The organism is Frankia sp. CgMI4 (assembly GCF_001756285.1).
GTDB classification, from domain to species: Bacteria; Actinomycetota; Actinomycetes; order Frankiales; family Frankiaceae; genus Frankia; species Frankia casuarinae.
Genome location: NZ_MAQZ01000075.1, coordinates 1 through 57671, shown reverse-complemented (window position 1 = coordinate 57671; position 57671 = coordinate 1). Strand labels below are relative to the sequence as shown.

Below are 57671 nucleotides of genomic sequence, written 5' to 3'. Positions count from 1 at the left end.
AGCGCATCTCCATCAGCGTGAGAGGTGGACACGGGACGAGTACCGCATCGACCCGCTTACGCAGCGGCAGCGCATCGAAGGGGCCCGAGTCGTCCCCGGGGTTGTACAGCAACAGATCCAGCCCGGCCTCCCGCAGCACCGCCTCGGCCCCCCTGAGGACCTGGAGGAAAACCCAGCCGGTCAGATCCGCGATCACCCCGATCGTGCGCGTGTGCCCGCTGGCCAGYCGGGACGCCTGCGGCGACGCCACGTACTCCAGCTGCGCGGCAGCCTCCCGCACCCGTCGTCGGGTGCTTTCGGCGACGTAGGGTAGTCCACGCAACGCCCGCGACACCGTCGCCGTGGAGACGCCCGCCAACGCGGCCACCTCCTCGATGCTGCCGCCCATCCCGGATTCCTCCTCAGCGCCCGACCTCCCGCCGGAACCCATCAGGCGGCCAATCCACCAGGCGGCCAATCCGTCAGGCGCCCGGCCCTACAGCGTTTGCAAGCGAGCCTACCTCAACGTGCGCAAGCGTTCACGAAACCGTTGATCTTCGGGGACTTCTTCCGGGTCCGTACATGGGGGGTCAGCTCGCCATGCCTGCCAAGGTTCGGGTGAGACACTCACACGGGTGCGGTTGGCTACCGGTCGGGGACAGCTCTCGGCCGTAGCAGGTTGTCGATGTAGTACTCGCGGACGACCCGGTGCGCGGGCGCACCGGGCCTGTCCAGCACAATGCTCGCGCGGCTTGTCCGGACAACTGCGCCGCCTGAAACACGCAAGGCTGCCTAGGCGAACATGGCAAACAGTTGTTCCCAACGAACCTGTTTCTCACGAACCACCCGGCGTAGCCACACCGCGAGCGGTTCGACGGCAACGGCGGCGGCCTGACCAGGCCCGCRTCGACGTCGTGTGGCGTGCGGGTGCAAGCGCCTGTCACCGGCGTACAAGCCCTCGCCGTTTACCGTGCCTACACTTTGGATCACACTCGATTCGACAGGTGAGGTTCGACAGCACCCCCCACAGACCCCTGGAGGCCAGCGATGTTGGTGCCTTTCGGCGCACGTGATTTCCTTGATCGAGCGGTCACGGTGTATGGCAGACGTGTCGGTGTCGTGGACGAACCGGACCAGCCCGCCCAGCCGTGGCCGGACCTGACCTACGCCCGCCTGGGTGAGACCGCCCGTGCGCAGGCGGCGGGCCTGGACGCCTTAGGCGTGGGCCACGGTGAGCGCGTCGCGATCGTGTCGCATAACAGTGCCCGCCTGCTCGCGTCGTTCTTCGGTGTCAGCGGGTACGGCCGGGTGYTCGTCCCGGTGAACTTCCGTCTCTCGCCGGAGGAGGTCAGCTACATCGTCGAGCACTCCGGCTCCGAGGTGCTGCTCATCGACCCCGAGCTGGAGGAGAAGCTCTCCGGCGTGACCGCGAAGCAGAAGTTCGTGCTGGGCGCCGAGAGTGACGCCGAGCTCTACCGCTTCGACGCCGAGCCCACGCCGTGGGAGCCGGATGAGAACGCCACCGCCACGGTCAACTACACCAGCGGTACGACCGCGCGCCCCAAGGGCGTGCAGATCACCCACCGCAACATCTGGGTCAACGCGGTCACCTTCGCGCTGCACGCCGGTGTCACCGATCGCGACGTCTACCTGCACACGCTGCCGATGTTCCACGCCAATGGCTGGGGCATGCCGTTCGGCATGACCGGTCTCGGCGTCCAGCAGGTGGTGCTGCGCAAGATCGACGGCCCGGAGATCCTGCGCCGCGTGGAGCAGCACGGCGTCACCGTGATGTGCGCCGCGCCGGCTGTGGTCAACGCCGTGCTCGACGCCGTCCGGGACTGGGACGGCGAGGTCCCCGGCCGCGACCGCGTGCGGGTCATCTGCGCGGGTGCTCCGCCGCCCACCAAGACGATCCAACGGGTCGAGKAGGAGCTCGGCTGGGAGTTCATCCAGATTTACGGCCTCACCGAGACCTCGCCGCTGCTCACGATCAACCGTTCCCGCGTGGAGTGGGACGACCTGCCGCCCGAGGATCGCGCGGGCAAGCTCGTCCGTGCGGGTGCGCCCGCTCTGGGTGTCACGCTCAAGCTCTCAGACTCCGGTGAGGTGCTGGCTCGCTCCAACGTGATCTTGGCGGGCTACTGGGAGCGGCCGCAGGAGTCGGCCGGGGCCCTGGCGGGCGGCTGGTTCCACACCGGTGACGGCGGCGTGATCGACGACGAGGGCTACCTGACGATCAGTGACCGCAAGAAGGATGTGATCATTACCGGCGGTGAGAACGTCTCGTCGATCCAGGTCGAGGACTGCCTGTTCGGCCACCCGGCAGTGGCCGAGGTCGCGGTGATCGGCGTGCCCGACGAGAAGTGGGGTGAGGCGATCAAAGCGCTGGTCGTGCTCGCCGAGGGCCGGACGGCGACCGAGGCGGAGCTGATCAAGCACTGCAASGAGCGGCTCGCCTCCTACAAGGCGCCCACCTCGGTGGAGTTCCGCGACCAGCTTGCCCGCACCGCCACCGGCAAGCTGCAGAAGTTCAAGCTGCGCGCCCCGTACTGGGAGGGCCACGAGCGCCAGGTCGACTGATCCGACCGGAGCGGATCCGTCCCGTGGACGGCACCCGAGGCACCGCGCCGACCGATCCGGCACCTTACCGGTACTCTACATAGAGTGACGAATGTGGTGCGTATGGTGAGTGTGAATCGGATGCCCGGTGCGGGGGACTGTGATAAAACCTAGATGCACAATTCAAGATTATCGGATGGGCTAATATCGGGCTACCGGGCGATTCCTGTGATCGGGCGGTTGCGACAGGTGGAGACCCTTGGTATGGGGGTGCGGGGGTCGCGCGGACGGAGGACGAAGCCTCGGTTCCGCGTCGATGTCCCTGTCCGCCGGGTGTTCGYCCGTTCATCGAAATCCGGCCTGTGAGAGATGTGGGGTAGTGGTGTCGCTGCGTTCGCGCCGGTCGTGTCTGGCCGTTCCCGGCTCGTCGCCGAAGATGCTGGGCAAGGCCCAGGGGTTGCCGGCCGATCAGGTGTTCTGTGACCTGGAGGACTCGGTCGCTCCTGGCGCGAAGGAGTCGGCGCGGGCGAACGTGGTCGCGGCGCTGAACGAGGGCGCCTGGGCGGGGAAGACCCGGGTGGTGCGGGTCAACGACCTGACCACGCGCTGGACCTACCGCGACGTGATCGAGGTAGTGGAGGGCGCGGGGGCGAACCTGGACTGCGTGATGCTGCCGAAGGTGCAGTCGGCGGAGCAGGTGGCGTGGCTGGACCTGCTGCTCACCCAGATCGAGAAGGTCATGGGGTTCGAGGTGGGCCGGATCGGGATCGAGGCGCAGATCGAGAATGCGCTGGGGCTGTCGAACGTCAAGGAGATCGCGTTCGCGAGCCCGCGGATCGAGACGATCATCTTCGGCCCGGCGGATTTCATGGCGTCGGTGAACATGCCGTCGCTGGTGGTGGGAGCACTCAGTCCGGACTATCCGGGTGACCCATTTCACTACGTGCTGTTCAAGATTCTCGAGGCCGCGCGCGCCCGCGGGGTGCAGGCGATCGACGGGCCGTTTCTGCAGATCCGTGATGTGGACGGATTCCGGGCGGTGGCGGGCAGGTCCGCGGCGCTCGGGTTCGACGGCAAGTGGGTGCTGCACCCGGGCCAGATCGAGGCGGCCAACGAGATCTACGCGCCCCGGCAGGCCGACTATGACCATGCCGAGCTGATCCTGGAGGCCTATGCCTGGCACACCTCGGCCGCGGGCGGTCTGACCGGTGCGGTGATGCTCGGCGACGAGATGATCGACGAGGCGAGCCGGAAGATGGCCGAGGTCGTCGCGGGCAAGGGCCGCGCCGCGGGGATGCAGCGTACGGTGAAGTTCGAACCACCGGTCGRCTGAATCCGTCCGAGTCGGGGCGGATCGGCGCGCCGGCACCCGGCGCGTGGCCATGATGAAACCATCCCGCTGCCTGAGTGCGTTTCTGCTCTCCCCTCAGGCATCGGGGGCAGCGACAGGAGCGGAACATGGGCAGGATCGCGCAGACCGACGGTCTGACCGAAGTGCAGCGGGACATCCTTGCGGCGGTACGGACCTTCGTCGACAAGGAGATTCTTCCCCATGCGAACGACCTCGAGCATCGGGATGAGTATCCCGAGGACATCATCGAGGCGATGAAGGAGATGGGCCTGTTCGGCATCACCATCCCGGAGGAGTACGGCGGGCTCGGCGAGTCCCTGCTGACCTACGCGCTCGTCGTGGAGGAGATCGCCCGCGGCTGGATGAGTGTCTCCGGGGTCATCAACACCCACTTCATCGTCGCCTACCTGATCCTCCAGCACGGCTCGGAGGAGCAGAAACGGCGGCTGCTCCCGGTCATGGCCACCGGCGAGCTCCGCGGGGCGTTCTCGATGAGCGAACCGGGCTGTGGCTCCGACGTTTCCGCGATCACCACCCGGGCCGACCGGGACGGCGATGAATACGTGCTCAACGGCCAGAAGATGTGGCTGACGAACGGCGCCCGCGCCGGCGTCGTCGCCACCCTGGTCAAGACCGACGAGGGTGCCCAGTCGGTCTACCGGAACATGACGACGTTTCTCCTGGAGAAGGAACCTGGGTTCCGGACACACGGCGGGATCACCATCCCGRGAAAGCTGGAGAAACTCGGGTACAAGGGGGTCGAGACCACCGAGATGGTGCTGGCCGACCATCGGGTGCCCGCGTCGGCGATCCTCGGCGGCGAGGCCGGCCGGGGCCAGGGCTTCTACCAGATGATGGACGGCGTGGAGGTCGGCCGGGTCAACGTCGCCGCGCGGGCCTGCGGGATCATGATCCGGGCGTTTGAGCTGGGTATCGCCTACGCTCAGCAGCGGCGGACGTTCGGCCGGCCCATCGCGGAGCATCAGGCCATCGCGTTCAAGCTCGCCGAGATGGCGACCAAGGTGGAGGCCGGGCATCTGATGATGGTCAGCGCCGCCCGCAGGAAGGACGACGGGCAGCGCAACGACGTCGAGGCCGGGATGGCCAAGTACCTTGCCAGCGAGTACTGCCACGAGGTGACGACCGAGGCTTTCCGGATCCACGGCGGCTACGGCTACTCCAAGGAGTACGAGATCGAGCGCCTGTACCGGGAGGCCCCCTTCATGCTCATCGGAGAGGGGACCTCCGAGGTACAGAAGCGCATCATCAGYCGGGCATTGCTGAAGGAGTACCAGCTTCCGGGCTGAGGGGCCGGTGCGTCTCTGACGAGTTGAGTATGCTGTGATCAGGTGAGGGAGTTCCAAATGCAGTTCGGGCGTTACTTCGAGGAGTTCGAGGTAGGTGCGGTTTACAAGCACTGGCCGGGCAAGACGGTCACCGAGTACGACGACCATCTCTTCTGCCTGCTCACGATGAACCATCATCCGTTGCACCTGGACTCTCATTTCGCCGAGGAGACCACTCAGTTCAAACGGAACGTCGTCGTCGGGAACTACGTTTACTCCCTGCTGCTGGGAATGTCGGTGGCCGACGTATCCGGGAAGGCGATCGCCAACCTGGAAGTCGAGTCGCTACGGCACGTGAAGCCGGTGTTCCACGGTGACACGATCTACGGCGAGTCCACCGTCCTGGACAAGGTCGAGTCGAAGAGCAAGGACGACCGCGGGATCGTCACCGTCGAAACCCGCGGTTACAACCAGGACGGCGTCCTTGTCTGCATCTACCGCCGCAAGGTCATGGTGCCCAAGCGGGCCTACGGCGAGGCACGCGGCGGCGAGCAGCCTGGCCGGCCGGAACCCCGGACGGAAGGCTGAGATGGCGGGCGCGGGCCGGGCGGAGCCGAAGCGGGACCGTCCGTGGATCATCCGCACCTATGCCGGGCATTCGAGCCCGGCCGAGAGTAACGCGCTGTATCGGCGCAATCTGGCCAAGGGGYAGACCGGGTTGTCGGTGGCGTTCGATCTGCCCACGCAGACGGGCTATGACCCCGATCACGCCCTTGCCCGTGGCGAGGTGGGCAGGGTAGGGGTGCCGATCGCGCATCTCGGTGACATGCGGCGGTTGTTCGACGGGATTCCGCTGGCGCGGATGAACACGTCGATGACGATCAACGCCACCGCGATGTGGCTGCTGGCGTTGTACCAGGTGGTCGCGGAGGAGCAGGGGGCCGATCCGGCGGAGCTGGCCGGGACGACCCAGAACGACATCATCAAGGAGTATCTGTCGCGGGGGACCTATGTCTTCCCGCCGGGTCCGTCGCTGCGCCTGATCACCGACCTGATCGCCTACACGGTGGCCGAGTTGCCCCGCTGGAACCCGATCAACATCTGCAGTTATCACCTGCAGGAGGCCGGGGCCACGCCGGTTCAGGAACTGGCCTATTCCATGTGCACGGCGATCGCGGTGCTCGATGCCGTGGCCGCCGCGCGGGGGATCCCGGTGGGCCGGGCTGACGCGGTCCGGGCTGGCGCGGTCCGGGCTGGCGCGGACCGCGGGGAGCTGGAGCGGGCGGATTCGGAGTGGATGGGTGAGGTGTGTGGTCGGATCTCCTTCTTCRTCAACGCCGGAGAGCGTTTCGTGGAGGAGATGTGCAAGATGCGGGCGTTCACGGCGTTGTGGGATGAGCTGCTGACCTCCCGGTACGGGGTTCGGGAGCCGGCGCAGCGCCGGTTCCGGTACGGGGTGYAGGTCAACTCGCTGGGGCTGACCGAGGCCCAGCCGGAGAACAACATCATCCGAATTGTGCTGGAGGCGCTGGGGGTAACCCTGTCGAAGGACGCGCGGTGTCGGGCGTTGCAGCTGCCGGCCTGGAACGAGGCGCTGGGCCTGCCCCGGCCGTGGGACCAGCAGTGGTCGCTGCGCATTCAGCAGATCCTCGCTCATGAGACCGATCTGCTGRAGTATGACGATCTGTTCGCCGGTTCGGTCGTGGTGGRGAAGCGGGTCGATCAGCTCGTGGCCGCGGCCAGGGCGGAGATCGACCGGGTTCAGGAGATGGGGGGCGCCGTCGCCGCGGTCGAGAGCGGCTATATGAAGTCGCAGCTGGTGACGTCCCAGGCGGCGCGGCGGGCTCGCATCGAGAGCGGTGAGGATGTTGTCGTCGGGGTGAACCGGTTCACCGAGACCGAGCCGAATCCGCTGCTCGCCGATCTTTCCGCCGCGATCYAGACGGTCGATCCGGCGCTGGAGGAGGCGACCCGCGCGGAGCTGGCGGCCTGGCGGGCCGCCCGCGACGACCGGGCGGTGACGGAGGCGCTGCTCGGCCTGCGGACGGCGGCCGGGACGGACGCGAACCTGGTTCCCGCCACGCTGGCCTGCGCCCGGGCCGGGGTCACGACGGGGGAGTGGGGGGACACGCTGCGGGAGGTGTTCGGGGAGTACCGGGCACCGACGGGGGTCGGCGAGGCCACCGTCGCCGGTGGTGGCGGGGCCGCCCTCGACGAGCTGCGGGCCCGGGTGGCGCGCACGGGGTCCGAGCTGGGCCGTCCGGTGAAGATGCTGGTCGGTAAGCCCGGTCTCGACGGGCATTCCAACGGCGCCGAGCAGATCGCGCTGCGGGCCCGTGACGCCGGTTTCGAGGTCGTCTACCAGGGGATCCGGCTGACGCCGGCGCAGATCGTGGCCGGGGCCGTCGAGGAGGACGTGCACGTCGTCGGGCTGTCGGTGCTCTCCGGTTCCCATCTCGACCTGGTGCCCCAGGTGCTGACGGGGCTGGGGGCGGCCGGGGCGGGTGAGATCCCCGTCATCGTGGGCGGCATCATCCCCGCGGCGGACGCGGACGAGCTCGCCCGACTCGGGGTGGCCGCGGTGTTCACGCCCAAGGACTACGAGCTCACCGCCATCATCCGGGGCATCCTCGACGTCGTACGGGCCGCCAACAAGCTCGATCAGTGAGCTCGATCAGTGAGCTCGATCACCGAGCTCGATTGGTGAGCTCGATCACCGAGCTCGATTGGTGAGCTCGATTAGTGAGGTGGCCGTGACGGTTGGGGATGGTACCCGGGTGGGCTCGTCGATCGAGTCGGTGACCGAACTCGTCACCGCCGCCGTCGCGGGCAACCKCCGCGCGGTGGCGAGGCTCATCTCCATGGTCGAGGACGGTTCGCCGTACCTGCAGCGAACCGAGCAGCTGCTGATGCCTCGCACCGGGGGCGCGCAGGTGATCGGCCTCACCGGGGCGCCGGGGGTCGGCAAGTCCACCTCCACCTCCGCGCTGGTGGGCGCCTATCGGGCTGCGGGCCGGCGGGTCGGCGTGCTGGCCGTCGACCCCTCGTCCCCGTTCACCGGCGGCGCGCTGCTCGGCGACCGGATCCGGATGGTCGAGCACGCCACCGATCCGGGCGTCTTCATCCGCTCGCTGGCGACGCGCGGAAGTCTCGGCGGCCTGTCGACCGCCACGCCCCAGGCCCTGCGGGTTCTCGACGCCGTCGGGTTCGACGTCGTCCTGATCGAGACCGTCGGGGTGGGACAGGCCGAGGTGGACATCGCCGCCCTGGCGGACACCACGCTCGTCCTGGTCGCCCCAGGGATGGGGGACGGCGTCCAGGCCGCCAAGGCGGGCGTTCTGGAGATCGCCGACGTGCTGGTGGTCAACAAGGCCGACCGGCCGGGTGCGGACCGGACGGTCAACGAGCTCACCGCCATGCTCCGGATGGGCGGTGCCGGCCGCGGGGAGGACGACCGGCGTCCGCAGGTCGTGCGGACGGTCGCCGCCACCGGGCAGGGGGTGGCCGAGCTCGTCGAATCGATCGAGGCCCATCGGGACTGGCTGCTGCGCACGGGGCAGCTGCAGCGCCGACGGCGTCGGCGCGCGGTCGACGAGATCTCGCGGATCGCCTTCGCCCGGCTGCGGGAGCGGATCGGGGACCTGCGGCCCGGAGCCGCGATCGACCAGCTCGCCGACGAGGTCGTCGCCGGCGGACTCGACCCCCACACCGCGGCCGATCGTCTCCTCGACGAGGCACTCGCCGCTCAGGCCGCCGTTGGCCTGGCCGCCGGTCACACCGGTGCGGTGAAACCGACCAGGTAACCGCGGTCGTGGCAGCAGCGGCAGGGGTCGATCACCAGCACGGTCCGGACCTGACCGGCCCGGAAGCCCGCCACATGAGACACCGTGCGGCATCGACCATGGCAGGTCGGGCAAATGGTGTTCGGCTTGGCGTCCACGTGACGGTACCTTCCCGGGATGACGGGACATAACCTCGGGGCGGCCTCCGTACCTCGGGGCACCCCCGTACCTCGGGGCACGCGGTGTCGGGCGAGTTCACGTTCTCGGGTCGAAGGCCGAGACGGCGGCCAGCTGCTCGAACAGCGCGCGTTCCCGGGCGKTCAGGGCCGGCGGCACCGCCACGCGCACCTCGGCGTGCAGGTCGCCGGGCGGGCCGGTGGGGTTGGGTAGGCCGGCGCCGCGTAGGCGCAGCCGCCGGCCGCTGGACGATCCTGCCGGGACGCGCACCTTGATCTCGCCGCCGGGGGTGGTGACCGGGACCCGGGCGCCCAGGGCGGCCTCCCAGGGGGTGACCGGCAGCGGGACGTTGATGTCTCGTCCGGACAGCCGGTAATACGGATGCGGCGCGATCTTCACGTGTAGGTAGAGGTCGCCGGGCTGGCCGTGCCTGCTGCCGCGGCCGCCTTGGCCGGCCAGCCGGACGCGCTGGCCTTCGACCACCCCCCGCGGGATGGTGACCTGGTAGCTGCGTGGGCTCCCGCCGGGGCCGGCGAGGGTGATCTGACGCCGCCCGCCCCGGTAGGCCTCCTCGACGGTCAGCTCGAGCTCGGCTTCCTGGTCGGCGCCGGGGATCGGCCCGGTCGCGCCGTGGGCCCCGAACAGATCACCGAACAGGTCACCGAAGATGCTCCCGCCGAGGCCCGCGCCACCGGGGCCGGCGCGTCCGAAACCCCTGTCGGCGAAGTCTGCGAAGTCGGTGCCATCGGCGAAGTCGGCGCCGCCGAAGCTCGGTTCGGCCCGGACCCGGCCGGTGCGGCTCCAGCCCCGGCCGGCCTGGCCGAAGTCCGGCCCGGCGGTCACCCGTCCGTCGTAGTCCTCGGGGATGCGCCGGAAGTCCGCGCCGAACCGGTCGTAGCGCGCCCGCGTCTTCGGGTCGGACAGCACGCGGTACGCCTCACCGATCTCCTTGAACCGCTCCTCCGCCTCCGGGCCGCGGTTGACGTCGGGGTGGTAACGGCGGGCGAGGCGGCGGTAGGCCTGCTGGATCTCCTCGGCGCTCGCGCCCCGGCCGACACCGAGAAGCTGGTAGTAGTCCTGGGCCACGGCCGGTCACTCCGCGGGCCCGCCGGTGCCGCCCGGGTCCGGGCCGATCTCGCCTGGTTGCCGGGCGCCGCCGGGCGGTTCGCCCGGAGGGCGGCTGACGGCGACTCCGGCGGGGCGTAGCTGCCGTCCGGTGTCGCCGTAGCCGGGGCGGATCACGGCCACCACCGTGCCGGCTGGGACGTTCGGTTCCTCGACGGCGGCCAGCGCCTCGTGCCGGGTCGGATCGAACGGCACCCCGACCTCGTCGTGGCGCGGGTAGCCGAGCCGGGCCAGCACGTCCACGGCCTGGTCCCGGACCGTCCGGACACCCGCCACGAGCGAGGTGGGGTCGGCGTCGGCGTGGGTGAGCGCGAGGTCGAGATGGTCGAGGACCGGCAGCCAGGCGGCCGCCGCGTGGGCCCGTTCGGCCGCCCGATCCCGCTCCAGCTCCCGGACGGTCCGTTTACGCAGGTTGTCCAGGTCGGCGGCGGCCCGCCGCCACCGGTCGGTCAGCTTGTCCACCTGCATGGCGAGCGCCACACTGTCCAGGACCGTCTCGGTCGGGAGATCGTCCGCGCCGACGGGGCCGGCGTGGGCGGTGGCCTCTCCGCTACTCCGGTCCACGGTCTGGTCGGTGGTCTGGTCGGCGCCGTGGCCGGTCCGGTCTGGGCGCTGTTCGCGCGGCATGTCGTTCGCCATCATGGGTCGGTCTCGGTTGGCATGGGTCAGCCCCGGTCGAACTCGGCGTCTACCACGTCGTCGCCGCCAGGGGTGCCGCCGCCAGGTGGTGGCTGTGGGCCGCCCGGGGCGGTGTCGGTCGGGCTGCCGCCGGTTCCCTCGGTGGGGGCGGCCTGGCCGGTTCGGGCGGCGGCCAGGCCGTGGTAGATCTGTTGGAGATCCGAGGTCAGGGCGCGGACCCGGTCCACCGGAGCCTCCTCTTTGATGGCCTGGCGGGCGTCGGCGACCAGCAGGTCGGCGCGGGCCTTCTCGTGGGGCGGGGCGGCGTCACCGAGTTCGGCCAGCAGCCGTTCGACGCGGTAGGCGACCGAGTCCAGCTCGTTGCGGGCGTCGATTGCGGCGCGTAGCGCCTGGTCGGTGGTGCGGTTACGCTCCGCCTCGGTGATCATCCGTTCGACCTCCTCCTTGGGGAGGTTGGAGGTCTCACTGATCGTGATCGACTGCTGGGCTCCGGTGTCCTTGTCGCGGGCGGTGACGTTGAGGATGCCGTTGGCGTCGATGTCGAAGGTGACCTCGACCTGCGGTTCGCCGCGGGGCGCCGGGCGGATGTTTTCCAGGCGGAAGCGGCCGAGTACCCGGTTGTCGGCGGCGCRTTCGCGTTCGCCCTGCAGTACCACGATGTCCACGGCCGGCTGGTTGTCCTCCGCGGTGGAGAACACCTCGGAGCGTCGCACCGGGATCGTGGTGTTGCGTTCGACGATTTTCGTCATCAGGCCGCCGCGGGTCTCCACCCCGAGGGAGAGYGGGGTGACGTCGAGCAGGAGCACGTCGGAGACTTCGCCCTTGAGCACCCCGGCCTGGATCGCCGCGCCCAGGGCGACGACCTCGTCGGGGTTGACGCTCATGTTCGGTTCCTTGCCGCCGGTCAGCCGCCGGACCAGTGCCTGCACCGCGGGCATCCGGGTGGCGCCGCCGACGAGGATCACCTCGTCGAGGTCGTCGGCACTGATCTTGGAGTCCTCCATCGCCTGGCGGACCGGTCCCATGGTCCGTTCGACCAGGTCGGCGGTGATCTGTTCGAAGGTGGAGCGCATGACCGTGGCGGTCAGGTGCCGCGGCCCGGTGGCGTCGGCGGTGATGAACGGCAGGTTCACCTGGGTCTGGGTGACCGCGCTCAGTTCGACCTTGGCCTTCTCCGCGGCCTCGAACAGCCGTTGCAGTGCCTGGGGGTCCCGGCGCAGGTCGATGCCCTGTTCCCGGTGGAACCCGTCGGCGAGGTAGTCGACCAGCCGGYGGTCGAAGTCGTCCCCGCCCAGGTGGCTGTCCCCGGCCGTGGCCCGGACCTCGACCACCCCGTCGCCGACGTCGAGGATGCTCACGTCGAACGTGCCGCCGCCGAGATCGAAGACCAGGACGGTCTCGTGGCCCTTCTTGTCCAGCCCGTACGCCAATGCGGCGGCGGTCGGCTCGTTGATGATCCGCAGCACGTTCAGGCCGGCGATCCGGCCGGCGTCCTTCGTCGCGGTGCGCTGCGCGTCGTTGAAGTAGGCCGGCACCGTGATGACCGCTTCGGTGACCTTCTCGCCCAGGTTCCGCCCAGCGTCGTCGGCCAGCTTGCGCAGCACCAGCGCGCTGATCTCCTCCGGCGCGTAGAGCTTGTCCCGGATTCTGAACCGGGCGGCGCCCTCCGGGCCCGGGACGACGTCGAAGGCGACCGCTTTGGCCTCCTYGGTCACCTCGTCATAGCGGCGGCCGATGAACCGCTTGGCCGAGTAGATCGTGCCCTTCGGGTTCAGGATCGCCTGCCGTCGCGCCAGCTGCCCGACCAGGCGTTCACCGCTCTCGGTGAACGCCACCACCGACGGTGTCGTCCGCGCACCCTCCGCGTTCGGGATGACCCTCGGCTCGCCACCCTCCCAGGCGGCGATCACCGAATTGGTCGTCCCCAGATCAATGCCGACTGCCTTCGCCATCGAATGCTCCTCCAGAAGCGAACCTCACACATATGACGAATCGGGCGTTCCCACGCCGTGAGCAGGCTTCACGCGGATAAACCGGCCCCACAGCAGGGAACCTGTCCAGGATTTGCCCAGCAAAACGCATTGCCTACGGAGTATCGCTTGTCGGCAGGCGAAGGAAGAGATCACGAAAAGGCCTTGATCGCCAGTAGGTCCTGATTGCCAGGGGAGCTGGAGCACCGGGAGAGCTGGAGCACCGGGAGAGCTGGAGCACCGGGAGAGCTGGCAGAGCCACACCGGTCGGGGCCGGGCCGGGGCAGGATCGGGCCGGGTCAGGACAGGGACCGGGGGCCTGAGCCCGGCAGGACGGGCAGCACCGGGCAGCGCCGCTTTCTGGCCCTACAGCCGATTTCTGGCCTACAGCCGGCTGCAGCCGGGTGTCTCTCGGCCGCGGCCCGCAGTTTTCGGGCCGGCGAGGCAGGGGTAGAGGCAAGGCATAGTCAATTGGACGCAAAGGTGATAGCCGGCCGGCCTGGCCGGAAGGAGTGAGGATCATGACACTACCCGTACGACGCGGAGAAGGCCTGGGAACGCTGGCACGGTGGGATCCGTTCCGGGAGATCGAGGACGCCTGGACCCGCATGGGCAATCTGCTCGGCGACGTCATAGGCGGCGTCGAGGGCCGTCCGGCGCGGTTGCTGGGCGGYATGGTGCAGCCGGTCGACATTGAGGAGACCGAGGACGCGTTCGTGATCGATCTCGATCTTCCCGGGGTGCGCCGGGAGGACATCTCCGTGGACCTGCGTGACARCGAGCTGTTCGTCACCGGTGAAATCAAGGAGCGGGAACGCACGGGAGTACTGCGCCGCCGTAGCCGCCCGGTGGGCCGGTTCGAGCACCGCATCGCCGTGCCGGGTGACATTGATCCGGAATCGGTGCACGCCACCCTGGCCGACGGAGTACTCACCATCCGGCTGGCGAAGGCCAAGCGGAGCCAGCCCAAGCACAYCGAGATCAGCACCGGCCCCGAGGGYCAAGGCACCGGCCCCGAGGGCCAAAGCTGACTGAGCGCCTGGTATACAACTGAGCGCGCCTGGTACCCGGACCCGCCAGCGCGCCCTCCACCGGGACCCCGGCAGACCCGGCCTGTCTAGCCGGTCGGCTTGCCCCGCCAGCAGGCGATACCGACGATTTGTAATTAAGGTGTTGCATGTCGCGAGGATGGGCCTGCGATGTTTGCGGAGTCCGGTCGCGTTCTGCTTCAGGGGAACTATCATGCCAAAGATCATCGCTTACGAGGAGGAAGCACGGCGCGGGCTGGAACGTGGCATGAACCAGCTGGCCGGCGCCGTGAAGGTGACGCTCGGTCCGAAGGGGCGCAACGTCGTCCTGGAGAAGAAGTGGGGCGTTCCCGCCATCACCAATGACGGCGTCTCCATAGCCAGGGAGATCGAGCTCGAAGATCCGTATGAGAAGATCGGTGCCGAGATGGTCAAGGAGGTCGCCAAGAAGACCGACGAGGTGGCCGGCGACGGCACCACGACGGCGACCGTTCTGGCGGAGGCACTGGTCCATGAGGGCCTGCGGAACGTGGCCGCGGGCGCGAACCCGATCGCCCTCAAACGTGGCATCGAGCTGGCTGTCGAGCGGGTCTGTGGGGAACTGGCCAATCTGTCCAGGGAGCTGGAAACCAAGGATCAGATCGCCTCAACGGCCTCGATCTCGGCCGGCGGGGACACCGCGATCGGCCAGATCATCGCCGAGGCGATGGACAAGGTCGGCCGGGACGGCGTCATCACCGTCGAGGAGAGCAACACCTTCGGCCTCGAGCTGGAGCTCACCGAAGGTATGCGTTTCGACAAGGGCTACATCTCGCCGTACTTCATCACTGATCAGGAGCGGATGGAGTGCGTCCTGGAGGACCCCTACATCCTGGTCGCCAACATCAAGATTTCGCTGGTCAAGGACCTGCTCCCGCTGTTGGAGAAGGTCATGCAGGCCGGCAGGCCGCTGCTGGTCATCGCCGAGAACGTTGAGGGGGAGGCCCTGGCGACCCTGGTCGTCAACAAGATCCGCGGTACGTTCCGGTCCGTGGCCGTGAAGGCGCCGGGTTTCGGCGAGCGGCGCAAGGCCATGCTCGGCGATATCGCCGTTCTGACGGGCAGTCAGGTGATCAGTGAGGAGGTTGGTCTCAGGCTGGAGAACGCCGACCTCGAYCTGCTTGGCCGGGCCCGCAAGGTTGTCGTTACCAAGGATGACACGACCATTATCGAGGGCGCCGGCGACCCGGGCCGGATCGCCGGTCGGGTCAGCCAGATCCGTAGCGAGATCGAGAAGTCGGACTCCGACTACGATCGCGAGAAGCTGCAGGAGCGGCTGGCCAGGCTCGCCGGTGGCGTGGCCGTCATCAAAGCCGGCGCGGCCACCGAGGTCGAGCTCAAGGAGCGTAAGCACCGCATCGAGGACGCGGTCCGCAACGCGAAGGCCGCCGTTGAGGAGGGCATCGTCCCCGGCGGTGGGGTGGCTCTGCTGCTGGCCTCGGGGGCTGTCTTCGACGGGCTGGAGGTGGCTGAGGACGAGCGGACCGGGGCCGAGATGGTGCGCCGCGCGTTGACCGAGCCGCTCCGGCAGATCGCGGTCAATGCCGGCCTGGAAGGCGGCGTCGTGGTCGAGAAGGTCCGCAACCTGCAACCGGGGTGGGGGCTGGACGCCGCCACCGGCGAGCACGTCAACATGCTCGAGGCCGGGATCATCGACCCGACCAAGGTCACCCGCTCCGCCCTGCAGAATGCCGCATCCATCGCCGGGCTGTTCCTCACCACCGAGGCCGTCGTTGCCGAAAAGCCAGAGGAAAAGGAAACCGCGGCAGCGCCAGCTGGTGGGGGTGGCCTGGAGTACTGAAAAAATCGGAATGCGAGCTGATCGGAGCCGACCGACGGTGACTGGTACAGCCGGATCGGGTTGTCCGGAGGGCATCGGTGAGAGGACGCGGGCTGAAACGCCTCCGCTCCGTCCAACCGTCGGAGCCGGGCACGCCCCCGTCYAGAGCATCTGCCGTGGCCACCACGAACTCGGGACCGATGCCGACCCGTTGCCGCAGTTATCAACTGCCTTCACCGAGTTCGCCCACGCCGTCTGATCATCGTGTTCCACCTGGGTGTCAGCATGCGGTGGCCCTCTGTGACGGGATGTTGACGATCAGATCTTCCTCGTCCCGTACAGAAGGCCACCTTTATGGGGCGACACGTCGGCTATCTCGAAGGTTGACATCGGAAACATGCGGAAGCCCACCGGTGCTCGACGCGCGGCGGCGGTCATCACGAATCCCGCGAATACCCAGAAAGCCAGGTGACCACGGCGGTCTCGTGCCCAGGTCACGCATCATTCAGAGCGAGGCAGCCCCGCTGCAACTACCAAGTTCGAGGGTTTGGACCGCTACTTGTCGGAACTCGACGCGTACCGATCGTGAACATGGTGATGGCCTGGCCGGACGGTGAGATGGTAGGTGATATCTGCGGAGAAGGGGCCGGTGATGTCGGATCGTCCGGTTCCACCGAAGGTGATCGTGTGGMGGCCCGGCGCAAGTGGCTTGAGGAGTAGGTAGATGCCGTCAGCCACGGCAGGCGTGTAGATGCCCGCCGGGGCATTGAAGATGTTGTCATCGGGGAGCGTGATGCTGAACGGATGCGCGCACCGGTGGACGGGTCCGGCGCAAGCCCGGTACCTTCGCAGCTTTCCTACTGGTATGCCATCGACGCTGGCGTGGAGGTTGGCGAACGACAAGCCTGCCTCCATCTCGCGCCACAGCTCCCGGGCCGTGCGATTTTCCCCGGGGTTGTTGGCGTCGAAGACGTTGACGAGCGGAAAGAAGAGTGCCTTGCCCGCGGGTACCGTGCAATCGTTTCGAACGACTTTTTCGCCACCGAAGGCGCCGACCAGGAAGAATACCGAGCCAGATTGGCCCACGTTACACAACGCGCCAGTTGGGTCAATCAGCGGGTTCGTGGTGGTTGGCTGCGCCAGTGCGTACTGCCACCATGCCGCCGACCAGGCACCATAGCTCTTCCCAAATACGCGTGCCCCCGGGGGCACGACACCCGGGTTGCCCGACGCCGCGTTAGCGGCCGGAGCCGAGACTATCGTCAGCGCCAGGGCCGCGACGAGCGCTGGCAGCAGGCGCCGAATTCTGGTAATATCGACCATGATTCACCTCTACCGAGAGTCTTATGGATCATGATTGCGGTCTTGCCGTAAGGTGCGATGATCGTCGTTCCCCACGGCAGTCAGCCTGGAGCCTCCGGTAGCCGATACAGAATGTCAATCACCGATCCATCATGGTTTCTCGACGGTGGATGAGGGACGCCAGATAGAGGCGGACGAATGACGCTGGGCGGGGTCAAATGGCAACTCCACGCTGTTCGTGAGCTGATCGAAGAAACGAAAGAGTGGCGGTCTCGGTAGAATATTTCGGTCTAATTCATGTGTAAATTTGATACCACGTAATGGCATTTCGACCCGGTTTTCCTCCGGGGATTCCGGACTGCTTGCTGTGTGCTTGCAAGATGTTTGCGCTTGCTATTGTGATCTTGCCGTGCGCCCGGACCATGATCGGCAACATCCCGTGGTAGGCCCCCATCGACGGCTCGACGGGCGGTGTGGGCGAGAAAAGAGGCTCGCTGACCGGTCCAACTCGGTCGACCGCGGCGGTCAGCCTTCCGGGGTGTTCCCGGTGCCGGGCACGGGTCCGCCGAACTGCCGACGGAAGGAACCGAGCAGGTGGTCGAGGCCCCAGAGGAACTGGTCCCGGGTGCCGGTCGAGCCGAGCAGATCGGCCACGGCCTCGGCTGCCAGCAGGTGTCCCCAGAGGTAGACGAACATCGTGCAGATGATCCTGTTCGCGTCCTCCGGTCCGATACCGGCGTCGATGAGCAGATCGTGCAGGAAGCTCGCGTTGCGTACCGCGGAGGGGCTGCCGGCCATCTGCCGACCCATGTGTGCCGCGAGCCCCGGGTAGGCGGCGGCAACGTCATGCGCGCTGGTGAAGCAGCGCCCTAGGCGGTCGGCCCAGTCGCCGGTCTCGGGGCCTGGAAGGTCGATGCGGCCGAGCGCGTCGTCAACGACGCGCTCGACGATGAGATTCTTGGTGGGGAAGCGTCGGTAGATCGCGGGGGCCGTAACGCCGAGCTCCGCGCACAGGGGTCGGACCGTGAGATGGTCGAGCCCGTCGCGCCGAGCGATCGTGTCGGCCGCCGCGATGATCTGCTCGCGGGTGACCGCCCGGGGACGCATAGCGTCCTTTCTACCCGCCGCGAGACGGTGGTTCTACCTGGCGCGAGGTCCTGACAGTGGCCCGCCGCCGCGGACCCCTGGATCGGGTGGAGGCGGTTCCGAGGGCATGTCCGGCACGGGCCTGGCGTCGTACCGGTCCGGGACGAACAGCCCTCGTCCCGTCGGCCGCGCCGGCCGAAGGTAGAGGTACGGCCCGCCGTAGGAGGCCGGGACGAGAGAGGAGGAGATCATGATGATGGTCTGGGGTGGGTACAACTGGGGTTGGGGTAGTTGGCTGCTGATGACGTTCAGCATGGTCGTGGTCTGGGGGCTGCTCATCGGGGCGCTGATCGCCCTGCTGCGCGCCGGTCTCGACCGGCGATCGGGGACGTTGGCCGGACGGCCTGTCAACGGGTCGGCCCAGCGGATCCTGGCTGAGGGCTACGCCCACAGTGACCTCGACAAGGGCCGCGGTGACCTCGGCGAGGAGGGGTACCCTCACCCGGGCGCGCCGCGGGACCRGCGCAACCCGACCGGTCTCGCCAAGGTCGGTTGAGCACATTCTGGAGGTCAGAGTCACCGCAGGTTCTGGTGCCCCGCCCGGCCGCCCGCGACATCTCGGGAACCATTCTGGGAAGGGAACGCGGACCTACTGGGCACCGGCGAGTCTGGGTGCGCCGGCCCGGGGCAGGCACCGCGCTCCACCATCACTATCAGACTGGCATGTCCGCCGCCGCTCGGCGAATTCCGGCACTGCGCGTCCGGGRCTCAGGAAGGCCCAAAGCGAAGAATGAACCAGTCGGCGGCCTCGCAGGCCACTCTGTGGAGCTCTAATGCTTTCCTGACTCCGACGCTTTCGTTGAGGCCGTGGGCGATCCTGTTCCGCCGATCGACTAACGTGGCCAGCTCGCGGCGCAGCCGACCGTCGTCCGCGTCGAGCAGTGCGCTCAGCTCCTGGCGCAGGCCTTGGTCGAAGCGCCCGGCCAGGGTCTCGAGCGCCGCAGGCGTCGGGTTCTGCGTCCGCTCCAACCAGCCAAGCGAGAAGTTCCTGACGTGGCCGTAGGACAGCCTGCTGGTGTAGGCGCGGAATGTCCCCGCCACGGTCTGCTCCAGATATCCGCAGCTTCGGATCACCAGTAGTCGCGCAAGCCAGGAAACGACCTCCTGATTATCCGCAACTCTTGCCTGATCTTGTACCAGTGCAGCTAGCTCGGACAGGCGGTCTAAAATAATTCTGGTCTCAGTCGGCGGCCAGGTCTCGGCGCGTTCTCGCCTGCTCATGTCAGATGCGGGAGAAAGCTCTCGTTGCCAGCGCCAGGCGCATCCGCACACTCTCCTCGTCGGCCGTTGCGCGCGTGGTCACGTAATCCAGGTCGGGTTCGTTGAGGAGCGCGTCGATGGCGCGGCTTACCTCAGCTGCGGTCGGTTCGCTACCGGCATCAAGCCTACGGGCCAATCCTACCAAAAGCGCCTCGGTGAGAGCCGCATTGAGCTGACGCCCCCGGCCGCGAATGGCGCTTCTTCCGGCCTCCTCCAACACAAGCTGTGCTGCCCTGTCGAATCGTTTTTCGATCAACTCGGCGTCCAGTTCGTTCAGTCGGCGGTGAGCGCCAACAAAATCGTTCAGGTATTTCTTGAGGGGGCGCTTATAGCTACCCGGTGACACGTAGAGGGCGATGAATCTGAGCACGATCTCCTGATCGCGTAGCCGTGGTGATGGCGGCCCGTAGAGAGCGCGCCACGCCGGGTTTTCGTTCAGAGCGGTGAGGAACTTGATGAACTCGCCTGCATAGAGCGCCACGCGAATCTCGTGCGGYRTGAGCTGCGTACCGCCCGAGTTCAGCCGCTCGAAGATCTGATAAACGCCGTCGAGTGACTCGCGGRTGCCGTCGGTTTTGACTATTGTCGCCTGGATGAAGGYATTGTCGAGCGTGCGACGCTGTTCGGGTGAAAAAGTTTGATAGGTCAGCCCCTGGAATCTGGCGGCCACGTTCTGAAGTGCGAACTCGCGCCCGTTGATGCTGCCATTATAGAAGAGGCTCAGGGTCTTTATCCGCTGCTGTCCATCAAGAACGAGATAGCGGCGGTCCTGTTGTTGGACAAGGAATATACCCGGAATGGGGTATCCGAGCAGTAGGGACTCGATGAAACGGTCCATCTGCGAACGCTTCCAAACGAACTCGCGCTGGAAGCCGGCTGTCTCGATGCCGGGATCATCATTGCCAAAGGACGGCACTATTATGTCGCCCCGATMGTGCCGACGGACCAGACCCTCGACGTCGAAGTCGGTGCCGCTGTAGCTGATCTGCGGAGGGTCGGGGTCCACCTCCTGAAGCTCGGCCCTGTCGTCGTCGCGCAGGTCCTCGGAGTCGCTGTCGTTGCCAGCTTGCTCAGCCAGCTCGGTCACCCCCTCGGAAAGCCGTGCGACATGGTGCCGAGTCAGTAAGAACTCAGGGCAGGCCGCCAAGTGGGACCGTCCAGCGYGGGTGGCGGGAGCCTTCGCCGAGTCGACCAGCCCACGTGGCCAAGCTGTCGCACAGGATACCACCATCGACACACTGGCGAAGTCGTGGCACCTCAGGGTCGATCCGACGGAGCCGCGTAGGCCGGCTCGGTTCGAACCTGCTGGTCAGATCTGCTCAGGGCGGCTTGGCCCAGAATGGTCATCGGGTGCGACCACAGGAGMGATTCGTGGCGTTCWCCTGAATGTGGCGCAGGCGGATGGCATGCTGTGGAGATGGGGGTGATTTGCCGTTGTGATCTCACGGGATCGGCGGGGAAGCGGCTTGGTCCAGTTGCGGCCGACCGAACGCCGTCGCGCATCCAAGGTCCGCGGGGTTTGATGATGCAGGTCGCTACCGTAGTCAACTCCAAGGGCGGTGTCGGGAAGACGACTCTGACGGCCAACGTCGGTGCGGAGCTTGCGCGTCGAGGACGTCGTGTTCTCCTGCTCGACCTGGACTTTCAGGCCAGCCTGACGCACTCCTTCTATCGGCCGGCGGACGTCGAGCGACAGATTGACCGGCGAACCGTCGCGGACTGGTACATGGCAGCTGGTCGTCGAGGGGCTGGGCCAGACCTCATGCGGTACGTCTCCTGGCCGCAGGAAGTTCKGGCGCATACCAGGAGAAACGGCGGTGAGCTTGCAATTGTGGCTTCCGCCCCGAAGCTTGAGGGCGTTGCTGCCAGGCTCGGTGTAGAACTCGGTGACCCCAGTTCACGCCGCTATCAGGATCGTCACCGCCGAGTAGTGATGCGACTGGCCGATGGCCTACGGCTGCTCCGCCGTGAGGGATTCGACTACGTGCTTATCGACTGCCGGCCGGATTTTGAGATACTCACTCGATCTGCGATCGTGGCCAGCGAAGGGGTTCTGGTCCCTGCGCAGCCGGAGAGGCTGGCTACCTTCGGTATCCGTCATCTGACCGAAAGACTTACCGACTTCAAGAAGAATAACTTCGAGATCCTTGGATGGTCTCCCTCCGGCGAGAACCGAGTGGAAGACCTGGCGCCTGCCTTTCTAGGTGTTGTGTTCACTCGAGTAAGGCATGGGGGTGGGGGGCCCGGACCCACCCCCTCGAGCCAGCGGGTTATCGACGAGGTTCGCCGCCTCTTCCCTACATTTACTGCGATGATGCGCGAGAGCCTGGATTTCCAGACGGGTGTCGACAGGCTCCTGCCAGCGGTGTTCGGACTACGTCCCGACATAGCAACAGAAATCCGTGCTTTAGTTGACGAATTCGAGAGCAGGATTGGACCGTGAGCTGATGGCTGAAGGCATGACGGCCGTCCTCGCAGTGCTGGAGAGGGTCTCGGCGCTCATCCGGAGTTTCGATGATCAGACCGTGGTTGAGCTAGCTGCTGGCCGGCTCGTCCTCACGGTGCAGCGAGCGCCTGACCGGCCGGTCCTCGGCGCCGACGTAGTCGGGGAACGGACCACCAGTCCGCCGGCGCCCGAAAGCGTGCCGCGGGGGAGGGTCGGYACGATCAAGGACGGATCGACAGTCGTGGCTGGTCAACCTGACTCCGCGTCCGTACGCCAACGCCTCGATGAGATGGGTAGCCGCGAGGAGGCGCACATGTTCCTTGAGGGGATCGCCAGGAACAAGCAGATCCTCCAGCGGATCGGCCGAGATCTCGGAGTTCGGGTGAGTCTGGGGCGCCGACGTGACGAAATGATTGACATGATCGTCAACTCCGCGGTGGGAGTMCGCCTCGACCAGGATGGTATCGGCAGGCGGGTCACGTCCTTGTGATTGGCCAACGCCCAATGGCCGTAGGTTAAGTGATCCCTTGGAGGTTTGAGGGAGGGTTGGTCACCGGAAGTCGAGGCAGTGAAGTTCGAGACGGCGGGTGACGCGCCGGGTGGGTGGATCGTCGGTTGTGCGGCGGGGGTAGTCGCTGTGCCGGCGGGTCTTGCGGGGTGCGGTGCGGTCGGGGCGGTCACGGATGGCCAGGCGCGGGTCGCAGATCTCAAGGAGGAACGCGAGGAGTGCCTGTTCAGGGGGGGAAAGCCGCGGTCCCGATGGAATCGGACGCGGCGGTGAGGGCCCGACGGAAACTGATCCTGTCGGGTGGGGTGCCGGTGGTGTCGGCAGCGACGCCGATGAGGCGGGYGAGTGCCTGGTGGACGGCGAACAGGGCCCACATCTCCTGGGCGACGCCTTCGGGGTCCTTGCTGCGCAGGACGGGTCGGCCTTCACCGAGATCGGTCTTGTGGTGGCCGATCACGGTCTCGCATCCCCACCTGGTCGGGTAGGCGCGGGCCAGGTCGAGCATGGACCATTCCTCGGGGTCGAGCAGGTCGGTGACCAGACAGAACAGCTCTGAGCTGCTCTCGTCGCCGCCGGCGGTGGTGGAGTGCACGGTGTACTCGATCACCCGCATCGTCAGTGGTGGTCCCTCGCTTCCGCGGGGAGGTGTCAGCTCGGCGAGGTAGCTGCCATCGTCGAGGACGTRGACCGGGGCCAGCGTGAAGGTCGCCTTCGCCCGCCACAGCAGGTGCGCCCCGGTCGCCAGGACCTCGCCGGCGAGCCGGTGGGACAGGAAGTTACGGTCCGCCAACGTGAGCATGCCCGGGCCCAGCTGCCCCAGCAGGTCACGGGCCAGCGCCGGCTCGCCGGTGCTCCACGGGCCGAACGACGCCCCCAGCAGGGCACCGGTGGCGGCCTCGGCGGCGATGACCCAGCGAACCTTCGGGAACGGCGCCGGCCCACCGGCGTTCGACGGCCCGGGGAAGAACGCCCGGTTGGCCTGCGTGTCCGGCAGATCGCAGGTCGACCCGTCGATCTGCACCAGCCGCAGGCCGTGCAGGAACACCCCGGCCTGGCCCTCGACACCGACCGGCCCCGCGGCGTGCTCGAACAGCATCCGCACCGGATCCGACCCGATCCGTGCCCGYGCCTCGCCCAGCGACGGGCTTGCCGGCAGCGACCAACCCGCCCCACCCSCCCCACCCSCGGCCAACACAGCCGCCCGGCGCTGGAAGTGCAGCCCGCTGGTCAACCGGGCCAGCACCTGCACATAGCCACAGTTCCGGCCCCGGAACAGCCACAACGCCAACACGAAGTACACCACCAGCCACGACGGCAACAGCCGGCGGCGAACCTCCGCGGTGTCGGTCACCGCCAACACCCGGTCCACCAGCTCCGGTGGGTACACCCGCGTCAACACACCCACCGTCACCCGGTCCGGCAACCAGCCCTCCGGCGACAGCCCCTCACTCCCGTCATGCCCCACCAGCCAAGCCTACCCCACGACGATCACTTAACCTACGGCCATTGGGCCCTGGCCACCTTCCTCCCCGAGATCTCGCAACCCGCGACGTTCGTCCGGGACCGCCCCGACCGCRCCAGTCCCCGCAAAACCAAGAAAACCGGCGACTTCCCTGCCCGAAAACTCGGCGAACCCGCCGTGGTCACCGTCACCCGCCGCATCGAACTTCACTGCCTCGAACCACGACGATCACCTTAAAGCAGCGCTATTGGGTCGACTGGTCCTCCAAGTTTCGGTTGATCCCCCCTTACCCGGGCGACGGAGCGAGCGCCGGAGAAGAGCACCCGGCCGGCGGGTTTAGCCCGGCCGGTCCGCGCCGCGTTCAGCCCATCGAGCAGCCGGGCGCGGGCGGTGGCGACGTCGGCGGCGGRCAGGTCGTGGAGGTCGATCCAGGCGCGGGTGCCGGCCAGGCCGAGGTCGAGACCGCGCGGGTCGATGATCATGATGGGGACTACCAGCCGCCGCTGGCCCGATATGTCGGCCGCCCACACTGCCTGCCATTCCACAGGCAGAGGTCAGGTAATCGGCGGACAGCACCCAAGATGTGAGAGCAGGGTCCACCGCGCACCGCACAGCCTCGCATCGAGACCAGGTCCGCCGCGTGACTCCCGCCGTAACGACGGCAACGCGCGCCGTCGGCGGGCTCGCCACCGCCCGAGTGGTGCTCGCCAACAGCCCCGCCGAGATCCAGGTCAGTGTCACGGCTGACRTGCCCCGGCTCTGGCAGGCCAGGTCGCACCTCGGCCCCTCCGAGGCATTTTTCGGGCATCCCGATGAGGCGTACCGGCCGCGGGGTCGGGCACAATCTTCCCAGAGGAGGTGGGCATGCATCCGCTGATCGAGACCAGGCAAGCGGAGATCCAGGGACTCTGCCGTCGRCTCGGCATCCGCCGCCTCGACCTCTTCGGCTCCGCGACCAGCGATGYGTTCGACCTCGACAGCAGCGACGTCGACGTCCTCGTCGAGTTCGACGCCGGCCGCGACGGATTCGACTACTACGGCACCTACTTCGCCCTCAAAGAGGGACTCGAGCGCCTGCTGGGCCGCGCCGTCGACGTAGTCAGCGTCACCGCCATCCGCAACCCCTACTTCCGCGACCAGGTCATGCGCACCAGGCAGCCCCTGTATGCCGCCTGACCCACGCAAGTACCTCTGGGATGCCGCGAACGCGGCCGAACTCGTCCGGGATTTTGCCCACGGCCAGACCTTCGCCGACTATCAGGCGAACGCGATGCTCCGCGCCGCCGTCGAACGCGAGTTCGAGATCATCGGAGAGGCCCTCAACCAACTMTCCAAGGTCGCCCCCGACCTCGCCGCCGCGATCCCCGAGCTCCCTCGAATAGTCGCTTTCCGGAACATCCTCATCCACGGCTACGCCACCGTCGACGACGCCCTCGTCTGGCAGGTACTCCAGGAGAAACTCCCCGAGCTCGAACAAGTGGTCCGCAGAATGCTGGCGGAAGACTGACCCGGCTGCACCGAGGTCGGCCCACCGCCAGGTGAAGCGGCCGCTGCTGCGGAGGCCGGTCTTGGGGTCAGCTGCGACCCAGATACTCACTTTGTGTGTCCGTACAAGCACCCCGGCTTACGCCAGCCTCTGGTCGCAGCACCCTCGCTAAGTGGTTGAGCCTGGAAGTCCTTTGGGGGTGCAGTGATTCAGCTGGGTTCGGCGGGGAGGTGGATGGTGCARGCGGTGTCGAGGGCGTCCTGGGGGCTCCCGTCGGTGAAACCCCGGTGATCAGCCGAACGGGAGACCGGAAATCGGTTCTCATGCTCTCCGCGGTCAGCGCCCAGGGAAAGCTTCATTTCATGCTCCAGCAGGGCGGGTCCGTCGACTCCAAGGTCTTCATAGAATTCTGCCGGAAGCTGCTCCAAGACGACGGTGGAAAGGTCTTCCTCATCGTCGACAACGTCAGTTACCACGATTCGAAGGCTGTCCGTCGGTTCGTCGCAGGAACAGACGGTAGGCTCCGGATTTTCTTTCTCTCGCCTTATGCCCCCGACACCAACCCGGACGAGTGGGTCTGGAACAACGTGAAGACCGCACAGATCGGCCGAAAAATGATGGGTGTAGATCCTTCAGAGTGAGATCGTTGGCTGGATGATCTCGGTTCCCTGGGTTTGGGTTGATCGTGAAAGGGCTCCTTGCCACTACGTTCGCGGGTGTCGAAGCCAGAACGTGACGTGAGCAAGGAGCCTGGGTGTCAGGGTATGAGGTTGGCTCGGAGAGGGTGTCGGCGGGTGCGTTCGCCGGGTCGGACGAGCTGTACGGGGCGTTGCGGGCGGGGCTTGCGGGGGCGGAGACCGCGGGCCTGACCCATGAGGGTCTTGAGGTGTGGTTGGAGGGCCGGGGCCGGGAGCTGCTGCGGTCGCTGTTCCAGGACCATCTTGATCTGCGGTCGGCGCGGGAGGTGCGGCTGGCCGAACCGCCGGCGGGGGTGGACGGGGTGGTCCGTACCCGGGTGGAGAAGGCGCATCGGCGGGCGCTGTCGACGGTGTTCGGCCGGGTGGCGGTGAGCAGGCTGGCCTATCGGGCGCCGGGGCGGCCAACCTGCACCCGGCGGACGGGGTGTTGAACCTGCCGGTGGGGCTGCACTCGCACGGGCTGCGCCGGCTGGTGGCGCTGGAGGCCGCGCGGGGGTCGTTCGACGCCGCGGTCGCCGCGGTCGCCCGGGCGRCCGGGGTGAGGGTCGGTAAGCGCCAGCTTGTCGAGCTGGCCCGGTCGGTGGCGGTCGACGTGGCCGGTTTCTACACGGCCCCGGTGTGCGGGCCGGTGCCCGACGGGCTGCTGTTGGTGTTGCAGTTCGACGGGAAAGGTGTGGTGATGCGGCCGGAGGGGCTGCGCCCGGCCACCGCGAAGGCGGCCGCCGCGGGGCGGAAGCTGGCGACACGGCTGTCGCCCGGGGAGAAGAACGGGCGGAAACGGATGGCGGAGTTGGCCGCGGTCCACGACGTCGTCCCGGTCGTGCGTACCCCGGCTGACGTGCTGCCCCCGCCCGGGGTGACCGGGCCCGACGGGCCGAAGGCCACCGGAAAGTGGGTGACGGCCTCGGTCGTCGACGACATCGCCACGGTGGTGGCGGCCGGGTTCGACGAGGCCGAACGGCGCGACCCGACCCACGCCCGGACCTGGATCGTGCTCGTCGACGGCAACAACACCCAGCTCGACGCCGTCACMGCCGAGGCGGCCCACCGCGGCGTCGTCGTCCACATCGTCGTCGATCTCATCCACGTCCTGGAATACCTGTGGAAGGCCGCCTGGTCGTTTTTCACCACCGGGGACCCCGACGCCGAGGCCTGGGTCACCGACAAGGCCCGCAAGGTACTGGAAGGCCGGGCGGGCCAGGTCGCCACCGGCATCCRCCGCCGCGCCACCTACAACGGCTACAACCAGGCCGAACGCAAGGGCRCCGACACCTGCGCCGACTACCTCGACGCCAAGGCACCCTGGCTTGACTACGCCACCGCCCTGGTGGGCGGCTGGCCGATCGCGACCGGTGTCATCGAGGGAGCCTGCCGCCACCTCGTCAAGGACCGGATGGACATCACCGGTGCCCGATGGGGACTCGACGGCGCCGAATCCGTGCTCCTGCTCCGCGCCCTGGTCACCAACGGCGACTTCGACGACTACTGGAAGTACCACATCGCACAGGAACAGCACCGCAACCACCGCAACCAGTACGCCGACAACCGCATACCGCCCTGATCAACTCACTTCACAAGAACTGCACCCAAAAATGATYACATCGGTCTCGGATCTTTACTCCAACGCCCTCACCGCACTTCGCAGGCTCCAGGAGAACTCTGCGCTTGTCATCGGCTTCTTCGGTGACCCCCACCTCGCCTACATCCGCTGGTAGYCGGTCCAGCTACTTTCGTTCTCCTTAGTGTGCGCCCAGCGGGACGGGAGGTGAAGCCGTGAGGTAGCGGTGGATCCTGCTGTTCGTAAGCTCACCGTCGCTTGCCGGTGAAAGTCCGGTCCKGGTAGCTGCCAGGAGGCCCGGTAGCAGGCTGGCGGYTTCGTCTGGAAACGGGCGGGGTCGAAGCCCAGCGTCAAAGGCCCTGTGAGAGGGGGRGCGAGAGCGCGGTCCGTAGCATAAAGCGAAGCCTGCGGCGTCGTGAGGATCCTGCCCTCCGGGGTGGGAAAGGGAGTGCCGAGCCTCTCACTATCGGGGCGAAGGCCACGGAAGCGGCGAAGATCCTGGAATTGCAGCCGTGAGGAACTCCCCGGCGTATGGGGCGCGGAACGTGCTGACAGTGGCGGTGGGAACTGGGGAGGCCCTCCCCGGCCCGGCAGTCTACGGAAAGCTGCCGGAGAACCGTGCCCTATAACCGGAGATCCCGGGAAGTGGGTGGCGGGCCGGGTGGGCGTCGGAGGCGGCCATATTACCGTTCGAGYCGGCCGGACAAYATAACCGGCGGTGAGGGAAGGGYCGCTGCTTCGTCGACGCGTGGAGTTGGAAGGAGGGGCTCGGTGAGTGCCATTGCTGCTATTCCCGCCGCTTCGGGATCCCGAGTGGATCCGGTCCGTGTCTTGCAGCACACGCTGTACCGGGCGGCCAAGGCCGATCCCGGGCGGAGGTTCCATGCGCTCTCGGACAAGGTCCACCGTGGGGACGTCCTGGAGCGTGCGTGGGCACTGGTGCGCGCCAACAGGGGCGCGCCGGGCATTGACCGGACCACCATTGCCCAGGTCGAGGAGTACGGGGTGTCCCGTCTTCTCGACGAGCTGGGCGGCGAATTGCGGGAAGGGGGGTACCGTCCTTTGCCTGTGCGCCGGGTAGAAATTCCCAAGCCGGGGGACAAGGGTGCGTCCCGGCCGCTGTCGATCCCTGCCGTCCGCGACCGTGTGGTGCAGACCGCCGTGAAGATCGTGCTCGAGCCGGTCTTCGAGGCGGACATGGCCGGGTGCTCGTTCGGGTTCCGCCCGCGGCGCTCGGCTCATGACGCACTGCAAGTGCTGGTGGATGCGTGCGGGAAGGGCCGTCGGTGGGTGGTGGAGACGGATATCGCTGATTGCTTTACGGCGATCCCGTTCGAAGGGTTGATGCAGACGATCGAGGAACGGGTCTGCGACCAGGCGATGCTCAGGTTGGTGCGTGCTGTCCTGCGTGCCGGCGTGATGCGCGACGGCGAGGTCCGGAGGCCGGTCAGCGGAATGTCCCAGGGCGGGCCGCTGTCCCCATTACTCTGTAACGTCTACCTGAACCGGCTTGACCGGGAATGGGACGACGGGGACGGGATGATGGTCCGGTTCGCGGACGATATCGTCGTGATGTGCTGGTCGGAGGATCAGGCGGTGCGGGCGATGGATTGTCTGGTCCGGTTGCTCGCTGATCTGGGGCTGGAGACCAAGGCAGCCAAGACCCGTATCGTTCACCTACAGGTGGGAGGGGATGGTCTTGAGTTCCTGGGCTTCCATCACCGCCTGGTGCTGTCGCGGGGTGACCGGGGCAGACGGAGGGTGGCGTTTCTTGCGCGCTGGCCCTCGGACAGGGCCATGCAGCATGCTCGGGATCKGATTCGGGAGATTACGGGACGGTCCAGGCTGCTGCTTAAGCCAGAGGCGGTCGTGCGGGAACTGAACCTGTTCCTGCGTGRCTGGGCCGGATATTTCCGCTACGGATATTCGGCACGGCGCCTTGCTATGATCAGGCGGTTCGCGCAGGTACGGCTGGCTCGGTTTGTTCGGGCCAGACACCGGCGCAGCATGGGCTTCGGCTGGCGGGYGCTGATACGCTCCCGGCCGGTGGACCTCGGCCTGGTCAGCCTGTCTGGGATTGTCGTCACTCCCAGGGCCGGAAAGCTCTGGCGGGAGAGACCGAATGCCGGCGGTGAACGGCGTCGGTAAGCCGTGTGTGGGAGAACCACATGCACGGATTGACGGGGGGCGGCTGGAGACGGAGCATGCTATGGACGGCCGGGATGAGAAACGGGCGGGAAACCGCGCGRACAAAGGTACCGGACCACGCGCCTAAAGCGAGATGMCACCGCGCCAGTCGCCTACCCTACACCGGCCGTGCAAAACCGATCGCATCACCCGACTTCCCTGGACACCGACGGTACGCACCAACCAGCGAACCGACMTTTCCTTATCCTGGGCGGCCCGGCCTACGACGCCCTGATCGCCTTCACCGCGGCCGAACATCAGGCGACTCTGATGAGTCTCGACCAGCGAGCCGCCGCCACCTACGAAGCCATCGGAATCACCGTGGGCCAGCTCGCCTCGTGATGACCGGCCGGCCCGGGTATCCGGCCGTGGTCGGGCAGAGCGGTGCGGATGAGGACCGGAAGATGTCTGGCGTGGGGCCCTACAGGTTCGCCTGCCGGCGCCGAAGGGTCGGTGGCCACGATCCCGGCATCGGCCGCGACCATCATGACCCACAACACCATGATCCAGCGACATCACGAATTAAAGATCAGTAGCGGCGGCCGCGGAAGGTACGCCGCAGGTCGTCGACCCATTGAGCGGGGATTTCCCAGGGAATGAAGTGGCCGCCGTGGTCGTGGGCGTTGAGGTTGACGTGGTTGTACCAGGCGGCGCGGTCGGAGTCGAGGAAGTTCTGAACCCGCTGGTCGGTACTGACGCCGGGTGGGTTTTCATAGCCGACGAAGGTGATGCCGGTGGGCGCCTCGATGGCTGGCTGCCGGTCGTGGGACGGGGTCCACGGGTAGCGGTTGTTGTTGGCGTAGGTGCGGATCGAGGTACCGATCGCGTTGGTCACCCAGAAGATCATGGCATGGGTGAGCAGGTCGTCTTTGGTGAAGACGGTCTCGATGTCGCCGCCGTTGTCGCTCCACTTCACCCAGCGTTCGAGTATCCAGGCGAGCATCCCGGCCGGGGAGTCGGACAGCCCGTAGGCGAGCGTGCTCGGGGCGAGCACGTGCGCGGCGAGGTGGACGGCGAAGCGCCTCTCCACGGCGACGATCTGGGCGTGGATGTCGTCAGGAAGGCCGTCGGGGATGGGCCGGCCGCCGCTGAGGTCCCAGGCCCGGTCGCCGTTGAACAGGGTGAGCTTCAGGCCGGAGCCAATGTGGATGGCGTACAGCTCGTCGGCGTACTTGTGCCCAAGCTGGCCGGTAACCAGGGCTCCGACGTCGCAGCCGGCGGCGGCGTACCTGTCGTAGCCGAGGGTCTGAGTCATGAGGGTGTGCCAGAGGTCGGCGACCTTCCAGAAGTTCAGGTCCGGGTTGTTCGGCAGCGGTACGGAGAACCCGAAGCCGGGAAACGAGGGGATGATCACATCGAATGCTTCGGTGGGATCGCCGCCGTACGCGCCGGGGTCGGCCAGCGGATCGATGACCCTGGACCAGTGCCAGAACGTCCAGGGCCAGCCATGGGTGAGGATCAGGGGGGTCGGATCGGGGCCGACTCCGGCCTTGCGCATGAAGTGCACCGGCACGCCTTCGACCTCGACCTGGTAGTGCTCGTAGGCGTTGATGGCGGCTTCGGACTTGCGCCAGTCGTAGCCGGTGCGCCAGTAGTCGACAAGTTCTTGCAGGTAGGCGCGGTTCACGCCGTAATACCAGTCCTCGTTGCCCGCATCGAGCGGCCAGCGAGTCAACTCCAGGCGCCGCTGGAGGTCGGCGAGCACGTCGTCGGGCACGTGAATCGGCGTCGGCTTCAGTGGGAACGGCCGGGTCTCGACGGCGTGCGACGGCGTGGTTTCGTGGCTCATCGTCGTCTCCTTGTTGTCGTCTCGTCATCATCGTCTTCGCATCATCGTCTTCCTACCGCCGGTCGACGTAACCGGTGAGCCGGTCGACGTATCGGGTGAGTCCGGCTCGGCCGGAACGACATCGCCGCGTGGGGATCGGGCGGGCGTGACCCGGGTAGGAGATGGCTATGTGGACATGGCTACGAGGGATGGCGGCGCGCCGCCGGGCCCATTCCCGTTCCGGGTCCGGGTCCGTGGACAGTTCGGCCTGGAACCCGTCCGGCTGGTGGTGGTGTCTCGACCACGGACGCGCGGAGAACCCGCCGGATGCGCCCGGTCATCGGCGCCTGGGTCCCTACGGCAGTGCCTCGGACGCCGAGAACTGGCGGCAGGGGTTGGACAGGCGCAACGAGGAATGGGACGAAGCGGACCGCCGATGGGCCGGGGACCGCTGACGGTGGTGCTGCCGGCACGGTCCGGTGGTCCTGTCGCCGGACCCGTACGGCCGTGAAGAGCGGCCGCCTCTGCCCGCGCTACCGCACCTCCGAGGACATCATCTGATTGGCCTGCGCATAGGGTGTCGCCTCGGCGGCGCATGAGAACGTACCTTCTTCGTGGATCTCCCGGGCCGCGCGCAGCACGGCCGCGAGAGCGATACGCGGYAGGAGGGAGCCGAAACTGATGCGGCGGACACCGAGCAGGCCCAGTTCGGTCACCGACGGGAACGGGGGCGGGCCCACCAGGACGTTCACCGGGCCCTGGACCCGCTTACAGACCTCGCGGATGGAGTCCGGGCCCAGCAGGCCCGGGGCGTAAAGCACATCGGCGCCGGCCGCCGCGTACGCCTGAAGGCGACGTATCGTATCTYCGAGATCGGGGTGGCCGTAGAGAAAGTTTTCGGCGCGTGCCGTGATGACGAAGGGGAAGGGCAGGCTTCGCGCGGCGGCGACCGCGTGGCCGACTCGTGCGACGGCGTCATCCAAGGCCAGGATCGGCGCCTGCGGTATTCCGGTGGCGTCCTCGATGGACCCCCCGACGGCTCCAGCCTCGGCGGCCAGCAGAACGGTCTTCTCGACGTCCCTGGGTGTCTGCGCGAAGCAGCTCTCGAGGTCGGCGGAGACCGGTAGCGGGGTTGCGGCGGCGATCGCACGGACGTTGGCAAAAGTCAGCGTGCGGTCGATCAGGTTCGCGCCGTCGGCCACACCGTGGCTGAAGGCCAGCCCGGCACTTGTGGTTCCGATGGCGACAAAGCCGGCCTGCGTCAGCAGGCGCGCGGTTCCRGCGTCCCAGGCATTTGCCATGACAAACGGACTGGCCTGCTCGTGTAGCTCACGGAATATCACCGCTTTGCGATGTTGCGCGGTCGTGTTGTCGTCCATCACATCAACTTTCCTGGGGGCAGTTGGGGCACCGGCGTGGATAGATGAGTTCTACGCGCTGGTCGACGGCCGGTGATGCGTCGCGGGTAGCGTCATCTTCGCAGGTGTCGCCTGCGGGTTTCGGCGCAACGCCGACATCAACGCGCCGCCCAGAATATTGCCGCAGGACGTGCGGTGAACGCGCGGGGAGGCATGGCATCGGCTGTGCCGACGAACCGCGAACCTCACCACCACGCCCCCTTTGGTGGGTGCGTAGGAGTCGGGATGCCCACCTTTCAGAGCGGGGAGGACGTCAGTCGCCAGCCCGGGACGCCCGCGGTGAGGGACGGTGGTTCTATGACCGACGACGACGATGACTGGGCCCCGCCGCCCGTGCCCCACGGCGACGGAGACCCGATAGCAGCCGCGGGCGAGGCGCTCAACGAAGCGGAGACCGCCCTGCGGACCTACGCCTGGATACCGGACGCGGACGAGGTCGATGCTGCCGCCGCCATCCTCCACCAGCTGGATTCCGGGCAGCATCGACCTGACGCCCCGGCCCGGTACCTCGTCCACCGGGCGCTGGACGAGACGTACCCGCAGCTGATCGCCTGGCGGCCCCGACCGCTGTACCTGTATGCGGCGGTGAAAACCGTGCAGCTTCTCGCCGCGGCACCGCCCACCCAGGAGCGTGACGATGCCACCCTCGTCGCCTGGGACCGCCTGACCGTCCTGCTCCGCGTCGTGTCCGCCACCGCGGGTGGCAGTAGCTGACATCTGCCCGGATCCGACATCTGCCCGGACCTGACACCTGCGCGACACCTGCCCGACACCTGCCCGACACCTGCCCGCGCCGTCCCACCCGCACCCGGTGGCCGGCGACTGATCCGGAGGTGGCAGCCGCGATCGCCGAAGAAATAAGCTACATCGGCCCCCACCGCGGCGAGTCCGGAGGAGATGGTCGCGTTGCGTTTGGAGAGGTTGGCCCCGAAGTTGGCCCCGAAGTTGGCTCCTAGGTTGGCCCCGTGGACGGCGAGCCGGGCCGTCCGGAACCGGTCGGCGACCGCGTGCCCGGGTTGTCCGGAGCGTCACCGAGCCCCGCGCGCGAGGAGACCCGATATGGCGATCATGCTGGTCGGTGGGGTGCCGCTGCCGACAGCCCCGGCCCGGCGAGGACCCCGGTGGAGCGGGCGTTCAGGGCATACCTTGATACCCAGATGAAACAGACGCGAAGCGGAGTATCGGTGACTGACTCGACCATCATCTATACACACACTGACGAGGCTCCGGCCCTGGCGACGTACTCGTTCCTGCCCGTGGTCCAGGCGTACGCCGCGACGGCCGGGGTTAGTGTCGACAGCCGCGACATCTCCCTGGCGGGGCGGATCATCGCCAGTTTCCCCGAGGATCTCGAGGAGGCCCAGCGCATCGAGGACGCGCTCGCCGAGCTCGGTGAGCTGGCMAGGACGCCCGAGGCGAACATCATCAAGCTGCCGAACATCTCGGCTTCGATTCCGCAGCTGAAGGCGGCGATCGTCGAGCTGCAGAAGCGGGGCTATGCGCTGCCGGACTACCCGGACGACCCGAAGACCGACGAGGAGCGGGAGATCCGCGCCCGTTATGACAAGGTGAAGGGCAGCGCCGTCAACCCGGTGCTGCGCGAGGGCAACTCCGACCGCCGCGCCCCGGCCTCGGTGAAGAACTACGCCCGGACCCACCCGCACCGGATGGGCGCGTGGACACCCGACTCGAAGACGAACGTCGCCACGATGGGCGCCGACGACTTCCGCTCCACCGAGAAGTCCACGATCATCGCCGCGGCCGGCACGCTGCGCATCGAGCTTGCGGGTGACGACGGCAGCACCACCGTCCTGCTCCCGTCCCTGCCGGTGCTGGCGGGCGAGGTAGTGGACGCGGCCGTCCTGCGGGTGGCCGCGCTGCGCGAGTTCCTCACCGCGCAGATCGCCCGGGCCAAGGCCGAGGGCGTGCTGTTTTCGGTGCACCTGAAGGCCACGATGATGAAGGTCTCCGACCCGATCATCTTCGGCCACGTGGTACGGGCCTTCTTCCCGAAGACGTTCGCCACCCACGGCGCGACGCTCGCCGCGGCCGGCCTGTCCCCGAACGACGGGCTCGGCGGTATCCTCAAGGGCCTGGAATCGCTGCCCGAGGGCGCGCAGATCAAGGCCTCCTTCGCCGCGGAGCTCGCCGAGGGCCCCGCCCTGGCAATGGTCGACTCCGACCGYGGCATCACCAACCTGCACGTGCCCAGCGACGTCATCGTCGACGCCTCCATGCCGGCCATGATCCGTACCTCCGGCCACATGTGGGGCCCGGACGGCCGGGAGGCGGACACCCTGGCGGTCCTGCCCGACTCGAGCTACGCCGGCATCTACCAGGTCGCCATCGACGACTGCCGGGCGCACGGCGCCTACGACCCCGCGACGATGGGCTCGGTGGCCAACGTCGGCCTGATGGCGCAGAAGGCCGAGGAGTACGGCAGCCACGACAAGACCTTCGAGATCCCCACCACGGGCACGGTGCGGATCGTCGACCAGGCCGGCACCGTGGTGCTGGAGCAGGCGGTCGCCGCCGGCGACATCTTTCGCGCCTGCCAGACCAAGGACGCGCCGATCCGGGACTGGGTGAAGCTCGYCGTCGCGCGCGCCCGCGCCACCGGTGACCCGGCGGTGTTCTGGCTCGACGAGAACCGCGCCCACGACGCGAGGCTGATCGAGAAGGTCCGGGCGTATCTGCCCGGGCACGACACCTCCGGGCTGCGGATCGAGATCAAGGCTCCGGTCGACGCGATCGCGTTCTCACTGGAGCGGATCCGCCGCGGCGAGAACACGATCTCAGTCACCGGCAACGTGCTGCGTGACTATCTGACCGACCTGTTCCCGATCCTGGAGCTCGGCACGAGTGCCAAGATGCTCTCGATCGTCCCACTCATGAACGGTGGCGGCCTGTTCGAGACCGGCGCCGGCGGCTCCGCGCCCAAGCACGTCCAGCAGCTGCTCAGGGAGAACTACCTGCGCTGGGACAGCCTGGGCGAGTTCCTGGCGCTCGCGGCCAGCTTCGAGCAGTTCGCGCGGACGACGGGCAACGCGCGTGCCCAGGTGCTCGCCGACACCCTCGACCGCGCGACCGCCACCTTCCTCAACGAGGACAAGTCGCCCAGCCGCCGGCTGGGTGGCCTCGACAACCGCGGCAGCCATTTCTACCTGGCGCTCTACTGGGCGCAGGAGCTGGCCGCGCAGATCGGCGACCCCCGTCTCGCGGAGGCGTTCGCCGGTCTCGCCAAGACGCTCGCCGACCAGGAGAAGGCGATCGTCGACGAACTGATCGCGGTCCAGGGCTCGCCTGCCGACATCGGGGGGTACTACCAGCCCGACCCCGTCAAGGCCGCGGCCGTCATGCGTCCGTCGAAGATCTTCAACGAGGCCATCGCCAGCCTCGGCTGACGAGACCCGAGCGAGGGTCCCACGCCAAGGAGGGGGATCCCACGCGATAACGCGATGAGAGGAGGGCCCCGGCCTCCGGGTCCGGACCCGGACCCGGGGCCCTCCCGTCGTCGGCAGCGGCCATGCCGTGACTCCGTGTAGCGCAATGGCCTCCATCTGCCGCGGCGGAACTTCGCTCCAACGATGAACCGGCATATGGATTGTTATTCCGTCATCAACATGTCTGTTGAGGTTCATGGGCGGCGCCTAGCGTCAGCCGGGTAGTTGAGCGATTTTCCGGGCCAGTCAGTGATATTGAGCAGGGTTTCGGGCTGGTCGGTGATGACGACGCGCTGGAGTTGATCAGGTCCCGGTTGCCGGGCCTGTCGCCGGCGGAGCGGCGGGTCGCCGATGCGGTCCTGCCGGCGCCGCTGAAGGTCCTGGACATCTCGTGACCCGGACCGGCCGGGCCCTGATCTGACGCGTCCCCGCCGCCGGGCGATGCGGGCGAACGCCGCGGCCCGGCCGCCACAGCCCGGCCGCCGCGGCGGCGAGCAGGCAGCAGGCACCGGCTCCCGCCAGGGCCATCCAGGGGACCCAGCCACCCGGAGGATTCCACTGCGACGAGCCCAGGAACCAGGCCGGTCCATAGCTGCCCACGGCGCTGCGCTGCCAGTCCGTCCACAGGCCGACGGCATGCACCGCGACCACCGCCATGACGGCGACGGCGGGCCCCGCCCGGCGCAGGGTCGCGGGGATACGCGCGGCCCGCCGGGTCAGGATCTCCCCGGCCGCCAGGGGTACCAGCACCGCGATCGGCAGCAGGTACCGCCCGTAAACCGGGAAGCGCGTCTGCCGCAGGACCAGCACGTCGAGCACCACCGCCACCGCCACCACGCCGATCAGCACCGCGCCGAGGCGGATCCGCTGCCGCCAGGTTCCCACGACGAACGCCGCACCGAGCAGGACCAGCAGGCACGCGCCCCACGTCCAGTAAGCGAACGAGGGCATCCGCAGGCTCGCCCAGCCGAACACCCCGACCCACTGCCGTGCCCAGGCGGGCGCGTCGGACGACAGCTGCCGCAGCCCCTGCTCCGCGAGCTCACGGCGTATCCCCGGGTGTGGCTGCACGCGCCTCTCCCAGACCGCGGTCGCGACGACCCCGGCCACGGCGAGGGCGATCCACGGAACCGAGAGCCACCCGACCAGCCGGTGCCGCCGGGGCCCCTCCGTTGGCTGGGTCCCTTCTGTTGACCGGGGCCGCTCGACCGGCCGGGGCTGCTCGACGGCGGGTACCGCATCGACGGCCCGCGCCCGCGCGCGGGGGGCCGCGAGACCGGCGGCAATCATCGGGGTGAGCAGCACCCACAGGGGACCGGACGGCCGGGACAACGCCACCAGCGCGGCGACGAGGCCGAGGGCGGGCCAGATCCACCTCGGCGGCGCGCCCGGTCGACCGAGTCGCAGCGCCAGGGTGAACAACGCGGTCGCGCCCGCGATCTCCATCCCGTTCGTGCCGAGGACGGAACCCAGGAACAACGCCATCGGCGAGACCGCCAGCAGCACGCCGCCGACCGAGAGCAGTCCGGCGCGGGAATCCCAGGAGGCGAAGATAATGATCGTCAACAGCGTCACCACGATGGCAGCCGAGGTCGCCCGCCCGGCGTAGAGCGCGCCGTCCGCCGTGTGCGTGTGGATCATCACGGCACCCTCGACCGCGTAGAGATAGGGCTCATAGGTGCCCACGTAACTGAGGGCCCGCGTCGCCGGCGGCCGGGGGCGCGGACGGTCGAGGCACGCGACGGACACCCAGTCGCGGAAGAGGTCGCAGGGCAACCCCGCCGCGCCAGGGTTGAGCCCGGCGGGCAGGGCGAAGACGCGGCTGTTGCGATTGATCCAGTCGATCCGTTCGGCGCGGCCCGGTCCGTTGCCGAACGACGGATGTGCCAGCCTGCCGGGTGTTCCCGTCCATTGTCCGGTGCCCGCGCCGACCGCCTTCACGAAGTGGGCGGGCTCGTCGGGGCCGAACCCCGGCGGGTTGGTGGCGACCCAGGCCGCGACGAGCAGGAGGAACCCCGCGACGAGAAGCCGGGGAGGCAGCCGGGACGCACCCGGGGACCGGTCGGCCGTGCCACGCAGCCGGCCCCGCCGGCCCGGCCAGCCCCGCCGGCCCGGCCAGCCCGGCCGGCCCCGCCAGCCCGGCCAGCTACTTCGGCCACTCCGGTGATGCGCGGCACTGCCGGGACGGTCCGTCGCCGAACGGCACTCCGGTCCACCGGCCATGACTCCCCCGTCGCGCCCCGACGTCCGATGGTTCCCTCGCCCCATCGCACCCTGTCACGCTTATCTAACTCCACTGCATGATTGGCGGATTGGCGGGACCGGGCCGATCGTCCGCGGGTCGCCACCAGGGCCCGCCGGGCGGAACGGCGAGGCGGCGGGGCGGCGGGGCGGCGGGGCGGAGCGGAACTCAGCCGGCGCCGGGCACCGTGACGTTCTTCTCCGTGAAGCCGAAACCGGCCTGTCCGGCGGTCTGCTGGAAAGCGGTGAAGAGGTTCTCCTCGGAGTTGATGTCGGCATCCGTCGCGGTGCCGTTCTTCAACTTCCCGGTGAGGGTGTTGAACTTGTCGCTGATTGACTGCACCACGTTGCACAGTGACGGGTTGGCCAGGGCGAACTTCTTGGCGACCTTGAGTTCGTGGACGGTGAACACGCCGGCGACCGCGGCCTTGGCGTAGGTACGTTTCCGTTTCGGGGCTCCGGATCGGAAGCCGCCGTTCTTCGCCGGCTTGTAGATGTACCGGTGGAAGGCCCCGAGCGCGAGGCCCGCGTGCACCGCGAACCGCGTCTTGGCGAAGGCCCTGCTGTTGCCGCCCGTCGGGCAGGCACCGCTGTACTCGGAGTCGTCGTCGGTGCCCGTCGAGCTGGATGCCGTGGCGCCCTGCACGGTCTTGGAGCCGCCGTTCGAGGAGTTGCACGCCCCGAGCAGCACGGCCGGGAGCAGCGCCACCAGCAGGACGATTCCCCATCGTGATGCGCGGCCCGCCGGTCTGGCGATCATCGAAGACATCCACTACCTACTTTCGACAGCGTTCGCCGGCATCGCGGATGTCCGGCGAACGATCTACGGCGTTACGCGTGCGATGGGTGACTCTAGACGAGTAGGCCCTGGATCGGAGCGGATGGGGCAAACGGGCAGGTGGGCAGGCAGGCAGACGGGCAGGCAGGCAGACGGGCAGGTGGGCAGGCAGGCAGACGGCGGCACAACGGGGTTTCGGGTCAGCGTTCGCTGCCGGTGACCGGCGTGCTGCGGGCCTCGGCCGGGACGGACCGGGCCGCGGGGTGGACCCGCCCGGCCGGCCCCGCGGCGAAGGCCTGCAGCAGGGTGGTGGTGACCTGGGTGACGAACCGCTGCACCGGCTCCCCATGGGCGCCCGGCCCGCAGACATCGAGCAGGGCGCACACCCACGCGCTGGTGCCGGCGTCGAAGACACCGGCCCCGGACGGCGCCGTGTAGTAGCTGACGTCGGAGTAGTCGGCCTGACCGTGGCAGGCCACCGGCGAGTGGGCCAGCACTTCGATCATCTGTGGCGTCGGCCGGTTGGGATCGACGCGATCATATTCGGACCCGATCATGCCCGGGATCCGGCTGCCCGCCGCCAGCCCCGTGCCGGCCAGCAGCCAGTGACCGGGGTTGGTCACCACCAGATCGGCGTGCACCGGGTTGCACTGGTACATGCCGCCGGTGAGCGAGCTCTCCGGGTCGGCGTTCGGCGGCGACGGCCAGTTCGCGGTGATCTGGCTGTTGTCCCGCCCGTACAGGGGGTCCTCGTTGGCGACCTTGTAGCCCGTTTCCAGYCGGTCGGGCCCATGGGGCGTGGGCGCGAGCCGGATCCGGCGGTATACGGCGTTGGCGCCGAGGAAGGCGATGTTCGCCCCGGCGTCCCGGGCGGCGGTCAGTGTCGCCCGCATCCGCGGCGAGTAGTACTCGTCGTGCCCCAGCGAGATCACCGCGCGGGCACCGTCGAACAGCCGCGGCTCGGCATGCAGGTCGATGTCGGTGGCATAGGCGAGCGGCAGGCCGAGCCGCTCTGCCAGCGTCACCAGGGGCGCCTCGTTCCCGGTGAAGTCCGCGGCACCGTCGCCGTAGCCGTAGGGCCGGTCGAACGAGACGACGCGGGCGCGGTCGGCGAAACCCCGCAGCCCGTGGTAAAGGCTGTAGCCTCCCCAGGCGTTGTACGCCTGCCAGGTGGTGACCGAGTTGAGGATCACGATCCTGCCCTGCGCGGACGGGCTGCGCACCGTCAACGGCACGTACGACTGGAATCCGTTGCTGCTGTCGAGGCGGAACAGGTAGTCGCCCGGCGGCCACGTCGCCGTGTCGAAGGTCACGGTCGGGGCCCACGACGCGGCCGACACGGTGTTCGTCGTCGCGTTCATCGCCGCCGACGGCTGGACCCGGCCGGGCAGCTCCTCCCGCCGGGTGATGAGCCGGCAGGTGTGGCCGCCGTACCAGCCGATCCGGAACACCGAGACGGCGAGCCGGCTCGCCGTGGTGGAGGCGAACAACCGTACGGGCTGACCGGGGTCGACGCCGACCCGGTCCAGCCAGCCCTCGACCGCGTGGCCCTCGCCGAGCCGGGCCAGCCCGCAGTCGGCGCCGGGCCGGGCGTTTTCGGCCTTGACGTCGAACCCGGCGGGCGTGTCCGGCTCCGTGGGTCTCCCGGACCCGCCCGACGCGTCGGTACCGGCCGACGGCCGGTTACCCGCCGCGGGCGATGAGCCGTCACAACCGGTGCCGACCAGCCCGATCAGGCCGACCAGCGCGACGGCCGTCAACGCGACACGGGGTGACACGGGACGGGATCGCACGGCGCCCGACCGGACGATGCCCGACCGGACGATGCCCGACCGGACGATGCCGGAGGGGACGATGCGGCCGCCGGTCGGGCGCCTGTCCTGCCGCGACCACCACGTAACCCGCAGTCCCGACGCAATCTGCGATCGCAAGCCGCCCCCGTCCCTACCCGATCTTCACCTCGCTCCCGTGCCGGATCGCTATCCGATCGACCTGATGGCTCAGTGCGAGGATGTGGCGGGTCAACCGTAGCCGCAGGCCCGGGGGACCCGCCCAGCGCGCTGTGACCCTGTCCTGCGTCGTGACCTGCGCTGCGTCGTGACCTGCGCTGCGTCGTGACCTGCGCTGCGCCGAGGCACCCGTGATGCGTCGGGCACCTACTATGACCGGATGGTTGCGAGGCCGGAGGACGGCGTGAGYTGTCAGGCGCTGACTCCGGTCTTCGCGCTGCTGGGGAAGCGGTGGAGCGGTCTGATCATCAGTACGCTGATGGCTGGCCCGGCGAGGTTCTCCGAGATAGCGAAGCTGGTGCCGGGGGTGAGCGAGCGGATGCTRTCGGGCCGCCTCACCGAACTCGTCCAGGCCGGCCTCGTGGAGCGTGAGGTTCTCGAGGGGCCGCCGGTGGCGACGCGTTATCGGCTCACCCGGCGGGGCGAGGKGCTGCGCACGGCGCTGCACGAGCTGGAGGTGTGGGCGCAGGAGCATCTCGTCGCGCGCGGGGAGCCGCCGTGTCCCAGGACCCCCTGACCGGGGCTTGCTGACCGGGGCTTGCCGGGCCGGTGGAGGTGCCCGCGGCCTCCGTCGCGAGCCCGGATGATCTCGGGGCGCGGGCTCGCGACGGCGCGGGACCGGTTGGGGAGCCGGGTTGATCAGGGGGCGATGAACTGCAGGTCGAGCTCGATCTTGACCTTGTCGGAGAGGGCGAGCCTGCCGGCACCGAGCGGCAGGTTGAAGGTGATGCCATAGTCGCCGCGGCGGATCTCGGTCGTCGCGGCGAAGCCGGACCGGACGCGGCCATCTACGGGGTGAGTGTCGACCCCGTAGAACTCGACCGCCAGGGTGACGGGTCTGGTCACGCCGTTGATCGAGAGATCGCCGGCGAGTTCGTACTCCTCGTCGCTGCCCGTGACGGACGTCGAGGTGAACGTGATGGACGGATGGGACGCGAGGTCGAAGAAGTCGGCGGAACGCAGGTGCGCGTCCCGGTCGGGCTGGTTGGTGTTGATCGAGGCCAGGTCGATCTCGGCGCCGACGGACACCGACTCCAGGGTGTCGCCGACCGACAGCGTCGCGGAGAACGTGTCGAAGCGCCCGCGGACGTTGGTGACGCCGAGATGGCGAATCTGGAAGTTCACGCCCGAGTGCGCGGGGTCGAGCGTCCAGGTGCCGGCGGCCAGAGGCAGCGGAGCGACGTCGGACGGGGATGGCGCGGTCACGGGACCTCCAGGTCGATGATCGACTAATGGGGCGGTGGCCGTTGCGGCTGCAACGGTACCCCTACAAAACATTAGCGGCTAACGAAAGACAAGGGGTAGCGGGGCCCTGGCCCGCTGTCGGTTCAATGTTGGTACCGGTTCAATGCCGGTGCCGGTGCCTGTCCTCATGGGGGTGTCAGTCATGTCGCGTAGGCGGAGTGAGGCTTTCGAAGCGGCGGCCGGGGTGCGTGCCGGGGCCGGGGTGCGTGCCGGGGCCGGCGGTGACGAGGACGCCGACCTGCGGGTGGAGGAGCCGGCGTCGGCGGCGGCGGGGCTGGCGGGGATGGGGCATGCGGTGGCGCGGTCGTGGGAGCGGATGGGGCCGGCCCGGGGGTGCGGACGTTGCGGCTGGTGAACCAGGATCACGGGTTTGACTGTCCGGGGTGCGCGTGGCCGGATCCGCCGGTGGGGGAGCGGTCGGTGGCCGAGTTCGCCTTCACCCCGCCGCGCCGCCACGGGTTCGATGCGGTGGGGACGATCCGGGCGATGCGCGACGGCCGGGTGAGGGTGTTCCTCGGCATGGGCGGGAACTTCGTGGCCGCGAGCCCGGACACCGCGGTGACGGAGGCGGCGATGCGGTCGTGCCGGCTGACGGTCCAGGTGTCGACGACGCTGAACCGGTCGCATGTGGTGACGGGCCGGGCGGCGTTGATCCTGCCGGCGCTGGGCCGTACGGAGATCGACGTGCAGGCCGCCGGACCGCAGCAGGTCAGCGTCGAGGACTCGATGGGGATGGTGCACGCCTCCCGCGGCGGTCTGGCGCCGGCCGGCCCGGGGCTGCGCTCGGAGGTGGCGATCGTCTGCGGCGTCGCGGCGGCCACCCTGGCCGGCCAGCCGGAGGTGGCCGAATCGGGGACAGCGGACCGGGTGGGGCTCGCCGGGGACTACCGGCGGATCCGCGCCCACATCGCCCGGGTCGTCCCCGGGTTCACCGATTACGAGGCGGGCCTGGCCGAGCTGGGGGGATTCCCGCTCCCGCACCCGCCGCGGGACAGCCGGACGTTCCCGACGCCGAGCGGGCGGGCCGCGCTGACGGTCAACACCTGTGAGGTGCTGCGGGTCCCGCCGGGACACCTGCTGTTGCAGACCGTCCGCTCCCACGACCAGTACAACACGACGATCTACGGCATGGACGACCGGTACCGCGGGGTGCGCCGCGGCCGGCGCGTCGTGTTCGTCCACCCGGACGACCTCGACGACCTCGGTATCGCCGACGGCACCCACGTCGACCTCGTTGGGGTCTGGACGGACGGGATGGACCGGCGCGCGGAGAACTTTCGCGTCGTGGCCTACCCGACCGCCCGCGGCTGCGCCGCCGCCTACTTCCCGGAGACCAACGTCCTGGTCCCCCTCGACAGCACCGCCGCCCGCAGCAACACCCCCACCTCGAAATCCCTGATCATCCGCCTGGAGGCAGGCTGAGACCGGGCCGGCACGGGCGAGTCGGAGGTATCCAACGGCCGGTCAGCCACGGTGGGGGCGGGTCCATATGATCATCTGGTCGCTCCTGTGCCCGGTCCGGCCTGTGGGCGGGTCCAATGGGTCGCCCGGCTGGGCGTATCGGTCGATCCAGGACGCGAGGGTGTCAGATGCGCCCACTCGAAGCCCCGGCGCAGGGGTGTGTTCCGGCGGCTGGATCAGGCCGTCGCCGGCGTCGATCTGCCGGCGGAAGCCCCCCGCCGGGGCAGAGCGTCCGCGGCGCCTGCGGGGGTGGCTGGTCTGCGTCGTGCGAGATCGGGTTCTTGACGGCGGTTGCCGGGGAGGATGCGGCGCTCCCAGCCGAACAGGTAGAGCAGGACGGGGACGAAGGCGAACTTGAACAGTTCGAAACCCTGCGCGGAGTTGATGAGGGAAGCGACCAGGAAGGGTATGAAGAGGGCGGCCGATGCCGGCCGTTTGACCAGCCGCAGCAGGACCAGGAAGATCGCTGCCAACAAAGCGTACGCGCCGATCCGACCGAAGTCGAACAGCCAGGTCACGTAGAGGGAGTTGGCCGCGTAGTTCCGGTCGTCACCGTATTTCTGGGCGAGATAGACGGAGTTCGAGTTCGGGCCGTAGCCGATGTTCGGATGACCGTTCTGCCGAGCCTCGGCCATGACGATCCGCGCGCTCGTGTAACGGCCGTTGGCGGTGGCGGGTGCCGTGTCATCGCCCAGCGCATCGAGTCCGGCGACGAGCCGGCCGAACGCGACCGTCAGGCCGTTGTTGCTGGCCAGGTAGCCGGTCGGGTCGATCCGGCCGATCCCGACGACGGTCAGTGGCAGGACGGCGGCGAGGACGATCGTCCGGCGGCCCCGGGCAGCCACCGCTCGAATCCCGTTGAGATAACAGAAGATCAGGCTGATAGCGGCGGTGAGCAGGACCGTGGGTGATTTGGTCAGCAGACCGGCGAGGACGACGAGTGCCAGGTTTCGCCACGACCTGCGCCGGACCGCCAGCAGGATCAGCACGGAGATGACCGGGGCCCAGGACGAGGGCTCGGCCAGCAGCCCGCGCAGCCGGGGCGTGCCGCCGGAGCCGGCGTCTACCCACACCGGCGCCGGTAGGACGGCGGCGACGGCATAGCCGGCCAAGGCGATCCACACGCAGCCCAATGACATCCGCCAGAAGACGTGTTCGAGGTGGCGGYGATCGAAGAAGAATGCCGCAAAGACGGCGATCGAGGCGTAGAAGACGCCGAACCGCAGGCTTGCCGCGAGGTATTCGGCCGCGCCGTCCGGGCCCATCGGGCCCATCGGGCCCATCGGGCCCATCGGGGCAAGGGAGTAAAAGCACATGACCGCCGCGATGAAAAGTACGGCCGACAGGCTGCGCAGCGCGCTGTGGACGAAGGTGGCACCGTTGCGGCGCGAGACCAGGGAGAGCACCGCGAGAAAGGAATAGAGAAAAACCTGGATCTTTGTGGTCGGGATGCCCACCCTGGCCGTTGGGGAGACCGGAACGGTGCAGACCAGATAACAGCCGACGAACACCCAGGTCGCCAGCCGGGCGGCCGGCCCGATCAGCTCGTTCTGCTGCGTCTGCTCCGCGGTTTCCGGGGCGGTTTCCCGCATCCCGGGGGAGCTGGCGGAGGTCGGATCGGGGCAATCGTGACCGATTTCATCACTAGCATTATAGATTTCCCTCCAAGGGGATAAACGCCGTGATTTTCCCGAAGCCCATGGGGAGCATGGTAACAACCACCGGAGCACTTTCCCGCGGCCTCCCTCGGCGGTGGGGCGCGGGTGTCGCCGCGGCGACCCTTTCCGGGGATCGACTGCCGATAGAGGCCGGACTGCTCGCCGGGCTTCCCACGAACCGGGTCACGACCCGGAGACCCCTTGCGCGGCACCGCGCAGCCGGGCGGCGGCGAACAGGTCCRCCATCGCCGCCGGGAAATCCTCGCTGATCTGTGGACCCAGCTCCGGGCCCACCTCGTCGACTCCCGGGCCGGCGATCTCCAACCGGTGGACGACCGCGGTCCGGCCGTCGCCGAGTGGCGTTAGCGTGTGCCGGATGATAACCCCTCGCGTAGATGGTCTGTCCGAAGACATTATAGGGAGGGTGATCCGGCGAGAGCCGGTGAGCCGTCCGAATCCCGTGCGCGGTGGTTTTCCCCGCCCGGCTCGACCCGCTGACCGCATTCATCCTGGACAGGCCCACTTTTAGGATCACCGGCGTGGCGACAGGCCCACTTCTAGCGTCACCGGCATCGCAATGCACACGCGGGAAGGAAGCCACATGCAGGAAAGAGGCCACGTGCAGAAAAGAAGTCATGTGCCACTGGGGCGTCACATGCGAGAAATCGGCCACGCGCGGGAAATGGGCCGCGTGCGGGAAGGAGGTCACATGCGGGAAACGGGTCACGCGCGGGAAACGGGTCATGTCCAGGAAGAAGGCCAGGAAGGAGGCCACGCGCCGCGGAGACGTCACGCGCGGCTGGTAGGTCACGGGCAGCAGGACATCGTGAGGAGGGGACGGCGCTCCCGGCGGCGCCGGACCGTCATCGGGCTCGTCCTCGCCGCGACGACCGCGGCGACGGCCGCCGCGACGACCAGCGCCCTCATCGACCCCGCCGCGGCCACCGGGCCGACCGCGGCTTGGCACCACACATCCTCCTACCGCGGGGATGTGGTCTCCGTCAAACGGCTACGGGTCCTGTCGGCGGAGTATGTGCGGGCGGTCCTGGCCAGTACCGGGTTCGACGCCGATCCGGAGGTGATCCGGTCGGGGGTGCGGACCTACCGGGTCGTGTACTACACGATCGACCCCCGTGGACGTCGGACGACCGCCAGCGGCCTGGTGGCGCTGCCGCGCACCGAGGACCGCTGGCTGCAGGTCGTCTCCTACGCCCACGGCACCGAGATCAACCGCGCGGACGCCCCGTCGACCGCGACCGATCTGGAGGCCAACTCCTGGGGGCAGGCCCCGGCCCTCACCTACGCCGCCGCCGGGTTCGCTGCGGTCGCCCCCGACTACCTGGGCTACGGCGTCGGGCCGGGTGACCATCCGTGGTTGGATGTCCCCTCGGAAACCAGCGCGTCGCTGGACCTGCTCCGTGCGGCGCGCACCGTCGCCGCGCGTGAAGGCCGGAAGTTCAAACGGGATGTGCTGGTCACCGGGTTCTCCCAGGGCGCTTCGGCGGCCACGGGACTGGGGAAGGCACTGTGGGCCGGCGCCGACCCGTCGTTCCGGCTCGGTGCCCTGGCGCCCGTCAGCGGAGCCTATGACCTGCGTTCCGTGGAGCTGCCGGCATGGCTGAACGGGCAGGTCGCATGGCCCTTCGGTGTCGGCTACACCGCCTTCTTCCTCGTCTCCTGGAACCGCCTGTACCACCTGTACCGCTCGCCCGCGGAGGTGTTCCAGGATCCGAAGGTCGCGACGCTCTTCGACGGCAAGCACACCGGGGAGCAGATCCTCGCCGGCCTGCCGGCGACCACCGGCAAGCTGCTCACCCCGCACGGCTTCGACCTGCTCCGCAACCCCTGGGACGGGCTGGCCGTGGGGCTGTGGGCGGCGGACCATACCTGTTCGAACTGGAACCCGAGGGCGCCGGTCCGGCTCTTCGTCGGCGGCGCCGACCATCAGGTTCCGCGGGCCAACAGCGAGCATTGCCAGGCCGCGTTCCTGGCACGTGGCGCCGACGCCCCGATCATCAACCTGGGACCCAACGTCGGTCATCTCGACTCCAACAAGGCCGGTACGGCCGCGGTCGTCCGCTGGTTCCGGCAACAGGTGCAGCAGTAGCGGCGAGTTGACGGACCAGGACGATCCATGCTCTCCGGCCTGATCCCGGCGCGGGCCTGATCCCGGCGCGGGCTGGGCCGGACGGTCGGGGCGCGGGTGGTTGTGGCATTCCACCCGCGTCCCGACTACCGCCGGTCCCATCGCCGGCGATGGTCGGTTCATCGCCAGCGGCGGTCAGGTATCTCGGCGCCTCTTGGGAGTGCAGACAAGATAATCAACGGTGTTGACGACGTTCCGACCGCCATTTTTGATCATGGCTAGATTCGGAAAGGCCACACCGGGGGCCCGATGGTTTCGGTGCGGACGGGGAAATTGGGGCTGGGCATATTGACCTCGAGTCCGAGCCTCTTGTTGATTTTGAGAGCGCGATTCGCATAAAAAGCGAGGATTCGCGGGGCCACTGACGCCACCGTGGCGGTGGCCGGCTCGGGTATGACGGCCGAAACTATCGCAGCTATGTCGACGCCGTTAGCGACCATCTCGGTCTCCTCTCTGGTGAAGAAGATCTTCCAACCCTTGTGGACGCTGGTGGCGGATGCCATTGATGCTCCGTTTATGTCTGACCTCAGGTCCCGACAGGCGACAGGCTTGCACCAGAGCGACGGAGACTCGATGGTAGTTCGCTGATGGCGCAATAAGCACTTACTTGCGGTAATGGCACCACTGGGCGTTTCCGCGGGCAGGATGCGGCCGACCGGGCGGGTGACCAGCCGTCGGACGACGACGATGCGCTGGGTGCTCGACACATCCCTGAAGCCCATAGGTGGCCCATGGCCGGCGTTGACCGCCTGAACGATCTTCCTGCCCGGCGGGATACCAGCTCCGCTCAAGAGAGGAAAGGAGGAAAGGAGGAACGAAGGGGGGRGGGGCCGGGCGAAGGAAGAAATGATCGGGCAACGGGAAGCGGAAACCCGACGCGCGCAGTCCGCCGTCCAGGGGGCGGGCTCAGGAGTGGCTCAGGAGTGGCTCAGGAGTGGCTCAAGGGCGGTTCAGGAGACGGGCCGGGGGCTGCTCATGGGCGGGCCAGACGGTGGATCAGGCGCCGTGGCGTCGCTCCCTGGCGGCGAAGCTGCGCAGGGCGCGCAGGAAGTCGATCTCACGGAACGCCGGCCAGTACGCCTCGCAGAAATACAGCTCCGAGTAGGCGCTCTGCCAGAGCAGGAAGTTGGACAGCCGCTGTTCCCCGCTGGTGCGGATCACCAGATCGGGGTCGGGCTGGCCGGCGGTGTAGAGGTGCTGGGCGATGTCGTCCACGGTCAGCGTCGACGCGACGTCGGTCAGCGAGTCCCCGGCCTCGGCCCGCTCGTGCAGCAGCTCGCGCAGGGCCTCGATGACCTCCTGGCGACCCCCGTACCCGACGGCGAGGGTGACGTGGGCGCCGGTCGTGACGCTGCGGGTTGTCTCCACGGCCTCTTTGAGGACACGGGCCGTGCTGTCCGGCAGCGTGTCCAGCATGCCCGCGAGATGGACCTGCCAGCGGGCGTCCGGCCGCCCGAGCCGGTCGGCCACCACCTGCTCGATCACCTGCATGAGGAAGGCGACCTCGGCGTCCCCGCGCTGCTGCAGGTTCTCCGTCGAGCAGACGAACACGGTGACGTGTTTGATGCCGACAAGCTCGCACCAGGACAGGACGTCCTCGGCGTGCTCGGCGCCGTACTTGTGGCCGAGGCTCGGATTCGCCATGCCCATCTCGCGGGCCCAGCGGCGGTTGCCGTCCATGACCAGCCCGACGTGCGCAGGCAGTGGACCCGCCATGACCTGCCGACGCAGGCGACGGGTGTAGAGCGCGTAGAGGGGGCCGGCCGTCATCTGCACCTTCGATTACACCTTCGATTGTGGGACGCCCGGCGATCGCGGGGCACCCGGGGGAGGAGGAGTCCGGGGAGAGCCCATGGTCGGAGAGGGGTTCATGGCCGCTTCCGGCCTGTGGTCGATGGGCCTGTGGTCGATCTGTCGTCGGTGCCGTGGGTGTCGCATCGCCGCATGCGGGGGTAGCGGGGTAGCGGGGGTAGCGGAGGAGTGGAGGAGTGGAGGAGTGGAGGAGCGGTACGTCGGAATACCAGTGTGCCCTCTCCCGAAGAAGGGCTTCCGCGGGGGCTCGGGCCGACGCCGCGATCGGGCGGTCCACCGGTCACAGGACCGCTACCGGCCCACCCGCCCCGTGCAGGTCCAGCGCCGGAATCACCAGCCAGCTCTCGTAGCCCCCCGCCCGGGCGTGCCGGTTCGCCTCGGCCGGTGTCACGAAGAATCCGACGACACCTTCCACCGCCCGATCCGGTCCGATGAGGACCGCCAACGCCCATAGCGGGCCGGATTGCTGCGGATTCGCGGCCGGAATATGCGACCACACGTCCGACCAGCTCGACTGGTCAGCCGAGGACTCCATCACGCACCCCTCTTCACGCAGCTTGTCCGGAGCCACCCACGGCGGCCATGGCGGACGAAGGTCGACCGGCGAGAACCATCGGTATCACTATCGGTGCCGCCTCTGCGTCTTACGGTGACATTCGGTAAGTTTCTGTCCATACTCTCGCCACGGCGCTCCAGATGAACAGCTTGGCGCCTCGGGCCCCTCTTCCGTGCCTATTTCAACACGAGCGCCGGCTGAGACGTGACACACGGACCGCCGTTCGGCGATGCTTTGATGATTTGAGTTCTTCGGACCCGTTCCAGGCCTTCGCGGTCGGCGGTCCAGCGAGGGAGTTCGCGCAGGTTRTCCGCCATGGCCCTTGGTCTCTCGCCGGGCACCGCGGGGTTCAAACGTCTGCACGTGCAGCCGGCTCTCACGATGGGACCGKACCCAATTCTTCTGGAGTATGCACGCGCAGATGTACGGGCGTGCGCATGCGCGTACGCACGTCACACATCATCACTGCGCCGCCAGTTCCCGTGATCTGGGTGCAACACCCACCACCCGGGCGGGAATGGTCAGCCCCTGGTGGCCCGTTGTTGCGCGTTCGCGTAGACGAGTTGAAGTAGGTCGGAGCCGGTGACCACCGTGAAGACGGATGCGGCGAGCCGCGTCGGCCGAGGCGCGACGACCAGGCCGAAGACGAAGCCGGTGGCCATCCACTGCGCGGTGCAGAACGGGCAAGTGAGTAGCTCACCCACGCTGTGYCGGGCCGGGGGATGCTCGCGGACCTCCTCGGCGAGTTCCGCCGGTCCCGCGGTGCCGCGGAAGCGGGTGAAGGGGGCGCGCAGCGGGCTCGTCACCGGGTCCTTGGTGAGAATGCGGCTCAGCTTGTGCGTGGCGATCGTGACGAGAACCAGGTCGGAGACCGCGAACCGCTCGGGCAGGACCGCACCGGACACCCGGCCGATCAGCCCGAGAGCCGCGCACAACCCGCCATACGCCGACAGGGTGGCAAGATAGCTGCGCAGCGGGCGGGGCTCGTTGCCCGCGTACTCGCTCTGTTCCTGGCGCGCCGTGTTGGTCAGGCGGGCCAGGACACCGGTTTTCGGGGCACGCATCATGTCGGATGCCTGCCCACCGTCTCCGACGGTAACCAGGTGGAACATGCCCCGCGACACGCCCCGCCGGCCGCCGCCAGTGGCGGACCCGGTGGAGGCCACCGGGTCCGCCGCCCGGGTCCGTGCGGCGGGAGGATGGGGTCATGCTCTCGTCGGCCGGCCTGGACGAGTTTGTCGCAGCTTTCGGGGTTGTCGGCCGGGTCTCGTTCAGGACTCCGGTGCCGCGTCCCCGTGGCCGTTCGCGTTGGCACGCCGGGTGGTCGTGTTGAACATGCGGGTGAGGTACTCGGTGCGCAGGACACCGCGGCCGTCGGCTCCGACATAGCCGACGTCGCGGGTGAGGTAGCCCTCGGGATAGGTGTAGCCGGCGGCGGTGACCTCGCCGTTGCGGGTCCACCAGGCTTTGCGCTGGGTGCGGCAGCGGTCGCAGGCGTGGATGACGTGGTAGGCGCGGGCCTCACGGTCCCAGGTGGCGCTGTGGGGCTGCCAGCGGTGTCCCATGGTGCGGCATTCCACGAAGCTCACGGGCAGGTCGTGCGCCCAGGACTCGATGCTGCGACGGGGGGACTGCTCGGCCATCAGGGTGTTGGCCCCTTTCCGGGGAGACGGTGCGCGGGACGGGAACGACGAATGTAACGGTGGGAGAACGCCGACGGTCTCCTGGAGTGATCCTGCCATCCGGACCCGGTGTGGGTCTCTTCGGTGGGCATGMTGGCGCGCCCCCTGTGACCAGGGTGTATTGGCAATGGACGGCCTACTGTAGTGGGTACGGAGGCAGCGTTGTCGTGCACGCGATTCACGCTGCCGCCTGCTTCACCGCAACCATCGACACTTTCGGTGAACGGCCTGCGGTTGTGGGGCGCGCGGGACGGGGACCTCGAGGCCGAGGTGGAGGCCGAGGTGGAGGCCGAGGTGGATGTGCACGGCTTCCAGCACGCTCACCCGGGCATGGCCGCCGATGGCGAGCGCGACGGGCCGATGATCACCTTCTTGCCTGTGGGTGCCCCTGCGGTAGTGGCATGCAATCGTGGAAGAGTGCGGGGACATCGGCCCATGGGCGGTCACGGGGGTGCGAGCCGGACCGCGGTGCTGGTGTGCCAGGGGCGGGCCGTCGCGCACGGGCGCATCGCTGTCGACCGGTTCGACGATCCGACAGCGATGATGTTTCTGCGCGCCGACGAACGGGGCGTTGTCGAGTGGGTGCGCGGTGGTGTCCCGCCGCGGGGGTGGGGGGCGCGGCTTGAGTTTGAGATGGTGCGGGCCTGCGGTGAGGTGATGGTGCCGCGTACCGTCGCCATCGACGAGGCCCTCCGGGAGGCCGTCGGTGGGGCCGACGGCGATCGGGAGGTGCGGCGGGCGGAGCAACTGGTGGTTCTCGGCGCGGGCCTGGACGGACGGCCCTGGCGGATGCCGGAGCTCGCCGGCGTCGCCGTATTCGAGGTCGATCATCCGGCGTCCCAGCGGGACAAGCTCGACCGGCTCGGGGACGCGGATCGGCTCGGGGACGCGGGGCCGCCGGGAACGGCACCGCGCTTTGCGCCGGTGGACTTCAGCCGTGACGACCTCGACGCGGCCCTGACGTCGGTGGGGCATCGGCCGACGGTGCCGACGGTCTGGATCTGGGAGGGTGTCGTACCCTACCTCACCCGTGGCCAAGTCGCCGCCACGACCCGGGTCGTGGCGGGGCGCTCGACCCCGGGAAGCCGCCTGATCGTTCATTACCACGCGCCGGCGCTCTCGGCGCTTCTCGGCCGGCTGGCGGGACGGGTGCTGACTATTGTGTCACGGCGCCCCGATCCCATGGCCCGCGAACCCAACCGCTCGGCATGGACCCCCGCCGCGATGCGTCGGATGCTCGCCGCCCACGGCTTCACCGTCCGCCGCGACGACGACCTGCTCACGCTCGCCCGGCGATTGGCGGTGCCGGTTCGGCACCGCCAATCGCTGCGCAACGGCCACGTCGTCGTAGCCGACCTCCTCGTGGCCGACTTCGACACGGTCTGACCCGCCCTGGTCTGGCGCCACCTCGCGCGCTCCGCTCACGCGAACCGATCCGCCAGTCACCCTGATCCGCCCGTCACCTGACCTACTTACAGTATGTAGCGCCATCGTGGGTTTCGGTTGGGGTTGACCGGGGATGATGTCCAGGGCACCCGTGTGGGGAAACCTGCGAGACCGCACTCGGCGATCGTGGCGACCGACCGGCAAGACACTGCGGACCGTACGCCGGTCGGTCGTCTCCGCGGCCGGGCACCGGGGGAACCGGAGCCACCGGAGGAGGTGAGAGGGGCCGGGTCAGAGCCGGTTGCGCAGCAATTGCTTGCCCTCCTCGGCGCCCTTGCGGCTTTCGTTCTGCGCCCGGCGGAACAAGCTAGCCAGCTCCTGGTCGTCGTCGCGCTCGGCGTCGCCGATGTAGGTCTCCAGCCGCAGCGCGTTGCTCAGACACCGCTCCGTGAACCACAGCAGGTCGTACTGGGCGTCCTTCGTGCCGGTGACGTTCCCGGTCTCGGCTGTCGTGGTCATCTGATCGGCTCCCTTCATCGGGGTCTGCGGATACACATCCTTCGGAGTACCAGTTCCCGCACGGGCCGCTCTTACCCGTCTGTCCGTCCGTGGCCCGAGCACGAGCGACCAACCGCAGAAGATCGACAGCCCGCTCGACACGATCCACGATCACGCCCGCGCCGCCCATGGCACCGCCTCCCCCGGGTGATCCGTCGTGATCCGTCGTGATCCGTCGTGATCCGTCGTGATCCGTCGTGATCCGTCGTCTATGATCCCGTACCGGGGTGGTGCTCCGTTTTATAAGATCCCGGGGTGTCATCGGTCGTCGGCCGGGACTGAACCCGCAGGCCATCGGTCATGATCGAGAGCAGGGGTCGAGCGTGGTCCGCCCGCTCCGGCGCCTGTTCCCGGATCCAGCCGATGGCGGTCACGAGAGAGATCACCTCCTCGACCCGCACGTCCGACCGGACGTCGCMGGCCCGCTGGGCCCGGACGAGGAATGCCAGCGTCGCCTGCTCGAGGGAGTAGCAGGACGCGTGCAGCCCCGTCTCCTCGTCGCGCACCATGGTGAGCAGCCTGGCGGCCACCCCCCCGGTAGGTCGCGATGTGCGCAATCAGTTTGTCGAGCCAACCGAACAGCGCCGCGCCCGCGTCCGGGGCGTCCAGCAGCCGGTCCACCTCGTCGAGTAGCGCGGCGGTCCGGTCGTGCGGCAGCGCCTCGAGCAGCGCGTCCCGGTTGGGAAAGTGCCGGAAGAGCGTGCCGATCCCGACCTCCGCCTGCCTGGCGACCTCGTTGAGGGAGATGTCCCTGTCGCTGCCGGCGAAGGCGCCCCGGGCCACCTCGAGGATCCGCTCGCGGTTGCGGCGCGCGTGCGAGCGCATCGGCCGGTCCGCCGTCGCCACGCTGCTGGCCGTGTGCACCTCCGGGGGGCTCGGCCGTACGCCCCTTCGAGCCTACGAAGCTTGGTCGTACGGAAGCTTGGTCGTCACGAGGGGTGTGCTGGTGGTCAGCGGCGCGCGACGGTGCCGAGCGCGACGGCGCAGAGCCGTTCCCCGTCCCTGTCTCCGCCGCGGTCGAAGACCTCGCAGCGCACGGTAACCAGAGTGGAGCCGGCGTGGACGACCTCGGCACGGGCGATGAGCTCGTCGCCCCGCGCCCCCCGGAGATAGTTGATCTTCATCTCGGAGGTCAGGACGGCGTCCCCCGCGACGCTGCCGGCGGCGAAGGTGAGGGCAGTGTCGGCGGCATAGCTCAGCGCCCCGCCGTGCGCGGCGCCGTGCTGCTGGCGTAGATGATCTCCGAGCGGGATGGTCAGCTCGGCCACCCCCGCCTCGAAGCGACTGAGCCGGGCGCCGAGCAGTCGACTGAAGGGCTGGGCTGCGAGTAGCCCGCGGGCCACGGCGATGTCGGGCGTCATCGGCTCTCCAGGAAGGTGTGCCTGCCGGCGGGGTGCCTACCAAGCAGTGTGGGCCTTGGGAGGTTCGTGGGTCGTCAGGGACTGGGCGCGGGTGGCGGAGGGGTGACGACACGATTGGCAGTGGTCTCGATGGCGGACTGCGGACTGATGATCTGGGCCGTGRCCGGCTGCGGTCGGCTGAGCCACTGCTTTCGTCTCGCTGCTCGCCTGAATCCAGGGCGAAGCGATGGTTATCCGCCTGGCGCGGTGTGTAGGAGGTCGGCGGTATGTCGTGAATAGGGGTTGCGGCGGGGTTTTCGTGCCAGGTCGATCCAGGGTGGAGGAAGGAACTCGGGCCGGCGGTCGGGGCCGAGCCGGACGGTCCAACCCTGGTGGTGCACGAACCGGTGATGATATCCGCACAGCAAGACCAGATTGTCGAGCGAGGTTTCTCCGCCGTCTATCCAATGACGAACATGGTGAATTTCACACCACGACGACGGGCGGTCACATCCCGGATATGCGCAGCAGACATCGCGGGCGATGACGGCGCGACGCAGATCCGCCGGTGCGCTCCGGTAGGCACGACCGACATCCAACGGAACGCTGGCCGCATCGAACAGCACCCGGCCGACCGAGGCGTCACAGGCCAGGCGGCGCAGCACACCGGCCGGCAGCGGCTGACCCCAGCCGGTCGAGGCCGGAGGCCCGCCGTGGCCGAGCAGCGCCGCCCACGGCACGGTCACCGTCAGATGCGGGCGCACCCCACCGGTCACGGGCAGAACGCCGGCACCGAGCACGCGGTGGAACAGCTCGACGAAGGCGTCGGCACGCCGCCGCGCCGGGGAACGCGGATCGGCGGTGCCGTCATCGCCGGGGCGGGGTCCGGCCAGCGGATCCAACGCCGAACGCAGCAGGGCGGCGGCTTCGGCATCAAGGGTGCCGCTGATCCGCGTGGTCCCGCCCGGCAGGTCGGTCAACCACAGACCCCGCCGGTCGGCAGGATCACTACCGGGACCCGGCCTACCGTCCCGGTCGCCCGCATCGCTCTGGTCGCCCGCATCGCTCTGGCTGTCCGGGTCGTTGTGGTGACCGGTGTCGGTGGGCCCGTCGCCGCCGGGGCTGGTATCGATCTGGGTGAGCTGTTCGCGCAGGTGCCGGCCGAGACGGGCCAGCTCCGCGGGGTCGAACATCCAGGCCAGCTCCAGCAGCGAAGCCTCCGCGGCGGTATACACCTCGGCGCCGAGGCCACGCGGCAGAGAACGCAGCGCCAGGTGGATCTCCCATGCTTGCTCTACAGTGATCACACCGGCGGTCAGGGCAGCGCCGGTCGCGGCCAGCGGGCCATCCACGGCAATCGCGAGATCAAGCAGACGCCGGGCGTCAACGGGACGCATCCGCAGCCGTTCCCGCAGCAACGCTGCCGTACCGGCCGCGCCCTCCCGCGCGGCCAGGTTCCGCCCATGAGCCTCCCGCGCCAGCGCGAGCCGCACCGCGGCAAGGCGGGCCAGCTCCACCGAACAGTCGTCCAGGGCGCCGTACAACTCGGCGTCCGACAACGACCACACCGGCGCCTCTACCAGGCCACCCACCTGCCCGGCCACCCCCACCAACCCGGACAGCACCCGATGCTGCCCGGTGGCGGGATCGGTGGCGGGATCGGTGGCGGGATCGGTGGCGGGATCGGTGGCGGGATCGGTGGCGGGATCGGTGGCGGGATCGGTGGCGGGATCGGTGGCGGGATCGGTGGCGGGATCGGTGGCGGTCATGGATCAAGCGTAGATCACCCCACCTCGGATGTCGAACCTATGTTCGATTACCGTTACTCGGTGCTGTGGTTGCCGAGCGGGCAGGAAGGCCGTTTCGTTGTGGCCGGCAGCGCCGGCAGGGCGACCGCGAGCGTCGCGACCCCGATCGGCACGTTGATGAAGATCCAGCGCCAGCTTGCGGTGTCGGTGAGGACGCCGCCGAGCACCTGGCCGATCGAGGCACCGGCGGCACCGGTGAAGCTGAAGACGGCGATCGCCCTGGCCCGCTGCCCGGGCTCGGCGAACAGTGTCCCCAGGATGCCCAGGCTGACGGCGGCGGCCATCGCGCCGCCGATCCCCTGCAGGAAACGCGCGAGGATCAGCATCGCGGGGCTGCCGGCCGCTCCCGCGAGAGCCGAGGCCGCGGTGAACACCGCGGTGCCGGACAAGAACATGCGCCGCCGGCTGATGAGGTCGCTAAGCCGTCCGGCCAGCAGCAGACTTCTGAAGGCGATCAGGTACGCAAGTAGTACGTCGTAGCAACGCCTGATCTACAGGGTAGAGAAAAGTTGCGATGACCCCAGATGTGGCAGGGGACCCCAGCGAGGCCCGCATGCTCGGGGCTTCGCCGGGGTCCCAAGGGCCAGCCGA

Annotated in this window: 49 protein-coding genes and 4 pseudogenes (1 of these 53 running past the window's edge); 25 read left to right on the top strand and 28 right to left on the bottom strand. The window is 68.5% G+C overall.

Annotated elements, in window-relative coordinates; translation table 11 throughout:
- The coding region annotated (locus tag Manayef4_RS13190; RefSeq protein ID WP_035733381.1) for a LacI family DNA-binding transcriptional regulator crosses the window boundary (this coding region is incomplete at its 3' end): on the bottom strand, window positions 1–388 show 388 of its 508 nt. The annotated region extends 120 nt beyond the left edge of the window.
- A gap of 638 nt (window positions 389–1026) precedes the next feature.
- On the opposite strand from Manayef4_RS13190, the gene Manayef4_RS13185 reads away from it, so the two are divergent.
- The 6 genes from Manayef4_RS13185 (at window position 1027) to meaB (ending at window position 8981) form a co-directional block, all read left to right on the top strand.
- On the top strand, window positions 1027–2562 hold the full coding sequence (locus Manayef4_RS13185; protein WP_070131784.1) for an AMP-binding protein: 1536 nt from the start codon (window positions 1027–1029) through the stop codon (window positions 2560–2562).
- A 361-nt stretch (window positions 2563–2923) separates the two neighbouring features.
- The gene (locus Manayef4_RS13180; RefSeq protein WP_083282439.1) at window positions 2924–3874 is read left to right on the top strand and encodes a CoA ester lyase; all 951 of its coding nucleotides are present in this window, start codon (window positions 2924–2926) and stop codon (window positions 3872–3874) included.
- A gap of 125 nt (window positions 3875–3999) precedes the next feature.
- A complete protein-coding gene (locus tag Manayef4_RS13175) occupies window positions 4000–5199 on the top strand; it encodes an acyl-CoA dehydrogenase family protein (RefSeq protein ID WP_070131783.1) in 1200 nt (399 codons plus the stop codon).
- Window positions 5200–5256: 57 nt separating this feature from the next.
- Complete coding sequence (locus tag Manayef4_RS13170; protein WP_011436585.1) at window positions 5257–5766, top strand: MaoC family dehydratase; 510 nt, start codon at window positions 5257–5259, stop codon at window positions 5764–5766.
- 1 nt (window position 5767) lies between these two features.
- Window positions 5768–7846 (top strand): protein meaA, encoded by a 2079-nt coding sequence (locus tag Manayef4_RS13165; RefSeq protein WP_070131782.1) that lies wholly within the window; start codon window positions 5768–5770, stop codon window positions 7844–7846.
- Window positions 7847–7955: 109 nt separating this feature from the next.
- Window positions 7956–8981: a methylmalonyl Co-A mutase-associated GTPase MeaB gene (gene meaB, locus Manayef4_RS13160; RefSeq protein ID WP_070131786.1), complete on the top strand. Its 1026-nt coding sequence runs from the start codon at window positions 7956–7958 to the stop codon at window positions 8979–8981.
- Window positions 8982–9215: 234 nt separating this feature from the next.
- On the opposite strand, the gene Manayef4_RS13155 is transcribed toward meaB, so the two are convergent.
- From Manayef4_RS13155 to dnaK, 3 genes are read right to left on the bottom strand one after another with little or no spacing between them, the layout of a single operon-like run.
- Window positions 9216–10223: a DnaJ C-terminal domain-containing protein gene (locus Manayef4_RS13155; protein ID WP_070131781.1), complete on the bottom strand. Its 1008-nt coding sequence runs from the start codon at window positions 10221–10223 to the stop codon at window positions 9216–9218.
- Between the two features lie 6 nt (window positions 10224–10229).
- Window positions 10230–10889, bottom strand: a complete 660-nt coding sequence (locus tag Manayef4_RS13150) for a nucleotide exchange factor GrpE (protein WP_108913568.1) — start codon at window positions 10887–10889, stop codon at window positions 10230–10232.
- A gap of 38 nt (window positions 10890–10927) precedes the next feature.
- Window positions 10928–12853: a molecular chaperone DnaK gene (gene dnaK, locus Manayef4_RS13145; RefSeq protein WP_070131780.1), complete on the bottom strand. Its 1926-nt coding sequence runs from the start codon at window positions 12851–12853 to the stop codon at window positions 10928–10930.
- A 539-nt stretch (window positions 12854–13392) separates the two neighbouring features.
- Here dnaK and Manayef4_RS13140 point away from each other — a divergent pair.
- Together Manayef4_RS13140 and groL are read left to right on the top strand one after the other, a co-directional pair.
- Window positions 13393–13902 carry an Hsp20/alpha crystallin family protein gene (locus Manayef4_RS13140; protein ID WP_070131779.1) on the top strand — a complete coding sequence of 170 codons (510 nt, stop codon included), beginning with the start codon at window positions 13393–13395 and terminating at the stop codon, window positions 13900–13902.
- A gap of 211 nt (window positions 13903–14113) precedes the next feature.
- Entirely contained in the window at window positions 14114–15739 is a 1626-nt protein-coding gene (gene groL, locus Manayef4_RS13135; RefSeq protein WP_011436592.1) for a chaperonin GroEL, read from the top strand.
- Between the two features lie 534 nt (window positions 15740–16273).
- Here groL and Manayef4_RS13130 read toward each other — a convergent pair.
- Both Manayef4_RS13130 and Manayef4_RS13125 read right to left on the bottom strand, forming a co-directional pair.
- Window positions 16274–17041: a hypothetical protein gene (locus tag Manayef4_RS13130; RefSeq protein ID WP_139140081.1), complete on the bottom strand. Its 768-nt coding sequence runs from the start codon at window positions 17039–17041 to the stop codon at window positions 16274–16276.
- Between the two features lie 504 nt (window positions 17042–17545).
- Entirely contained in the window at window positions 17546–18127 is a 582-nt protein-coding gene (locus Manayef4_RS13125; RefSeq protein WP_011436594.1) for a TetR/AcrR family transcriptional regulator, read from the bottom strand.
- 229 nt (window positions 18128–18356) lie between these two features.
- Here Manayef4_RS13125 and Manayef4_RS13120 point away from each other — a divergent pair, with 229 nt between their 5' ends.
- The gene (locus tag Manayef4_RS13120) at window positions 18357–18662 is read left to right on the top strand and encodes a hypothetical protein (protein ID WP_070131777.1); all 306 of its coding nucleotides are present in this window, start codon (window positions 18357–18359) and stop codon (window positions 18660–18662) included.
- Window positions 18663–18874: 212 nt separating this feature from the next.
- On the opposite strand, the gene Manayef4_RS25000 is transcribed toward Manayef4_RS13120, so the two are convergent.
- The gene (locus Manayef4_RS25000; RefSeq protein WP_011436596.1) at window positions 18875–19387 is read right to left on the bottom strand and encodes a HEPN domain-containing protein; all 513 of its coding nucleotides are present in this window, start codon (window positions 19385–19387) and stop codon (window positions 18875–18877) included.
- 1 nt (window position 19388) lies between these two features.
- Window positions 19389–20513 carry a DUF262 domain-containing protein gene (locus Manayef4_RS13110; RefSeq protein ID WP_254665631.1) on the bottom strand — a complete coding sequence of 375 codons (1125 nt, stop codon included), beginning with the start codon at window positions 20511–20513 and terminating at the stop codon, window positions 19389–19391.
- A 435-nt stretch (window positions 20514–20948) separates the two neighbouring features.
- On the opposite strand from Manayef4_RS13110, the gene Manayef4_RS23015 reads away from it, so the two are divergent.
- Together Manayef4_RS23015 and Manayef4_RS13105 are read left to right on the top strand one after the other, a co-directional pair.
- Window positions 20949–21869 carry a ParA family protein gene (locus tag Manayef4_RS23015; RefSeq protein ID WP_175443382.1) on the top strand — a complete coding sequence of 307 codons (921 nt, stop codon included), beginning with the start codon at window positions 20949–20951 and terminating at the stop codon, window positions 21867–21869.
- Window positions 21870–21873: 4 nt separating this feature from the next.
- On the top strand, window positions 21874–22362 hold the full coding sequence (locus Manayef4_RS13105; protein WP_011436599.1) for a hypothetical protein: 489 nt from the start codon (window positions 21874–21876) through the stop codon (window positions 22360–22362).
- A gap of 244 nt (window positions 22363–22606) precedes the next feature.
- Here Manayef4_RS13105 and Manayef4_RS13100 read toward each other — a convergent pair whose 3' ends face one another.
- Window positions 22607–23845, bottom strand: a complete 1239-nt coding sequence (locus Manayef4_RS13100) for an IS4 family transposase (RefSeq protein ID WP_070131776.1) — start codon at window positions 23843–23845, stop codon at window positions 22607–22609.
- Window positions 23846–24075: 230 nt separating this feature from the next.
- On the bottom strand, window positions 24076–24324 hold the full coding sequence (locus Manayef4_RS13095) for a hypothetical protein (protein WP_139140079.1): 249 nt from the start codon (window positions 24322–24324) through the stop codon (window positions 24076–24078).
- Window positions 24325–24706: 382 nt separating this feature from the next.
- Here Manayef4_RS13095 and Manayef4_RS13090 point away from each other — a divergent pair, with 382 nt between their 5' ends.
- The 7 genes and pseudogenes from Manayef4_RS13090 (at window position 24707) to Manayef4_RS13060 (ending at window position 30113) form a co-directional block, all read left to right on the top strand.
- Complete coding sequence (locus Manayef4_RS13090; protein WP_070131774.1) at window positions 24707–25018, top strand: nucleotidyltransferase domain-containing protein; 312 nt, start codon at window positions 24707–24709, stop codon at window positions 25016–25018.
- Window positions 25008–25349: a HepT-like ribonuclease domain-containing protein gene (locus tag Manayef4_RS13085; RefSeq protein ID WP_011436609.1), complete on the top strand. Its 342-nt coding sequence runs from the start codon at window positions 25008–25010 to the stop codon at window positions 25347–25349. Before Manayef4_RS13090 ends, Manayef4_RS13085 begins: the two co-directional genes overlap by 11 nt.
- A 155-nt stretch (window positions 25350–25504) precedes the next feature.
- Window positions 25505–25969, top strand: a complete 465-nt coding sequence (locus Manayef4_RS23010) for a transposase (RefSeq protein WP_175443381.1) — start codon at window positions 25505–25507, stop codon at window positions 25967–25969.
- A gap of 143 nt (window positions 25970–26112) precedes the next feature.
- Window positions 26113–27587 (top strand): annotated as a pseudogene (locus Manayef4_RS13070) (ISKra4 family transposase).
- A gap of 31 nt (window positions 27588–27618) precedes the next feature.
- Window positions 27619–27741, top strand: a complete 123-nt coding sequence (locus tag Manayef4_RS26370; RefSeq protein ID WP_255361210.1) for a hypothetical protein — start codon at window positions 27619–27621, stop codon at window positions 27739–27741.
- A gap of 614 nt (window positions 27742–28355) precedes the next feature.
- On the top strand, window positions 28356–29732 hold the full coding sequence (gene ltrA, locus Manayef4_RS13065; RefSeq protein WP_070131772.1) for a group II intron reverse transcriptase/maturase: 1377 nt from the start codon (window positions 28356–28358) through the stop codon (window positions 29730–29732).
- Window positions 29733–29900: 168 nt separating this feature from the next.
- On the top strand, window positions 29901–30113 hold the full coding sequence (locus Manayef4_RS13060) for a hypothetical protein (protein ID WP_070131771.1): 213 nt from the start codon (window positions 29901–29903) through the stop codon (window positions 30111–30113).
- Between the two features lie 187 nt (window positions 30114–30300).
- On the opposite strand, the gene Manayef4_RS13055 is transcribed toward Manayef4_RS13060, so the two are convergent.
- Entirely contained in the window at window positions 30301–31560 is a 1260-nt protein-coding gene (locus tag Manayef4_RS13055; protein WP_011436615.1) for an epoxide hydrolase family protein, read from the bottom strand.
- Between the two features lie 512 nt (window positions 31561–32072).
- Complete coding sequence (locus Manayef4_RS13045; protein WP_070131770.1) at window positions 32073–32918, bottom strand: isocitrate lyase/phosphoenolpyruvate mutase family protein; 846 nt, start codon at window positions 32916–32918, stop codon at window positions 32073–32075.
- 336 nt (window positions 32919–33254) lie between these two features.
- Here Manayef4_RS13045 and Manayef4_RS13040 point away from each other — a divergent pair, with 336 nt between their 5' ends.
- Both Manayef4_RS13040 and Manayef4_RS13035 read left to right on the top strand, forming a co-directional pair.
- Entirely contained in the window at window positions 33255–33671 is a 417-nt protein-coding gene (locus Manayef4_RS13040) for a hypothetical protein (RefSeq protein WP_035733326.1), read from the top strand.
- A gap of 470 nt (window positions 33672–34141) precedes the next feature.
- Window positions 34142–36361 carry an NADP-dependent isocitrate dehydrogenase gene (locus Manayef4_RS13035; RefSeq protein ID WP_070131769.1) on the top strand — a complete coding sequence of 740 codons (2220 nt, stop codon included), beginning with the start codon at window positions 34142–34144 and terminating at the stop codon, window positions 36359–36361.
- A gap of 342 nt (window positions 36362–36703) precedes the next feature.
- On the opposite strand, the gene Manayef4_RS13030 is transcribed toward Manayef4_RS13035, so the two are convergent.
- The 3 genes from Manayef4_RS13030 to Manayef4_RS13020 all read right to left on the bottom strand — a co-directional run bounded on the left by Manayef4_RS13030 (window position 36704) and on the right by Manayef4_RS13020 (window position 41197).
- Window positions 36704–38623 (bottom strand): DUF2142 domain-containing protein, encoded by a 1920-nt coding sequence (locus Manayef4_RS13030; protein WP_254665630.1) that lies wholly within the window; start codon window positions 38621–38623, stop codon window positions 36704–36706.
- Window positions 38624–38810: 187 nt separating this feature from the next.
- A complete protein-coding gene (locus Manayef4_RS13025; RefSeq protein ID WP_254665629.1) occupies window positions 38811–39401 on the bottom strand; it encodes a hypothetical protein in 591 nt (196 codons plus the stop codon).
- Window positions 39402–39619: 218 nt separating this feature from the next.
- Entirely contained in the window at window positions 39620–41197 is a 1578-nt protein-coding gene (locus tag Manayef4_RS13020; RefSeq protein WP_232235146.1) for a N,N-dimethylformamidase beta subunit family domain-containing protein, read from the bottom strand.
- 391 nt (window positions 41198–41588) lie between these two features.
- Here Manayef4_RS13020 and Manayef4_RS13015 point away from each other — a divergent pair, with 391 nt between their 5' ends.
- Complete coding sequence (locus tag Manayef4_RS13015) at window positions 41589–41945, top strand: helix-turn-helix domain-containing protein (RefSeq protein WP_070131765.1); 357 nt, start codon at window positions 41589–41591, stop codon at window positions 41943–41945.
- A gap of 122 nt (window positions 41946–42067) precedes the next feature.
- Here Manayef4_RS13015 and Manayef4_RS13010 read toward each other — a convergent pair whose 3' ends face one another.
- The gene (locus Manayef4_RS13010; RefSeq protein ID WP_023841451.1) at window positions 42068–42634 is read right to left on the bottom strand and encodes a YceI family protein; all 567 of its coding nucleotides are present in this window, start codon (window positions 42632–42634) and stop codon (window positions 42068–42070) included.
- Between the two features lie 181 nt (window positions 42635–42815).
- Between Manayef4_RS13010 and Manayef4_RS24995 the strand changes: the two genes are divergently transcribed.
- Together Manayef4_RS24995 and Manayef4_RS13000 are read left to right on the top strand one after the other, a co-directional pair.
- Window positions 42816–43028 carry a hypothetical protein gene (locus Manayef4_RS24995; protein ID WP_157493442.1) on the top strand — a complete coding sequence of 71 codons (213 nt, stop codon included), beginning with the start codon at window positions 42816–42818 and terminating at the stop codon, window positions 43026–43028.
- A gap of 68 nt (window positions 43029–43096) precedes the next feature.
- Window positions 43097–44095: pseudogene (locus Manayef4_RS13000) on the top strand (molybdopterin dinucleotide binding domain-containing protein); the annotation flags it as partial.
- A gap of 215 nt (window positions 44096–44310) precedes the next feature.
- Here Manayef4_RS13000 and Manayef4_RS12995 read toward each other — a convergent pair.
- Together Manayef4_RS12995 and Manayef4_RS12990 are read right to left on the bottom strand one after the other, a co-directional pair.
- A complete protein-coding gene (locus Manayef4_RS12995) occupies window positions 44311–45726 on the bottom strand; it encodes a hypothetical protein (RefSeq protein WP_070131764.1) in 1416 nt (471 codons plus the stop codon).
- 249 nt (window positions 45727–45975) lie between these two features.
- Window positions 45976–46206, bottom strand: a complete 231-nt coding sequence (locus Manayef4_RS12990; protein WP_217494112.1) for a hypothetical protein — start codon at window positions 46204–46206, stop codon at window positions 45976–45978.
- Window positions 46207–46618: 412 nt separating this feature from the next.
- On the opposite strand from Manayef4_RS12990, the gene Manayef4_RS12985 reads away from it, so the two are divergent.
- Window positions 46619–47899, top strand: a complete 1281-nt coding sequence (locus Manayef4_RS12985) for a lipase (protein WP_235187144.1) — start codon at window positions 46619–46621, stop codon at window positions 47897–47899.
- Between the two features lie 1035 nt (window positions 47900–48934).
- On the opposite strand, the gene uppS is transcribed toward Manayef4_RS12985, so the two are convergent.
- From uppS to Manayef4_RS12960, 4 genes are all read right to left on the bottom strand, one after another.
- Entirely contained in the window at window positions 48935–49708 is a 774-nt protein-coding gene (gene uppS, locus Manayef4_RS12975) for a polyprenyl diphosphate synthase (protein WP_023841459.1), read from the bottom strand.
- 322 nt (window positions 49709–50030) lie between these two features.
- Window positions 50031–50285, bottom strand: coding sequence for a hypothetical protein (locus Manayef4_RS12970; protein ID WP_011436631.1), 255 nt, complete (start codon window positions 50283–50285; stop codon window positions 50031–50033).
- 542 nt (window positions 50286–50827) lie between these two features.
- Window positions 50828–51373, bottom strand: a complete 546-nt coding sequence (locus tag Manayef4_RS12965; RefSeq protein ID WP_035733351.1) for a DUF1360 domain-containing protein — start codon at window positions 51371–51373, stop codon at window positions 50828–50830.
- 204 nt (window positions 51374–51577) lie between these two features.
- Window positions 51578–51949 (bottom strand): hypothetical protein, encoded by a 372-nt coding sequence (locus tag Manayef4_RS12960; RefSeq protein WP_023841461.1) that lies wholly within the window; start codon window positions 51947–51949, stop codon window positions 51578–51580.
- A 258-nt stretch (window positions 51950–52207) separates the two neighbouring features.
- Here Manayef4_RS12960 and Manayef4_RS12955 point away from each other — a divergent pair, with 258 nt between their 5' ends.
- The gene (locus Manayef4_RS12955) at window positions 52208–53374 is read left to right on the top strand and encodes a class I SAM-dependent methyltransferase (RefSeq protein WP_254665628.1); all 1167 of its coding nucleotides are present in this window, start codon (window positions 52208–52210) and stop codon (window positions 53372–53374) included.
- Between the two features lie 291 nt (window positions 53375–53665).
- Here Manayef4_RS12955 and Manayef4_RS12950 read toward each other — a convergent pair whose 3' ends face one another.
- From Manayef4_RS12950 to Manayef4_RS12930, 6 genes and pseudogenes are all read right to left on the bottom strand, one after another.
- On the bottom strand, window positions 53666–53893 hold the full coding sequence (locus Manayef4_RS12950; RefSeq protein WP_023841463.1) for a hypothetical protein: 228 nt from the start codon (window positions 53891–53893) through the stop codon (window positions 53666–53668).
- 248 nt (window positions 53894–54141) lie between these two features.
- Window positions 54142–54462 carry a hypothetical protein gene (locus Manayef4_RS25995; protein WP_070131763.1) on the bottom strand — a complete coding sequence of 107 codons (321 nt, stop codon included), beginning with the start codon at window positions 54460–54462 and terminating at the stop codon, window positions 54142–54144.
- Window positions 54463–54646: 184 nt separating this feature from the next.
- A pseudogene (locus tag Manayef4_RS25990) lies at window positions 54647–54757 on the bottom strand (TetR/AcrR family transcriptional regulator); the annotation flags it as partial.
- 125 nt (window positions 54758–54882) lie between these two features.
- Window positions 54883–55293: a PaaI family thioesterase gene (locus Manayef4_RS12940; protein WP_011436636.1), complete on the bottom strand. Its 411-nt coding sequence runs from the start codon at window positions 55291–55293 to the stop codon at window positions 54883–54885.
- Window positions 55294–55523: 230 nt separating this feature from the next.
- Window positions 55524–57041 (bottom strand): HNH endonuclease signature motif containing protein, encoded by a 1518-nt coding sequence (locus tag Manayef4_RS12935; protein WP_083282435.1) that lies wholly within the window; start codon window positions 57039–57041, stop codon window positions 55524–55526.
- A gap of 101 nt (window positions 57042–57142) precedes the next feature.
- Window positions 57143–57553 (bottom strand): annotated as a pseudogene (locus tag Manayef4_RS12930) (MFS transporter); the annotation flags it as partial.
- Between the last annotated feature and the right edge of the window lie 118 nt (window positions 57554–57671).

Coding starts and splice junctions, on each gene's coding strand:
- Manayef4_RS13170 (WP_011436585.1), top strand. CDS start 5,257: ATGCAGTTCGGGCGTTACTTCGAGGAGTTCGAGGTAGGTGCGGTTTAC.
- Manayef4_RS13150 (WP_108913568.1), bottom strand. CDS start 10,889: ATGCCGCGCGAACAGCGCCCAGACCGGACCGGCCACGGCGCCGACCAG.
- Manayef4_RS13125 (WP_011436594.1), bottom strand. CDS start 18,127: ATGCGTCCCCGGGCGGTCACCCGCGAGCAGATCATCGCGGCGGCCGAC.
- Manayef4_RS25000 (WP_011436596.1), bottom strand. CDS start 19,387: ATGAGCAGGCGAGAACGCGCCGAGACCTGGCCGCCGACTGAGACCAGA.
- Manayef4_RS13055 (WP_011436615.1), bottom strand. CDS start 31,560: ATGAGCCACGAAACCACGCCGTCGCACGCCGTCGAGACCCGGCCGTTC.
- Manayef4_RS13040 (WP_035733326.1), top strand. CDS start 33,255: ATGACCGACGACGACGATGACTGGGCCCCGCCGCCCGTGCCCCACGGC.
- Manayef4_RS13030 (WP_254665630.1), bottom strand. CDS start 38,623: ATGGCCGGTGGACCGGAGTGCCGTTCGGCGACGGACCGTCCCGGCAGT.
- Manayef4_RS13025 (WP_254665629.1), bottom strand. CDS start 39,401: ATGATCGCCAGACCGGCGGGCCGCGCATCACGATGGGGAATCGTCCTG.
- Manayef4_RS24995 (WP_157493442.1), top strand. CDS start 42,816: ATGTCGCGTAGGCGGAGTGAGGCTTTCGAAGCGGCGGCCGGGGTGCGT.
- uppS (WP_023841459.1), bottom strand. CDS start 49,708: ATGACGGCCGGCCCCCTCTACGCGCTCTACACCCGTCGCCTGCGTCGG.
- Manayef4_RS12970 (WP_011436631.1), bottom strand. CDS start 50,285: ATGGAGTCCTCGGCTGACCAGTCGAGCTGGTCGGACGTGTGGTCGCAT.
- Manayef4_RS12960 (WP_023841461.1), bottom strand. CDS start 51,949: ATGGCCGAGCAGTCCCCCCGTCGCAGCATCGAGTCCTGGGCGCACGAC.
- Manayef4_RS12950 (WP_023841463.1), bottom strand. CDS start 53,893: ATGACCACGACAGCCGAGACCGGGAACGTCACCGGCACGAAGGACGCC.
- Manayef4_RS12940 (WP_011436636.1), bottom strand. CDS start 55,293: ATGACGCCCGACATCGCCGTGGCCCGCGGGCTACTCGCAGCCCAGCCC.
- Manayef4_RS12935 (WP_083282435.1), bottom strand. CDS start 57,041: ATGACCGCCACCGATCCCGCCACCGATCCCGCCACCGATCCCGCCACC.